The 55,782-nt window shown below is 64.1% G+C and carries 57 protein-coding genes, 1 tRNA gene and 1 pseudogene (1 of these 59 only partly in view); 36 read left to right on the top strand and 23 right to left on the bottom strand.

The features are described from left to right. The coding region (locus tag EAO80_RS07090) for an ATP-binding protein (RefSeq protein WP_162993916.1) at positions 1-1,029 on the bottom strand (1,029 nt) is incomplete at its 3' end. A gap of 127 nt (positions 1,030-1,156) precedes the next feature. On the opposite strand from EAO80_RS07090, the gene EAO80_RS07095 reads away from it, so the two are divergent. Continuing rightward, positions 1,157-1,945 (top strand): helix-turn-helix transcriptional regulator, encoded by a 789-nt coding sequence (locus tag EAO80_RS07095; protein ID WP_122089228.1) that lies wholly within the window; start codon positions 1,157-1,159, stop codon positions 1,943-1,945. Between the two features lie 63 nt (positions 1,946-2,008). After that, positions 2,009-3,151, top strand: coding sequence for a thiolase family protein (locus EAO80_RS07100; RefSeq protein ID WP_122089229.1), 1,143 nt, complete (start codon positions 2,009-2,011; stop codon positions 3,149-3,151). Positions 3,152-3,184: 33 nt separating this feature from the next. Here the strand turns inward: EAO80_RS07100 and EAO80_RS07105 are convergent, their stop codons facing one another. The 3 genes from EAO80_RS07105 to EAO80_RS07115 are packed head-to-tail and all read right to left on the bottom strand — an operon-like array spanning position 3,185 to position 8,060. Beyond that, positions 3,185-4,855: an acyl-CoA synthetase gene (locus EAO80_RS07105; protein ID WP_122089230.1), complete on the bottom strand. Its 1,671-nt coding sequence runs from the start codon at positions 4,853-4,855 to the stop codon at positions 3,185-3,187. Positions 4,856-4,915: 60 nt separating this feature from the next. After that, on the bottom strand, positions 4,916-6,583 hold the full coding sequence (locus EAO80_RS07110) for an aldehyde ferredoxin oxidoreductase family protein (protein WP_122089231.1): 1,668 nt from the start codon (positions 6,581-6,583) through the stop codon (positions 4,916-4,918). 43 nt (positions 6,584-6,626) lie between these two features. After that, the gene (locus tag EAO80_RS07115) at positions 6,627-8,060 is read right to left on the bottom strand and encodes a sodium:solute symporter (protein WP_122089232.1); all 1,434 of its coding nucleotides are present in this window, start codon (positions 8,058-8,060) and stop codon (positions 6,627-6,629) included. A 138-nt stretch (positions 8,061-8,198) separates the two neighbouring features. Between EAO80_RS07115 and EAO80_RS07120 the strand changes: the two genes are divergently transcribed. Together EAO80_RS07120 and EAO80_RS07125 are read left to right on the top strand one after the other, a co-directional pair. Further along, on the top strand, positions 8,199-9,215 hold the full coding sequence (locus EAO80_RS07120; RefSeq protein WP_122089233.1) for an agmatinase family protein: 1,017 nt from the start codon (positions 8,199-8,201) through the stop codon (positions 9,213-9,215). Between the two features lie 264 nt (positions 9,216-9,479). Then, the gene (locus EAO80_RS07125) at positions 9,480-10,463 is read left to right on the top strand and encodes a phytoene/squalene synthase family protein (RefSeq protein ID WP_394343433.1); all 984 of its coding nucleotides are present in this window, start codon (positions 9,480-9,482) and stop codon (positions 10,461-10,463) included. A 325-nt stretch (positions 10,464-10,788) separates the two neighbouring features. Here EAO80_RS07125 and EAO80_RS07130 read toward each other — a convergent pair whose 3' ends face one another. The 5 genes from EAO80_RS07130 to EAO80_RS07150 all read right to left on the bottom strand — a co-directional run bounded on the left by EAO80_RS07130 (position 10,789) and on the right by EAO80_RS07150 (position 17,198). Then, a complete protein-coding gene (locus tag EAO80_RS07130; RefSeq protein WP_122089234.1) occupies positions 10,789-11,190 on the bottom strand; it encodes a DUF2391 family protein in 402 nt (133 codons plus the stop codon). A 47-nt stretch (positions 11,191-11,237) separates the two neighbouring features. Further along, positions 11,238-13,157, bottom strand: coding sequence for a cation:proton antiporter domain-containing protein (locus tag EAO80_RS07135; RefSeq protein WP_122089235.1), 1,920 nt, complete (start codon positions 13,155-13,157; stop codon positions 11,238-11,240). Between the two features lie 116 nt (positions 13,158-13,273). Beyond that, positions 13,274-15,268 (bottom strand): AMP-dependent synthetase/ligase, encoded by a 1,995-nt coding sequence (locus tag EAO80_RS07140; RefSeq protein WP_122089236.1) that lies wholly within the window; start codon positions 15,266-15,268, stop codon positions 13,274-13,276. 76 nt (positions 15,269-15,344) lie between these two features. Next, complete coding sequence (locus EAO80_RS07145; RefSeq protein WP_122089237.1) at positions 15,345-16,253, bottom strand: AEC family transporter; 909 nt, start codon at positions 16,251-16,253, stop codon at positions 15,345-15,347. Between the two features lie 27 nt (positions 16,254-16,280). Continuing rightward, positions 16,281-17,198, bottom strand: a complete 918-nt coding sequence (locus tag EAO80_RS07150; protein ID WP_122089238.1) for an MBL fold metallo-hydrolase — start codon at positions 17,196-17,198, stop codon at positions 16,281-16,283. A 94-nt stretch (positions 17,199-17,292) separates the two neighbouring features. On the opposite strand from EAO80_RS07150, the gene serS reads away from it, so the two are divergent. Continuing rightward, a complete protein-coding gene (serS, locus tag EAO80_RS07155; RefSeq protein WP_122089239.1) occupies positions 17,293-18,672 on the top strand; it encodes a serine--tRNA ligase in 1,380 nt (459 codons plus the stop codon). A 61-nt stretch (positions 18,673-18,733) separates the two neighbouring features. Then, on the top strand, positions 18,734-19,882 hold the full coding sequence (locus EAO80_RS07160; protein ID WP_122089240.1) for an MFS transporter: 1,149 nt from the start codon (positions 18,734-18,736) through the stop codon (positions 19,880-19,882). Here the strand turns inward: EAO80_RS07160 and EAO80_RS07165 are convergent. After that, the gene (locus EAO80_RS07165) at positions 19,870-20,187 is read right to left on the bottom strand and encodes a nuclear transport factor 2 family protein (protein WP_122089241.1); all 318 of its coding nucleotides are present in this window, start codon (positions 20,185-20,187) and stop codon (positions 19,870-19,872) included. The genes EAO80_RS07160 and EAO80_RS07165 overlap by 13 nt on opposite strands. A gap of 76 nt (positions 20,188-20,263) precedes the next feature. On the opposite strand from EAO80_RS07165, the gene EAO80_RS07170 reads away from it, so the two are divergent. The 6 genes from EAO80_RS07170 to EAO80_RS07195 all read left to right on the top strand — a co-directional run bounded on the left by EAO80_RS07170 (position 20,264) and on the right by EAO80_RS07195 (position 23,305). Further along, the gene (locus EAO80_RS07170; protein WP_122089242.1) at positions 20,264-20,770 is read left to right on the top strand and encodes a DUF367 family protein; all 507 of its coding nucleotides are present in this window, start codon (positions 20,264-20,266) and stop codon (positions 20,768-20,770) included. Between the two features lie 153 nt (positions 20,771-20,923). After that, positions 20,924-21,136 (top strand): DUF3311 domain-containing protein, encoded by a 213-nt coding sequence (locus EAO80_RS07175; RefSeq protein WP_122089243.1) that lies wholly within the window; start codon positions 20,924-20,926, stop codon positions 21,134-21,136. Beyond that, a complete protein-coding gene (locus tag EAO80_RS07180; protein WP_122089244.1) occupies positions 21,133-22,593 on the top strand; it encodes a sodium:solute symporter family protein in 1,461 nt (486 codons plus the stop codon). Before EAO80_RS07175 ends, EAO80_RS07180 begins: the two co-directional genes overlap by 4 nt. A gap of 34 nt (positions 22,594-22,627) precedes the next feature. After that, on the top strand, positions 22,628-22,777 hold the full coding sequence (locus tag EAO80_RS07185; RefSeq protein WP_122089245.1) for a 50S ribosomal protein L40e: 150 nt from the start codon (positions 22,628-22,630) through the stop codon (positions 22,775-22,777). 181 nt (positions 22,778-22,958) lie between these two features. Further along, positions 22,959-23,043 (top strand) — tRNA-Leu (locus EAO80_RS07190). Positions 23,044-23,089: 46 nt separating this feature from the next. Beyond that, positions 23,090-23,305, top strand: coding sequence for a hypothetical protein (locus EAO80_RS07195; RefSeq protein WP_122089246.1), 216 nt, complete (start codon positions 23,090-23,092; stop codon positions 23,303-23,305). A 75-nt stretch (positions 23,306-23,380) separates the two neighbouring features. On the opposite strand, the gene EAO80_RS07200 is transcribed toward EAO80_RS07195, so the two are convergent. After that, the gene (locus tag EAO80_RS07200) at positions 23,381-23,638 is read right to left on the bottom strand and encodes a hypothetical protein (RefSeq protein ID WP_122089247.1); all 258 of its coding nucleotides are present in this window, start codon (positions 23,636-23,638) and stop codon (positions 23,381-23,383) included. A 22-nt stretch (positions 23,639-23,660) separates the two neighbouring features. Further along, on the bottom strand, positions 23,661-23,900 hold the full coding sequence (locus tag EAO80_RS07205) for a hypothetical protein (RefSeq protein WP_122089248.1): 240 nt from the start codon (positions 23,898-23,900) through the stop codon (positions 23,661-23,663). 235 nt (positions 23,901-24,135) lie between these two features. On the opposite strand from EAO80_RS07205, the gene EAO80_RS07210 reads away from it, so the two are divergent. Together EAO80_RS07210 and EAO80_RS19580 are read left to right on the top strand one after the other, a co-directional pair. Then, positions 24,136-24,321 (top strand): hypothetical protein, encoded by a 186-nt coding sequence (locus EAO80_RS07210; RefSeq protein ID WP_122089331.1) that lies wholly within the window; start codon positions 24,136-24,138, stop codon positions 24,319-24,321. Between the two features lie 31 nt (positions 24,322-24,352). Then, on the top strand, positions 24,353-24,523 hold the full coding sequence (locus tag EAO80_RS19580) for a hypothetical protein (protein ID WP_162993917.1): 171 nt from the start codon (positions 24,353-24,355) through the stop codon (positions 24,521-24,523). On the opposite strand, the gene msrB is transcribed toward EAO80_RS19580, so the two are convergent. Next, a complete protein-coding gene (msrB, locus tag EAO80_RS07215; protein ID WP_122089249.1) occupies positions 24,517-24,918 on the bottom strand; it encodes a peptide-methionine (R)-S-oxide reductase MsrB in 402 nt (133 codons plus the stop codon). The genes EAO80_RS19580 and msrB overlap by 7 nt on opposite strands. A 211-nt stretch (positions 24,919-25,129) precedes the next feature. Here msrB and EAO80_RS07220 point away from each other — a divergent pair, with 211 nt between their 5' ends. Together EAO80_RS07220 and glmS are read left to right on the top strand one after the other, a co-directional pair. Further along, positions 25,130-26,317: a sugar phosphate nucleotidyltransferase gene (locus EAO80_RS07220; protein WP_122089250.1), complete on the top strand. Its 1,188-nt coding sequence runs from the start codon at positions 25,130-25,132 to the stop codon at positions 26,315-26,317. Positions 26,318-26,319: 2 nt separating this feature from the next. After that, positions 26,320-28,122 carry a glutamine--fructose-6-phosphate transaminase (isomerizing) gene (glmS, locus tag EAO80_RS07225; RefSeq protein ID WP_122089251.1) on the top strand — a complete coding sequence of 601 codons (1,803 nt, stop codon included), beginning with the start codon at positions 26,320-26,322 and terminating at the stop codon, positions 28,120-28,122. 6 nt (positions 28,123-28,128) lie between these two features. On the opposite strand, the gene EAO80_RS07230 is transcribed toward glmS, so the two are convergent. Beyond that, the gene (locus EAO80_RS07230) at positions 28,129-28,527 is read right to left on the bottom strand and encodes a hypothetical protein (protein ID WP_122089252.1); all 399 of its coding nucleotides are present in this window, start codon (positions 28,525-28,527) and stop codon (positions 28,129-28,131) included. Between the two features lie 162 nt (positions 28,528-28,689). Between EAO80_RS07230 and EAO80_RS07235 the strand changes: the two genes are divergently transcribed. The 6 genes from EAO80_RS07235 (at position 28,690) to EAO80_RS07255 (ending at position 33,079) form a co-directional block, all read left to right on the top strand. After that, on the top strand, positions 28,690-29,256 hold the full coding sequence (locus tag EAO80_RS07235; RefSeq protein WP_122089253.1) for a metal-dependent hydrolase: 567 nt from the start codon (positions 28,690-28,692) through the stop codon (positions 29,254-29,256). Positions 29,257-29,377: 121 nt separating this feature from the next. Further along, on the top strand, positions 29,378-30,730 hold the full coding sequence (locus EAO80_RS07240; RefSeq protein WP_122089254.1) for an ethanolamine ammonia-lyase subunit EutB: 1,353 nt from the start codon (positions 29,378-29,380) through the stop codon (positions 30,728-30,730). 2 nt (positions 30,731-30,732) lie between these two features. Then, on the top strand, positions 30,733-31,077 hold the full coding sequence (locus tag EAO80_RS20780; RefSeq protein WP_368280518.1) for an ethanolamine ammonia-lyase light chain EutC: 345 nt from the start codon (positions 30,733-30,735) through the stop codon (positions 31,075-31,077). Further along, positions 30,963-31,493, top strand: a complete 531-nt coding sequence (locus tag EAO80_RS07245) for an ethanolamine ammonia-lyase light chain EutC (RefSeq protein WP_368280519.1) — start codon at positions 30,963-30,965, stop codon at positions 31,491-31,493. The genes EAO80_RS20780 and EAO80_RS07245 overlap by 115 nt, the downstream gene beginning before the upstream one ends. A gap of 6 nt (positions 31,494-31,499) precedes the next feature. Further along, positions 31,500-32,891, top strand: coding sequence for an ethanolamine ammonia-lyase reactivating factor EutA (locus EAO80_RS07250; RefSeq protein WP_122089255.1), 1,392 nt, complete (start codon positions 31,500-31,502; stop codon positions 32,889-32,891). Positions 32,892-32,944: 53 nt separating this feature from the next. Further along, on the top strand, positions 32,945-33,079 hold the full coding sequence (locus EAO80_RS07255) for a transporter (RefSeq protein ID WP_122089256.1): 135 nt from the start codon (positions 32,945-32,947) through the stop codon (positions 33,077-33,079). A gap of 8 nt (positions 33,080-33,087) precedes the next feature. Here EAO80_RS07255 and EAO80_RS07260 read toward each other — a convergent pair whose 3' ends face one another. Both EAO80_RS07260 and EAO80_RS07265 read right to left on the bottom strand, forming a co-directional pair. Next, positions 33,088-33,432, bottom strand: a complete 345-nt coding sequence (locus EAO80_RS07260; RefSeq protein ID WP_245998509.1) for a hypothetical protein — start codon at positions 33,430-33,432, stop codon at positions 33,088-33,090. Positions 33,433-33,511: 79 nt separating this feature from the next. Continuing rightward, the gene (locus EAO80_RS07265; protein WP_122089258.1) at positions 33,512-33,883 is read right to left on the bottom strand and encodes a DUF7344 domain-containing protein; all 372 of its coding nucleotides are present in this window, start codon (positions 33,881-33,883) and stop codon (positions 33,512-33,514) included. Positions 33,884-33,975: 92 nt separating this feature from the next. Here EAO80_RS07265 and EAO80_RS07270 point away from each other — a divergent pair, with 92 nt between their 5' ends. The 4 genes and pseudogenes from EAO80_RS07270 to gvpA all read left to right on the top strand — a co-directional run bounded on the left by EAO80_RS07270 (position 33,976) and on the right by gvpA (position 36,844). Next, positions 33,976-35,334: a CARDB domain-containing protein gene (locus EAO80_RS07270; RefSeq protein WP_245998510.1), complete on the top strand. Its 1,359-nt coding sequence runs from the start codon at positions 33,976-33,978 to the stop codon at positions 35,332-35,334. Between the two features lie 38 nt (positions 35,335-35,372). Further along, positions 35,373-36,083 carry a haloacid dehalogenase type II gene (locus EAO80_RS07275; RefSeq protein ID WP_122089259.1) on the top strand — a complete coding sequence of 237 codons (711 nt, stop codon included), beginning with the start codon at positions 35,373-35,375 and terminating at the stop codon, positions 36,081-36,083. Positions 36,084-36,126: 43 nt separating this feature from the next. Then, positions 36,127-36,462 (top strand): hypothetical protein, encoded by a 336-nt coding sequence (locus EAO80_RS07280; RefSeq protein WP_122089260.1) that lies wholly within the window; start codon positions 36,127-36,129, stop codon positions 36,460-36,462. A 122-nt stretch (positions 36,463-36,584) separates the two neighbouring features. Then, positions 36,585-36,844, top strand: a pseudogene (gene gvpA / locus EAO80_RS07285) (gas vesicle protein GvpA). Positions 36,845-36,909: 65 nt separating this feature from the next. On the opposite strand, the gene aglF reads toward gvpA, so the two are convergent. From aglF to EAO80_RS07305, 4 genes are all read right to left on the bottom strand, one after another. Then, positions 36,910-37,644, bottom strand: a complete 735-nt coding sequence (gene aglF / locus EAO80_RS07290) for a UTP--glucose-1-phosphate uridylyltransferase AglF (RefSeq protein ID WP_122089262.1) — start codon at positions 37,642-37,644, stop codon at positions 36,910-36,912. A gap of 112 nt (positions 37,645-37,756) precedes the next feature. Then, positions 37,757-39,064 carry a hydroxyacid-oxoacid transhydrogenase gene (locus tag EAO80_RS07295; RefSeq protein WP_122089263.1) on the bottom strand — a complete coding sequence of 436 codons (1,308 nt, stop codon included), beginning with the start codon at positions 39,062-39,064 and terminating at the stop codon, positions 37,757-37,759. Continuing rightward, positions 39,065-39,862 carry an N-acyl homoserine lactonase family protein gene (locus EAO80_RS07300; RefSeq protein WP_122089264.1) on the bottom strand — a complete coding sequence of 266 codons (798 nt, stop codon included), beginning with the start codon at positions 39,860-39,862 and terminating at the stop codon, positions 39,065-39,067. Between the two features lie 70 nt (positions 39,863-39,932). Beyond that, positions 39,933-40,976 carry a sensor histidine kinase gene (locus EAO80_RS07305; RefSeq protein WP_122089265.1) on the bottom strand — a complete coding sequence of 348 codons (1,044 nt, stop codon included), beginning with the start codon at positions 40,974-40,976 and terminating at the stop codon, positions 39,933-39,935. Between the two features lie 129 nt (positions 40,977-41,105). Between EAO80_RS07305 and EAO80_RS07310 the strand changes: the two genes are divergently transcribed. Continuing rightward, a complete protein-coding gene (locus EAO80_RS07310) occupies positions 41,106-41,510 on the top strand; it encodes a response regulator (RefSeq protein WP_122089266.1) in 405 nt (134 codons plus the stop codon). Positions 41,511-41,520: 10 nt separating this feature from the next. On the opposite strand, the gene EAO80_RS07315 is transcribed toward EAO80_RS07310, so the two are convergent. Next, positions 41,521-42,174 (bottom strand): helix-turn-helix domain-containing protein, encoded by a 654-nt coding sequence (locus EAO80_RS07315; protein ID WP_122089267.1) that lies wholly within the window; start codon positions 42,172-42,174, stop codon positions 41,521-41,523. 225 nt (positions 42,175-42,399) lie between these two features. Between EAO80_RS07315 and EAO80_RS07320 the strand changes: the two genes are divergently transcribed. The 6 genes from EAO80_RS07320 to EAO80_RS07345 all read left to right on the top strand — a co-directional run bounded on the left by EAO80_RS07320 (position 42,400) and on the right by EAO80_RS07345 (position 50,861). Next, positions 42,400-43,713, top strand: coding sequence for a glycosyltransferase family 2 protein (locus EAO80_RS07320; RefSeq protein ID WP_245998512.1), 1,314 nt, complete (start codon positions 42,400-42,402; stop codon positions 43,711-43,713). Between the two features lie 152 nt (positions 43,714-43,865). Continuing rightward, positions 43,866-44,783: a polysaccharide deacetylase family protein gene (locus EAO80_RS07325; RefSeq protein ID WP_122089268.1), complete on the top strand. Its 918-nt coding sequence runs from the start codon at positions 43,866-43,868 to the stop codon at positions 44,781-44,783. A 197-nt stretch (positions 44,784-44,980) separates the two neighbouring features. Further along, entirely contained in the window at positions 44,981-45,763 is a 783-nt protein-coding gene (locus EAO80_RS07330) for a polysaccharide deacetylase family protein (RefSeq protein WP_245998514.1), read from the top strand. Positions 45,764-45,905: 142 nt separating this feature from the next. After that, positions 45,906-47,006 carry a phosphotransferase gene (locus tag EAO80_RS07335; RefSeq protein WP_122089270.1) on the top strand — a complete coding sequence of 367 codons (1,101 nt, stop codon included), beginning with the start codon at positions 45,906-45,908 and terminating at the stop codon, positions 47,004-47,006. Between the two features lie 139 nt (positions 47,007-47,145). Beyond that, positions 47,146-48,573: an oligosaccharide flippase family protein gene (locus EAO80_RS07340; protein WP_122089271.1), complete on the top strand. Its 1,428-nt coding sequence runs from the start codon at positions 47,146-47,148 to the stop codon at positions 48,571-48,573. A 248-nt stretch (positions 48,574-48,821) separates the two neighbouring features. Beyond that, positions 48,822-50,861 carry a DUF2206 domain-containing protein gene (locus EAO80_RS07345; protein WP_245998515.1) on the top strand — a complete coding sequence of 680 codons (2,040 nt, stop codon included), beginning with the start codon at positions 48,822-48,824 and terminating at the stop codon, positions 50,859-50,861. Here the strand turns inward: EAO80_RS07345 and EAO80_RS07350 are convergent, their stop codons facing one another. Then, on the bottom strand, positions 50,862-52,139 hold the full coding sequence (locus EAO80_RS07350; protein WP_122089273.1) for a right-handed parallel beta-helix repeat-containing protein: 1,278 nt from the start codon (positions 52,137-52,139) through the stop codon (positions 50,862-50,864). Positions 52,140-52,367: 228 nt separating this feature from the next. On the opposite strand from EAO80_RS07350, the gene EAO80_RS07355 reads away from it, so the two are divergent. The 3 genes from EAO80_RS07355 to EAO80_RS07365 all read left to right on the top strand — a co-directional run bounded on the left by EAO80_RS07355 (position 52,368) and on the right by EAO80_RS07365 (position 55,484). Next, positions 52,368-53,351: a DUF1616 domain-containing protein gene (locus EAO80_RS07355; RefSeq protein ID WP_122089274.1), complete on the top strand. Its 984-nt coding sequence runs from the start codon at positions 52,368-52,370 to the stop codon at positions 53,349-53,351. Positions 53,352-53,401: 50 nt separating this feature from the next. After that, positions 53,402-54,208 carry a glycosyltransferase family 2 protein gene (locus tag EAO80_RS07360; RefSeq protein WP_122089275.1) on the top strand — a complete coding sequence of 269 codons (807 nt, stop codon included), beginning with the start codon at positions 53,402-53,404 and terminating at the stop codon, positions 54,206-54,208. Between the two features lie 115 nt (positions 54,209-54,323). Further along, entirely contained in the window at positions 54,324-55,484 is a 1,161-nt protein-coding gene (locus tag EAO80_RS07365) for a glycosyltransferase (protein WP_122089276.1), read from the top strand. On the opposite strand, the gene EAO80_RS07370 is transcribed toward EAO80_RS07365, so the two are convergent. Beyond that, positions 55,485-55,782, bottom strand: the 3' end of a protein-coding gene (locus EAO80_RS07370) for a lipid II:glycine glycyltransferase FemX (RefSeq protein WP_122089277.1). It continues 734 nt past the right edge of the window; only the last 298 of its 1,032 coding nucleotides appear in the window; its start codon lies beyond the right edge, outside the window; it ends in the stop codon at positions 55,485-55,487. It lies immediately after the preceding gene.

Consider the following 55,782-nt stretch of genomic DNA (forward strand, 5'->3'; position numbering starts at 1 on the left):
GTCGGGTTTGGGGAAGTTGACGATCTCGTCGAAGCGTCGCCACGCGGCGGCGTCGAGCTGATCGGGGTGGTTGGTCGCGCCGATCAACAGCACGTCGTCCTGGATCAGGCTCACCTCGTCGATCGATTTCAGGAGCGTGTTGACCGCGCGCTTGATCGCGGCGTGCTCGTCGCTGCGACGCGTCTTGGCGACGAAGTCGAACTCGTCGATGAAGAGGATACACGGCGAGAGGCGTTTCGCGACCTCGAAGACCTTATCGACGTTTTTGGCCGTTTCGCCCAGATACTGGCTGGTGATCATCGAGAGTTTGACCTCCACGAACGGCAGGTCCAGATCGTGAGCCAGCGCCCGCGAGGTGGTCGTCTTCCCGGTTCCCGGCGGGCCGACGAAGAGGAGTTTGCCGATCTCGCGCAGGCCGATCTCCGCGAGGTAGTCGCGGTGCTCGATGGCCTTGACGATCTTCTCGATCTCGGCTTCCTGCTGGCCGGTCAACACGAGGTCCTCGAGGGTCATCTCGATCTCCTCGGGCGCGCGGATGTCGACGAGGTCGAGCATCTCCGCTTCCTCCTCGTCGTCGGGATCGAAGTACGTCTCGAGGAGGTTGTCGATCCAGACCCGGTCGGCCCGGATGGGGCGAGCGTTCTCGCGGGCGCGCTCGTAGTCGACCGGAACGTCGATCTCGCGGTCCTCGTAGAAGCCGGAAAGCGTCGGGTTGTTCGCCAGTCGCTCCTCGTCGGCCCGTTTCGCGAACCAGTCGGCGGCCAGATCGGGATCCGACAGCGAGATCCCGCCGGAGAACTCCTCGCGCGTGGTAAAGAGGAGGTCCGAGACCGCCTCCCACGGCTCGGCCACCTCGGTCGCCTCGCGCGCGATCCCCTCGGTCACCGTGAGCGGTCGCTCGATCGATCCACCCTCCCAGAACACCTTACGGTAGTCGGCAGGGAGGTCGTTCTCGTCGAAGCGCTGGTCGGTGCTGTAAGCGTGTGCCGTCAGCAGGAACTCGACCACCGGAAGCGCCGAATTGCTCATTCCTAGTAGGGTTACCGGCCCAGATTCTTAACGCCATCGACCCGTCTCCGCTGGTTTCCGCGGCTGATCCCCGCGAACGACTCGTGCCGTACACAGATTTATGTCGTTTGGTTTATATTAGTACACTATGAGCTCCGCCGCGAGCGACCTCCTCGATACCCTCTCTCGACGCCGGACGGTGATCAGCCGTCTCGGCGACGAGGCGCTCGACAAGCCCGCCCTCACCGAGCGGGTCGACGTCTCGCGCCAGACGGTCAACCGGGCGCTCCGGGAGCTCGAAACGATCGGGGTCGTCGAGCGGGTGAACGGGAACTACCGGCTGACGCTGTTCGGGCGGCTCGCACTTGCGGAGTTCGAGTCGCTGCTCGCTCGCTACGACCGGCTCCGTTCGATGCGCGACCTGCTCGAGTATCTCCCGCCGGACACCGAGTTCGACAGCGAGGCGTTCGCGGACGCCGAGGTCACGTACGCCGACCCACCCGTACCCCACGAGCCGATCCGGGAGTTCGAGGAGCTGGTCGAGGGCGCCCGGACGGTCGTGGGGTACTCGCCGGTCTCGTTCCCGCAGTACGTCACGGTGTTCCACCGCCAGAGTACGGGGACCGACACGGAGATCGAACTCTACCTCGACGCCGCGCTGGTCCGTTCGCTCCACCGGGAGTACGAGACGGAATTTCGCGAGACGCTCGCGGAGCCCAATTTCGCGCTGTACCAGCTCGAAGAGCCGTTCTGCCCGAACATGGGGATCGCCGTCTTCGACGGGACGACGGTCTGGGTCGGCGTCTACGACGACTCGGGGAACCTGCGGGGGACGCTCATCACCGACGCCGACCGGGCGGTGCGGTGGGCGCGCAACAGCCTGACCGAGTGTCGGACGCTCGGACGAGCGGTGTCGCTCGACTCGGACGGGGAGTGAACTCCTCGTGTACTGCTGGCAGTTGTGACGCCGTTTAAGTCTCCGCCGCCCGAAGCGGGTACAATGTCATCGGACACCACTCCCGTGATCGTGCAGGCGTTCCGAACCCCACAGGGTAAACAGGACGGCGCGCTCGCGGACGTGCGCAGCGAGGACCTCTCGATCCCGCTGATCGACGAGATCCTCGCCGAGACCGGACTGAGCGGCGAGGAGATCGACGACCTGATGTGGGGCTGTGCCCAGCAGCGCACCGAGCAGGACAACAACGTCGCGCGCGTGATCGCGCTGCTCTCGGAACTGGGCGAGGGCGTCCCGGCGACGACGATCAACCGCTGGTGTGCCTCCTCGATGCAGGCGATCATCTCCGCCTCCGACGCCATCCGCGCCGGCCAGCGCGACGCGATCATCGCCGGCGGCGTCGAGTCGATGAGCCGCGTACCGATGGACGGCCAGTCCTACCAGCACCTCCACCCCGAACTGGCGGACCACTACAACGTCGGGGAACTGGAGATGGGAATGACCGCGGAGAAGGTCGCCGAGGAGTTCGACGTCTCCCGGGAGGAACAGGACGAGTACGCACTGCGGAGCCATCAGCGGGCGGCGGCGGCGACCGACGAGGGTCGCTTCGACGACCAGATCGTCCCCATCGAAACGGACGACGGCACCGTCAGCGTTGACGAGGGGATCCGCCACGACACCGACATGGAGACCCTCGCGGGGCTCCCGACGGTGTTCAAGGGTGACGGGACGGTCACGCCCGGCAACGCCTCCCAGATCTCCGACGGCGCGGCCGCCACGCTCGTCACGAGCCGCGGGTTCGCCGAGGACCACGGCCTGGAGGTGCTGGCGGAGGTCGGTTCGAACAACGTTGCCGGCGTCGACCCCACCGTGATGGGAATCGGACCCGTCCCGGCGACCGAGGGTCTGCTCGAACGGACTGGTCGCTCGATCGAGGAGTACGATCTGGTCGAGCTCAACGAGGCGTTCGCGAGCCAGACGCTCTACAGCCAGCACGAACTGGGGGTTCCCGACGAGAAGTTCAACGTCAACGGCGGGGCGATCGCGGTCGGCCACCCGCTTGGCGCAAGCGGCGCCCGCCTCCCGGTGACGCTGGTCCACGAACTGATCGAGCGCGATGCGGATCGCGGGCTGGCGACGCTCTGTGTCGGATTCGGACAGGGCGCGGCCATCGAGTTCTCGCGATAGGCCCGAATCCGACGGCTCGATGGACGGTTGAGACTACTCCCCGAACTCCGACTGTTCCTGCTCTCGAAGCTCGATCCGGCGGATCTTCCCGCTGGAGGTCTTGGGGAGTTCCTCGACGAACTCCACCCGTCGAGGATACTTGTAGGGAGCCGTCTCCTCCTTCGTGAACTCCTGGATTTCTCTCTCTAACTCCTCGCTTCCCTCGTAGCCCTCCGCGAGAACGACGTAGGCTTTCACGACGTTGCCCCGCTCCTCGTGGGGACTCTCGACCGCCGCCGCCTCCGCGACCGCCTCGTGAGAGACGAGCGCGTCCTCGACCTCGAAGGGACCGATCCGATACCCTGCCGAGATGATGATGTCGTCGGCCCGCCCCTCGAAGAAGAAGTATCCGTCCTCGTCGCGACTCGCCAGATCGCCGGTCCGGTAGTACTCGCCGTGGAAGGTCCGCTCGTCAAGGCGGGGCTTTTCATAGTATCCGTCGAAGACACCCGGACAGTCGACCGGAACGGCGACCTCGCCGATCTCGCCGTCGTCGACCTCTTCTTCCTCCTGCGTGTCGATGATCGTCGTCCCCATGCCCGGCGCGGGTTTGCCCATGCTGCCGGGCTTGACCTCGATCCCGGGGTGGTTCGTGACGAGCGCCACGGTCTCGGTCTGGCCGTAGCCGTCTCGCGGCGTCACGTCGAAGGCCTCCTGGATCTCCTCGATCGGTTCTCTGTTCAATGGCTCGCCCGCCGAGAGAGCGTCGGTGAGTTCGAGTTCGTACGCCGAGAGGTCGGCCTGCGTGAACATCCGATACTGGGTCGGGACCGCACACAGCCGGGTGACGCCCTCCTGTTCTATCAGCGAGAGAAATCTTTCAGAAGCGAACTCGCCGTCGTAGATGAGCTGGGTCGCGCCCGCGGTGAGCGCCACGCCGACGGGGCTCCAGAACCACTTGGCCCACCCCGTTCCCGTGGTCGCCCACAGCAGTTCGGATTCGAGGTCCGTCTCCTCGTCGATCCCCCACCAGTAGGGGCCGTTGACACGCGAAAAACAGTGCATCCAGCGGTGTTTGTGGAGGACGGGTTTGGGTTTCCCAGTGGTACCGGAGGTGTAGTTGATCGTCATCGGGTCCTCGGCACCCAGATCTGGCCCGTCGAACTCGTTCGAACCGTCGTCGACGAGGTCGGCGTACTCGTACCAGCCGTCGGGCCGTTCCTCGGTGTCAACCCCCTCCTCACGGCCCTCGGGCGGTCGGCGCGCGCCCCCAACGACGATCACCCGTTCTATCGGGGTGTCCTCGACGACGGGTTCGACCATCTCGATCAGCGACTCGTGACAGACGATCGTCCCCGCGCCACAGTCCTCGGCACGAAACGCGATGTCCTTGGGTTTGAGCATCGCCGAACAGGGAACGAGCACCGCGCCCGCCGCGAGCGCACCTAGTTGAACCGAGAAGACGTTCGGGTGGCGCGGCAGGAGGTGCATCACGCGGTCACCCGTCCCGACGCCGAGATCCGAAAGGGCGTTCCCGAACCGGTTCATGTCGGCGAGGAGCTCGCCGTAGGTGCGCTCGTTGCGCCCCCCGGAGGCGCTGATGAAGGCGATCGCCGTCCGCTCGCCGAACGCCTCTGCGTGCCCGCGGATCACGTCGGGCAGGTTGTAGTCGTCGGGAATCTCCCACTCGAACGCCGCGACCTCCTCCTCGTAATCGAGTGCCATACATCCCCATCCGAATCCCACACGATAAATGGTTGCACCGCCGAGCGATCTGCTCCGCGGTCAGTCGTCCGCGGAAGCGGCCGAAACGGTGCCGTCATCGTTCCAGCCCCGAACCGCATAGTACTCCGAGAGGGCGTCCTCGAACCCCTCCAACTGCTCGGCGTAGGGAAGGGTATCGTCCGCACGGTCGAACCCGCGGCGATTGTTGAACTCGCGTTCTATCTCGACGACGCGCGCGCCGACCTCGAGCAGGTCCTCGTGGTCGGCCGAAAACAGCGCCTCATACCTGTCGGGGTTCATGATCCCCCGAGAGAACCGACAGACGATCCCACAGTCCTCCAGCGCGCGAGCGTTCTCCTGCCGGACGACCGCCTCGGGTTTCCCCTCGAAGCCGCCCTGCGGGAAGGCGTCGTCCTTCCCCACCAGCGGGTACTCCCACGCGTAAAACGTCGAATACATGTGGTCCGCGCCGCGGTTCGCGACCGCGTAGGCCAGCCCCTGGCCGTGCAGCGTCCGGCCCTCGTGGCCCGCAAACGAGAGGTGCTTGACCGTCCAGTTTCCGACGCCGAGCTCCTTGTGGGCGCGGCTGATTCCCTCGGCGAGCGTGTCGCCGATCCCCTCCCGGCGGGCGATCTTTTCGACCGTCTCGTGGATCAGTTCGGCGTCGCCAAAGGCGTCCTCGCTCGCGAGATAGCCTGCCACGGTGTTGCCACACGAGATGGTGTCAAGGCCGAGTTCGTCACAGAGCTCGTTCGACTGCATCACGTCGACGATGTCGTCGATCGCGCAGTTCGAGCCGAAGGCCATCACCGTCTCGAACTCGGGGCCCTCGGTTTCGACGCCGCGCTCCTCGTCCTTGGTCGGGAGCTTGCAGGCGAAGGCACACGCCGAACAGGTGCCCTTCTTGAACTTCTTCTCCTCGACGCGATCCCCGTTGATCCCCTCCGCGTCCTCGAACTGTTGCTCGGAGAAATACCGGGTCGGGAGGCCGTTGACCTCGTTGGCGAGGTCCGTTACTGACGTCGTTCCCTGCCGCTTCATGATGTGATCGGTGGTCGCGGCCTCGCGGTGGACGTCGTTCTGGACGTCGGGGATCTCGATCTCGGGATGGGAATCGCCGTCGAAGGTGATCGCCTTGACGTTCTTCGAGCCCAGCACCGCCCCGAGTCCGCCCCGGCCGAACGCCCGCGATTCGGTGGTCATGATCGAGGCGAACTTCACCAGGTTCTCGCCGGCGGGCCCGATCGCGACCGCGTGTTCCTCGTTCAGGTCGCGCTCGTGTTCTACGTATTCGGTCACCTCGGAGACGAGCGCGCCCTCTAGATCGGGGACCGGATCGAACTCGACGCCCTCGTCGGTGACGTGGATCGCGACCGGTTCGTCGCTCTCTCCTATGAGTTCGATCGCGCCGTAGCCCGTCCCGGCGAGGTTGCGCGAGACGAACCCGCCGGCGTTCGAGGAGACGAGTCCCCCCGTGAGCGGCGAGAGCGCGGTCGCGTTCGTCCGGCCCGTGTAGCTCATCCGGCTGGCCTGCATCGGGCCGGTGGTGAAGTACAAGCGGTTTTCCGGTCCCAGCGGATCGGCATCGAAGGGAACCCGCTCGAAGGCGAGTTTCGTCCCGACGCCGCGCCCGCCGATGAAGCTCGAAAGAACGTCGTCGATGTCCTCCGTGTCGTGACTGCGCTCCCCGAGATCGATCGAGCACAGCGGTCCGTCTGCGTGAAGCATGATACGGGGTTCGGAACCCGCATCAATAAAGCTGCGCGCCCGATCACTCGACGGTCGGTTCCGAGGCGGTATCCGCGAGCCAGCGTTCGAGTTTCTCGCGCGGCGGCGGACCGGTCAGAAGCCCCACGCCGATGAAGAGGACGAGACTCGTCGCCAGCCCGTAGACGATCGGACGGTTCGAGGCGAACCCGTAGGCCGCCATGCTCGCGACGACGACGACCGACCCGCCGATGATCGCCGAGAGCGCCCCCTGCCAGGTCGCGCCCTTCCAGAAAAAGGCGCCCAGAATCGGCACGAAGACCGCGCCCGTCAGCAGGTTGTACGCGAGCGTCAGGGCGTTGACCACGTCCCCGATGAGGACGGCGGCCCCGATCGAGATCGCCCCCAGCACGACGATCCCGACCCGGGAGGTGGCGGTGTAGCGCTTCTCGCTGGCGTCGGGGTCGATGAAGCGTCGGTAGACGTCGTTCGTAAACAGCGTGCTCGAAGCGAGCAGTGCCGAATCGGCGGTCGACATCATCGCGGAGATGAAGCCAGCGAGGATCAACCCGGAGAGACCGACCGGGACGGTTTCGAGGACCATCGTCGGCAGCGCGAGGTCGGGGTTCTCGATCGCCGGGAACAGCACGAGCGCGATCATGCCCAAGAGGGCGGTTGCGATGCCGTAGACGACCGCATAGGCGCCGGTCGCGACGTTCCCGACCCGTGCCGTGCGGGGGCTGTCGGCGGTGAAGACCCGCTGCCAGATGTCCTGGCCGATCATGATCCCGAGGAAGTAGAGGAGGAAGTAGGTGAACACCGTTCCCCACCCGATCCCGCCGGGGCTGAAGTAGGAGGGGTCGAGCTCCGCCTGCAGGCCGGAGATCCCGCCGACCTCGATGAGGCCGAGCGGCAGGGCGAGCGCGAAGACCCCGACGGTCATCACCAGCCACTGGAGGAAGTCGGTGATCGTCACCGAGAGCATCCCCCCCATGGCCGTGTAGGCGACGACGATGACACCCGCGAGGACGGTCATCTCCGTGATCCCGTACCCCGAAAGCGCGCTCAGGACGGTCCCGATCGAGATCACCTGCGTGATGGCGATCGTCAGCGCGTAGACGCCCGCGACGGCCGCACCGACGGTCCCCGAATAGGCATCGAAGCGGCGTTCGAGCACCTCGCCCAGCGTGTAGGCTTTCAGGTTCGCGAGCTGGGTCGAGATCAGTAGGCCGACCGCGGCGACGCCCAGTCCGAGCCAGACGACGAGCCACGCGCCCGAGATCCCGTACTGGTAGCCCAGCCCGCCGCCGCCGATCGTCGAGGCCCCACCCAGAATGACCGCCGACATGACCGGCACGTACATCCACAGCGGGATGTTCCGTCCGGCGACGAGGTACTCCTCCAGGGACTCCGAGCGGCGATAGCCCCAGTAGCCGATCCCGAGCATTCCGAGGAGATAGAGAACGATGACTCCGCCGTCGATTGGCGACGCAACCATGGCTCGACTGCCCCTTCCGGGGGTATAGGTGCTACGATCCCACAGCGTTTCTGCAATCCGGCTGACGAACGGCCAGTTTCCAACCGATTTCGGCGCGATCACGGAACGCATAAGCGCCTGCTCCTCGCGCGTCGAGGTATGACCGAAAACAGCGAGAGCTCGCCCGCCGCCCGATTCCGCGAGCGAGTACCCGAATCGAGCGTCGAACTCGCGTACGCGGGACTCAACACCTTTCTCAAGGGCGACCCGCGCGACGTCGAGGACCTCTCCGAGAGCGACGTCGGCGTGCTGGGCGCGCCCTACGACTCGGCGGTGAGCAACCGCCCCGGGACGCGCTACGGCCCCGAGGCCATCCGGCAGGCCAGCGGGTGGTGGGCCTATCTGTCGGGCTACAAGGGCGGGCTGACGAACATGGGCACGGGAGCGCAAGTGGATTTCTCGAAGCTCTCGGTCGCCGACTGCGGCGATATACCCGTTTTCCCGATGGACCGCGAGACGACCGCCGAGAGCATCACCGCCCACGTCGCGACGGTCGCCCAGCGAGCGTTTCCCGTATTACTGGGCGGGGACCACTACTGTACCTATCCCGCCGTCCGGGGGTTCGCCGAGGGGATCGACGCCGATTCGGTGGGACTGGTTCAGATCGACGCCCACACCGATACCGTCGCCGAGAGTGCGGTCTTCGGCGAGCATTTTCACGGATCGAGTACCCACCACATCGCCGATTCGGAGTTCGCGGAGTACGAAACCGTCAGTCAGGTCGGGATCCGGGGCTACGAGAGCCCCGACTTCTTCGACTTTGCCGACGAAGTTGGACTAAACCTCTTTACGATGAACGAGGTGCGCGAGGAGGGGATCGAGAGTGTGGTCGAGCGGGCAGTCGCGGCCGCGGCCGATGGCACTGACGCGGTCTACGTCACCTTCGACATCGACGCGGTCGATCCGTCCGTGGCCCCCGGCACCGGCACCCCCGTTCCGGGCGGGCTCTCGGCCGAGGAGGCGCTGACGACGATGGACGTATTGGGGGCCAGTGAGGCGGTGGGCGCGGTCGACCTGATGGAGGTCGCGCCGACCTACGACCCCACCGAGGGGACCTCGCGGCTGGGCGCCTATCTGTTGGTCCGCTTTTTGGAGCAGGCCTTCGCTGTCGAGTAGGGCCGACCGTTGGTCCCACCGTCCGTGGGGTAGGGTCTCCGATTGCTCTAGCGCTCTCGCACCAACTCGAGCGTGCACGACTATCGGATACGGGAGCTATCCGTGTGCCGACCCGACGACCGACGATGCGACCGGCGGACGGGACGAATCGCCGTCAGCCACAGGCAGTACCCTACTAGGAAGGTAATAATCTGATACATCGGCCGTGCGTACCTCGACCGACCCGTGTTCAGGAACTACCTCCGGGACGGCGATGGCGGACTGATCGACGACGAACAGCGTCGGGCCGGGAGGGAGATCCAACGCCGGACCGGACCGACGTTCCACGTGGCGACGCGGCTGTTGCCGCCCCGATATCGCGAGGCGACCTACGTACTCTACGGCTTCTTCCGGATCGCCGACGACGTCGTCGATACGACCGCGGAAGTGGATCCGAGCGCTCAGCGGGCCGAACTGGATCGGATCCGTACCGCGGTGCTCGGCGACCGAGAAGTCGAGGAACCCGTCCTGCGTGCGGTCCGGGCCCTCCGCCGTGAACACGACATCCCTCCCGAGGAGATCGACGTCTTCCTCGACGCGATGGAGCGCGACGTCTCCGAGACGCGCTACGAGACCTACGAGACCTACGAGGAACTGGAGACGTACCTGCGCGGGTCGGCGGTGGCCGTGGCGTACATGATGCTCGCGGTACTGGACCCTGCCGATCGCGAGGCGGCGCGACCCCACGCGAAGGCGCTCGGCGAAGCCTTCCAACTGACCAACTTCCTTCGGGACGTCAAAGAGGACATCGACGAGTACGGCCGGGTCTACCTCCCCCGTCGGACGCTTCAGGCCCACGGGGTGAGCGAGGACGACCTCGCGTCCGGGCGGTTCTCGTCGGGGTTCGCCGCCGCGATGCGGACCGAACTCGAGCGGGCCGAACGGCTCTACAGAGAGGGGGTCGCCGGCATCCGATACCTCCCGGAGGACTCTCAGTTCGCCATCCTGCTGTCGGCCGTCCTCTACGCGGAACACCACCGCCTCATCAGGGCCAACGGCTGGGACGTACTCTCTACGCGGCCGGAACTCGGGAGGATGACGCGGCTGAAACTGGTGGTTGAGACCTGGTGGCGCTGGCGCCGCGATCCGGATCCCGAGGCGGTGTTTTACGCCGTCAGTGCGGTTTCGGAACCGTCGGAAGCGGCGATACCGGAATCGACGACGAACGACGAACGCCGTCCGGACGGAAACCGGCTCCCATCCCGGTAGAGCGCGGGAGGAACGAAAGCGGGCGCAGGCCGAGATCGACGCAGCGGGCGTTACACCTCCGGACTGGATGGCGAGAAAACCCGGTTCGTCTGCGAGGACCACCGGGAGGGGAATTCCGGCTGATAACCGTCGACTACTTCGAGAGCGTGGTCGAGGTCTACGACGAGTTAGCGGAGGAGGAGCCGAAACCGTAGGCGGTAGGTCAAGTGGTGCATCCGCGAGCGAACAACGTGAGCGAGCGGCTTTTTGGAGGAGGTTTTTGCGGCGAGTGGTGCCCGCAGCACGCCGGAGGCGTGCGAGGAAACCCGAACCGGAAAAAGGTCCGTCAGAAGACGCTGTCGGCGGTCGCCGCACCGACGACGCTGAACACCGCGCCGATGCAGACCGCGCGCACGCCGACGCCCCAGCCGGCGTCGAACGCATCGGGCGCATCGAAGAGCAGGGCCAAGAGGACGACGGAGCCGAACGCGACCGCCATGAGCGAGACGAACCGAAGTGGGACGCCCGCCACGTCGTCCTCGCTTTCGGGATCGCGATCCCGGTCGGCTGTATAGAGCGCGCCGTAGCCGATCAGAGCGACGATCACGACCGTGGCGACCGCCTGCCACCAGCTCATGCTGGCCGCGAGCGTCCACACCTCCTCGGTGACGACGAACGGGCCCGCGAGCAGGAAGCCGCCGACGACCTGCTGGGCGACGTCCGAGAGGCGGAACCGTGGGCGGCGCATACCGTGGGTCACCGGTCGAACCTCTCGGTCCTTTCGATCCGATCCGGTCAGTCGTGGGGGTGGAACCGGTCGACGGCTTCCCTGACGGCGTCGCGCTGGCCGAGGAACGTGACGTGATCGCCCTCCTTGACGGTGACGTCGGCGGCGGGGACGAGGGTTTCGCCGTTGCGGCTGATCAGCGCGAGCTGGCACCGGTCGGGGATACTGTCCTCGAGTTCGGCGATGGTCCGTCCGACGGTCTCCTCGGAGGTAACCACGATCTCCTGAACGTCGCCCGACCGACCCAGTTCGGTCATCCAGTTCGACAGCGCGGGCCGTTCGATGGCGTTATCGATCGCCCATGCCGTCGCGTCGGTCGAGGAGATCGTCCGCACGCCCAACTCCTCGAGCGGTTCGACGTTGCTCGGGTCGTTGACCCGGGCGATGACGTCCTCGACGTCGAAGCTCGTGCGTGCGAGTTGCGAGACCAGTAGGTTCGTGTCGTCGTCGCCCGTCGCCGCGACGACGATCTTCGCGTTTTCGATCCCGGCGCTTCGAAGCACGTCCGTATCGGTGCCATCACCCTCCTTGACGGTGAAACCGGCCGAACGAGAGGACTCGATGATGTCCGGGTCCTCCTCGATGACGATGACGTCCTCGCCGCGCTCGTCGAGGCGTTCGGCGAGCGATCGACCGACCTTGCCCGAACCGACGATGAGTACGCGCATGGGAAGGATGTCGAGGCGCTCGGCGATCCATCTTGCGGGTCCGCCCTGGAGGACGACCGTGGTGACGATCACCATGAAGACCGTTCCGGCGAGGATGTTCGACTGTTCGATCAGCGCCGGACGTCCCTGCTGGGTCGCGATGTGCTGGAGTTCGAGGGCGAACAGCGTCGCGATCGCGGCGGGGATGATCCCCCGCGGGCCGACCGCGCTGACGAACAGTTTCTCCCTGAACGAGAGACCGGTTCGGACCGTCGAGAGGAAGACCAGAAGCGGGCGCAACACGAGCGCCACGATGAGCACGACGGCGACGCCGGCGAGCCCCATCGACAGCAGGGTGTCGATCTCGATCAACGCCGCCAGCGCGATGAAGATGAAGGAGAGCACGATCAGTCGGATCGTGCCCTTGAACTCCTCGATCTCCTCGCGGTAGGGCAACTCGACGTTGCCCAGCACGACCCCGGCGGTCGCGACCGCGGCGACGCCGGCCTCGGTGGCGATCGTGTTCGCGACGCTGTAGGCGACCAACGCGCCGGCGAAGGTGATCAGGCGGGCGTTCTCGGGGGCGTTGCCCGACGAGAGGTCGACGTGGGTGAGGACGTACCACAGGAGTCCCGCGACGACGAGGCCGATCCCGATCCCCACTGCCAGCCGTTGGCTGAAACCGACCAAGAAGTTCCGGGGATCGATCTGCTGGGCGGTGACGGCCTTGAAGATGACGGCCGCCAGGATCGCCGCGGTCACGTCGTTGACGATCCCCTCGGTCTCGAGTGCGGCCCCGACGGGCCGGCGAACCGGGACGATCTCGAGGATGGGCGTGATGACGGTCGGCCCCGTCGCGATCAGCAGCGCCCCGACGACGAGCGCGATGCCGAGATCCGCTCCGAGGAGATAGTACACCGCGGCGGCCGTACCCAGAAACGAGATCAGCGCGCCGACGGTGATCAGGCGTACGGCGGCCACGGGGGACTGGCGCAGTTTGTCGACGTGGAGGTGAAAGGCCCCCTCGAAGACGATGATCGCGACGCTGAGCCCGACGATCGTCGACAGCGAGCCCCCGAAGGCGTCCTGCGTGACGACCCCGAGCACCTTCGGCCCGAGGACGATCCCCGAGATGATGAGAAACAGCACGCTCGGCACCCGATACCGATCGGCGAGCACCTGCGAGAGCACCCCGAGCGCGACGATCGAGGCGACGATCAGCAGCATGTTCGGCTCGAAACTGAACGGGGGGAGTGGGAGGGAAAACGACGACCCGGTCATTGGAACTCGATAGCTGCCGCTACCGCTCCGGTACGCTGGCCAACGAGGTTCGCGGAGACTGTCATGTGGTGCGGCCTACGGAACCCGTCCCGATAAAGCGCTCCCTTGAGTGCGATCTACTCGGCGTAGATCGCCTCGACGTCGTCGGCGAAGCGTTCGAGGATGTTCCGGCGTTTCTTCTTCATCGTCGGCGTCAGCATGCCGTTGTCCTCGGTGAACTCCTCGGGGACGAGGCGAAACTGCTTGATTCGCTCGTGGGACTCGAAGTTCCCGTTCACGCGCTCGACTTCCCGGTCGATCCGTTCGCGCACCCGGTCGTCCCGACAGATCTCGCGCTCGGAATCGGGGAGGGAAATCCCTTCTTTCGCGGCCCACTCGCGGAGCCTCTCGACACTCGGAACGACCAGCGCGGAGATGAACTTCCGGCCGTCACCCATCACGAAACACTGCTCGACGACCTCGCTGGCGGCGAAGGCGTCCTCTAGCGGTCCGGGCGCGACGTTCTTCCCCGTCGAGAGCACGATGATCTGTTTCGCGCGCTCGCGAAAGACGATGTAGTCGTCCGGACGGATCTCGACGACGTCGCCGGTGCGGAACCACCGTCCGGAGGGCGAGCCCTCCGACTCCCCGCTCGCGGTACTCGCGGGGACGTCTTCGGTGAAGGATTCGCCGGTCGCCTCCTCGTTTCGCCAGTAGCCACGGGTGACGTTCGGTCCCCTGACCAAGAGTTCGCCGACTTCACCGTTGACCTCGCGGCGCTGGGCCTCGCCGACGACCGACTCGTCGACCCGGACCTCCACGTCGGGAAGCGGCGGGCCGATGGTGCCGATCTCGGGGGCTTCGATCGGGTTGACGGAGATCACGGGCGAGGTCTCGGTCAGCCCGTAGCCTTCGAGGATGGGCATCCCCATCCCGTGATACAGCGCACAGAGCTCCGTCGAGAGGCTGCCCCCGCCGCTGATGAGGAACTCTATCTCGCCGCCGAGTGCCTCCTTGACCTGCCCGAAGACCAGCCGGTCGGCGAGCGCCTGTTTCCCCTTGAGAACGGGTCCCGGCGAGGCGCTCCGGTGGTACTCCTTTCCCACCTCGACGGCCCACTCGAAGATCCGCCGTTTGACGTCGGACTCGCTGGCCTGCGATCGGATCGCGTCGTAGATCTTCTCGTAGACCCGCGGGACGCTCGTGGCCGTCGTAGGTCGCACTGCTTGAAAGTCCTCCTGGAGGGTGTCGGGGCTTTCGGCATACGCCACCGCCGCCCCGCTCGCGAACATCAGGAAATGCCCGGCGGTCCGTTCGAGGACGTGTGCCAGCGGCAGGAACGAGACCGTCCGCGTGTCGGTGTCGATGGCGGGCAGGTCCTTCGCCTCCTTGTCGGGTCGCGGGCCGAAGCGCCTGCGACACTGGTTGACGTTCGCCCGGAGATTTGCGTGGGTGAGTTCGACGCCCTTCGGCTGGCCCGTCGTCCCCGAGGTGTAGATCAGCGTCGCGAGGTCCTCGGGTTCGGTCGCGTCGATCCAGCCCTCGTAGGCCTCGTGGTCGAACACCGCCGCGCCCCGGTCGTGGAGCTCCGCGATCGTCAGGACGTCCTCGCGCCCAGCATAGCCCTCGATGTCGTCCATCACGACGATAAACGAGAGGTCGAGTTCGTCCTCGACGGCCAGCACCCGTTCGAGGCGCTCCTCGCTTCCGACGACGACGCCCGCCGCGCCGGCGTCGGAGAGGAGATACTCGACCTGGTTGGGCGAGGAGCCCGCGTAGACGGTCGTGACGACCGCGCCGGCGGCGAGCAGGCCGAAGTCGGCCTGGGCCCATTCCATGCGGGTGTCCGCGAAGATCCCCACGCGGTCGCCGGCCTCGATACCCAGTTCTCGAAACCCGGCCGCGAGGTTCCTGACGACATCGGCCATCCCGCCGTAGGTCAGCGTCGCGAACTCGCCGTCGGGGGCCGCGGGGACGACAGCCGGCGCCAGCGACCGGTCGTAGACGCCGCCCTTGTAGCGCTGGGCGACGTGCGCTTCGTTCCGGTCGACGGTCTCCTCGAACAGTCGAGCGAGCGTCGACCCGCCGATGACCGCGTCGGTGTACTGCCATTCGGCCTCGCGCCAGTGCATGGCGCGTGGCTACCCGACACAGCACGAAAAGGATGCCGCCAACGCGACACATCGATCGTGGAGTTTATTCGCCACGTCACCCGACCAGCGCGATGAGGACGAACAGCGTCGCGACCGAGACGAGCGTCGTCCCAAAGACGTTCAGCGAGGCGAACGCCCGGTCGCCACCGAGTTCGCCAGCGAAGACGTACGTCGAGACTGCCGTCGGCGTCCCGAGCATCACGACGCTTGCGGTGAACGTCGCGGGATCGACCGACAGCGCCGAGAAGACGATCCACGCCAGAAGCGGCATACAGCCGATCTTCAGCGCGATCACCGACCCCGTCGCGACCGGATCGAGCGAGGCGGCGTCGACCTGCAGGGACGCCCCGACACACAGCAACGCGAGGGGCAACGCGAGCGAGCCGACGGCGTCGAGGCCGACCGCGACGCCAGCAGGAACCGCGACCCCCGAGGAGCCGACCGCAAGGCCGGCCAACAGCGAGAGCAGGACGGGGTTTCTCACGAGTTCGGCTACCTCTCGCTTGATGGCGGCGTCGGCGTCGTTCATCCCGACGAGGATCGCCACCGTCAGGGGCACCTGGACTAGCGAGACCACCCCGAGGACCACGCTCGCGACCGCGGTCACGTCGGCGCCGAAGGTCGACGCGACCAGCGGCAGGCCCAGATACCCGAGATTCGAGTGATAGGACTGGACGACCGCGACGCTCCGGCGGGCACTCGATGATCGGTTCCGGTGGACGACCCAGGCGAGCGTCGCCGTCGAGAACAGGACGACCAACAGCCCGCCCAGCAGTCGCGCCGAGAGCAACTCGCCGATCGCTCGGTCGTAGGTCGAGACGAAGATCAGCGCCGGGAGCGCGCCGTAGTAGGCCGCGGCGTTGAGCCGGGCGGTCCGGGCGTCGTCGAGGACGCCCGCCGAGCGGAGTCCGGCCCCGACGAGCAGGAGTGCCAACAGCGCCGCCAACCGGAGGAAAAGCGCCATTCGGACCGTCTAACGTACCAATACCTTTTACCGTTCCGGCTCCGCCGACGCGTCCAGATAGCCCAGCACGCCCCGCGTGTTCAGGCGCTCCTCGGCGCGGGCCTTGCGCTCGCCCCAGACCGCAACCATCTCCGTATTCTCGACGAAATAATCGATCACCGCCTCGTCGTCGTCCAGTTCCGCGCGTTTCTCCTCGACCGCCTCGACCCACTCGGTGAGGACCTCCTTGTAGGTGTCGAGCAGTTCGTCGCTGGCGGGGGCGGGCCCGAAGTGGCCGAACAACAACAGTTCCGGATCGAGCGAGCGGATCGTCTCGACGTCGGCGAGACAGGCTTCGAGATCGAAGTTCGCCGGCGGGGAGGTCTGGCGCACGGTTTCCAATTGGGGCACCCAAATACCCGCCGCATCGCCGGTCGCGACGACCTCGGCGTCGGGATCGTGATAGATCACCTGATGGGGCGCGTGGCCGGGGGCGTGATACACCTCCAGACTCCGGTTCCCGAGGTCGATCGTATCACCCTCCGAGAGCTCGGTGATCCGCTCCTCGGGGACGGGTTTCGGCTCGTCGTAGTACTTCCATTGGTCCTCGACGGCCGCTTTGGTTCCCGCGATCAGCCGGGTGGGATCGACGAGGTGGGGTGCGCCGATCTCGTGAACGTGGACCTCGGCGTTGGGACATTCGGCGGCGAGGTAGCCCGCCCCGCCGGCGTGGTCGAGGTGGACGTGAGTGGGTGCGATGACCGCGAGGTCCTCGGGAGCGATCCCGATCTCGCCCATCGCTTCGAGAACGAACTCGTAATTCGTTCCGATTCCGGTGTCGATCACCGCGGGCCGGTCGGCGTCGACGATGTAGACCGCGCCGTAGCGCTCGGTGTCGTACATGCCGGTGTCGAGGTAGTAGTACTCGGGGGAGCCATCCACGGGGTAGTAGTCACCGATTGCCATACTCGATTCGGGAGTCGAGGGGTAATAGGGATTGGTCATCCGGCGACGGAGGCCGATACGCTCTTTTCCCCCCGGCGCTGAAGCGGGGACAAGAATGCTCGACCGTTCGATTCTCCGCGAGGACCCCGAGACGGTGCGGTGGGCGCTCGACGCCAAGGGCGTCGACGTCGACTTCGACGAGGTCCTCGCGGTCGACGAGGAGTGGCGCGAACTGAAAGCCGAGGGCGACTCGCTTCGCCACGAGCGAAACGAGGTCAGCAGCGAGATCGGCGAGCTCAAACGGGAGGGGAAGGAGGAGGAGGCACAGGAAGCGATCGAGCGATCGAGCGAACTGAAAGCCGAACTGCAGGAGATCGAGGAACACGCCGACGAACTCGAAGCGCGCTTCGAGGAGGCGCTTTTGGAGCTCCCACAGATCCCCCACGAATCGGTGCCCGTCGGCGAGGACGAGGACGACAACGAGGAGCGCTACCGCGAGGGCTTTTCGGACCTGCGCGAACTCCCCGACGAGGTCGTCCCCCACTACGACATCGGCGAGGAGATGGACCTGCTCGACTTCGAGCGCGGCGCGAAGGTGACCGGCGGGGGCTATCAGTTCGTCAAGGGCGACGGCGCCCGGCTCGAACACGCGCTGATCCAGTTCATGCTCTCGGTCCACCGCGAGCAGGGCTACACCGACGTCGTCCCGCCGATTCCGGTAAACAGCGCCTCGATGCGCGGGACCGGCCAGCTCCCGAAGTTCGCCGAGGACGCCTACCGCGTGGGGGCCCGCCAGGACGACGCATACGACGACGACGACCTCTGGCTGCTTCCCACGGCCGAGGTCCCGGTGACGAACATGTACCGCGACGAGATCCTGCTCGACGAGGACCTCCCGCTGAAACACCAGGCGTTCACCCCGAACTTCCGCCGCGAGGCCGGCGAGCACGGCACCGAGACGCGGGGCTACGTTCGCGTTCACCAGTTCCACAAGGTCGAACTCGTCAACTTCGTCCGACCCGAGGAGAGCTACGACCGCCTGGAGAGGCTCCTGAACGAGGCCGAGGAGGTCCTGAAGCGTCTGGAACTGCCCTACCGCGTGCTCGACATGTGCACCGGCGACATGGGCTTCACGCAGGCCAAGAAGTACGACGTCGAGGTGTGGGCACCGGGCGACGACATGGAGGGCGGCCCCGAGGAGGGCGGGCGCTGGCTCGAGGTTTCGTCGGTCTCGAACTTCGAGGAGTTCCAGGCCCGCCGGGCAGGCATTCGGTTCCGGCCCGAGCACCACGAGTCCGCCCAGTACCTCCACACGCTCAACGGTTCCGGAGTAGCCGTCCCGCGCGTGATGGTCGCCATTCTGGAGTACTACCAGAACGACGACGGCTCTATCACTGTTCCCGAGGCGCTTCGCTCCTACATGGGCGGTCAGGAGCGCATCGAGGGCCACGACCCGGTCGGCGAGAGCGCGCTGGGAACGGGCGACGGGGAGTGAACTACCGGCCAAACCGGTCCCGACGCGGACGTATTTGGTCCTCCGGTCGGTGACCCGGCACATGGAGCGCCGTACCCGCTGGACGGTCGCGATCTTCGCCTTCGTCGCGCTCGACGCCGCGAGCCTCCAGATCCGCGGCGCGCTCCTCCCGCAGTTCGAGGCGGCCTTCGACGTCTCGCCGGGTCTGTTGGGCCTCGTTGCCCCCGCCGGCACGGCCGGCTTCTTCCTCACCGTCCTCGTCGTGGGACTGGCCGCCGGCCGGATCCGGGTCCACAGGACGCTGCTGCTCGGCGTCCTCAGTGCGGGCGCGTTCCTGCTCCCGATGAGCGGCGCGCCCGTCTACCCGCTCTTTCTGGGTGCGCTGGTGCTCCACGGGATCTCGCTGGGCGGCGTGCGCGCGCTCGACCGCGCGCTGTTGAGCCACCTCTACCCCGACCGGCGCGGCCGAATCTTCACGCTGCACTCGCTGGCGTGGGCGCTCGGGGCGGTCTCGGGGCCGGTGTTGGCGGCGCTCGTGATCAGCGTCGCCGACTGGCGGGCCGTCTTCGTTCTCCTGGGGCTCGGGTTCCTCCCGGTCGCGCTCTCGATCCGGGGGCTCTCGCTGCCCGACCGGATGGAGAACGAGCGCCCGATCTCGCTGGACGGCGCGGCCGATCTGATCCGCGAGCCCACGATCCTCGGGATGACGGGTGCGCTGTTGCTGGTCGGCGGGATCGAGGGCGCGGTGTTTACCTGGCTACCCTACTACGCCGGAACGTCGCTGCCCGCCTCGCTCGCGCCGCTGGCCCTCTCCGCATACTTGCTCGCGTACGTCCCCGGGCGGGTGACCTACACCGTTCTTGCCGAGCGGATCGGCTACGCGCCCCTCTCGCTGGCCCTGATCCTGCCGGCGATCCCCGCGATGTACGTCGCGTTCGTCCTGACCGAGGGCTACGCGATGCTCGCGGCGGTGTTCGTCCTCGGGCTGTTCATGTCTGGGCAGTTCCCCCTCCTCTCGGCGGTCGGCGTCGAGGCCGCAAGCGAGTACAGTGGTCCGGTAAACGCGATCTCCACCAGTGCGACCTACGTCGGGATGGCCGTCGTTCCCACCGTCATGGGCGTGATCACGGGCGCCTACGGGATCGGAACGGCGATGGGCGTTCCGGTGGTGCTCGTCGTCGGGGCGAGCGTGCTGATCGGGGCAACGTGGCGCGCCACTCAGCGAGTGTAGGTGTGGACCGTGACGACCCCCGCAGTCGAGAACTCGAAGACGTCGACGAAGCCGAAGAGCGCCTCGCCCTCGCTATCGAGGAGTCTTCCCCGAACCGCGACGCCCTCCTCGGCCTCGTAGACGGTGTCGAGCTCGTGGGTGGTGTCTTTCATGGGGCGGTCCTCGCGCATGAACGCTACGAACGCCTCGCGGCCCTCGATGGTGCGATCGGGGCGGTAGTGGGTGAAGTCGGGGTCGAGCAACTCAGTGAGGGCGTCGTAGGCGTGCGAGTCGATCGCGCGGTAGTACTCGTGGGCGGCGTCCATGGTCGACCCTCGTCGAGCCGCCAAAAGAACGTTCGGGACGGGAGGCTTTTGGCTCCCGACCGTCTCCCCTCCGTCAGTGCAGCTTCACGTCCGCTACGAGGGCGACGACGACCCCGAGAAGTGCACGGCCCGGAAGCTCGCGCGCTTCGATCTGGTCGAACTCCACCGCTCGGATCGCGCAACACCGTACGGAATCGTGCTCAACCCCCACGCCGAGCGGGCGCTCTCGCCCGCGGATCGCGAACGAAGCGACCGGCTGGTCGCGCTGGATTGCTCGTGGGAGAGCGCGGGCGAGGCGCTCTTTTCGATGGCCGGTGAACACCGCGCGCTGCCGTATCTGGTCGCTGCCAATCCGGTGAACTTCGGTCGGCCGTTTCGCCTCACCACCGTCGAGGCGCTCGCGGCCGGGTCGGTCATCCTCGGCGAGCGCGAACATGCCGAATCGATCCTCTCGAAGTTCCGCTGGGGACACACCTTTCTGGAACTCAACGAGGAGCCACTCCGGCGATACGCCGCCTGTGAGGACTCGAGCGAGATCGTGGCGGTTCAGGGCGAGTACCTCGATCGCGGAAGCGAGTCGTGACACTTGGAATCCGTTTTGATCCCGATTCAAGCGTTCATACAGGAGTCTGGACTCCGCGAATCGACGGTCGTTACGAAGACTATTTTTCTTCAAACAGCAAAATAGAACGTGGTAGTAATGTTTATACGACTTCAGTCGGTTGGTAGACCAACAATGGTCTCGGATGCCGAGCGGTATGCGTGGGGAACCGTATTCCTCTCGTTGATCGTCTTCGCGGTTCCGTGGTTTCTCTGGGGCGACGCGCGAGTGATCGCCGGGCTGCCGGTCTGGCTGTGGTGGCACGTCGGCTGGATGGGACTGGCTTCGATCGCGTTCTGGCTGTTCTCCCGCCGGGCGTGGGGCCTCTGGATCGAGGGAACGCCATGAGCCTCGCGCTCCAACTGGGAATCGTCGTCGGCTACCTGGTTCTCGCACTCCTGATCGGGATCGCGGCCTACCGCTTGACCGACCGGACCGCCGAGGACTACTACCTCGCGAGCCGAACCCTCGGAACCGTCGTCCTCCTCTTTACGACGTTCGCGACCCTGCTGTCGGCGTTCACCTTCTTCGCCGGCCCCAACACCGCCTACTGGGAAGGCCCCGAGTGGATCCTCGTCATGGGCGTGATGGACGGAATCATCTTCGCCGTCCTGTGGTATCTCGTGGGCTACAAACAGTGGCTCATCGGCCAGGAGCGGGGCTATCTCACCCTCGGGGAGATGCTCGGGGATCGATTCGGCTCCCCGCGTCTGCGCGCGCTCGTCGCCGGAATCAGTCTCTTCTGGCTCTTTCCATACGTAATGCTCCAGCAGATGGGCGCGGGGACGGCGCTCGAGGCGCTGACCGACGGCGCGATGCCCTACTGGGCCGGCGCGGGGTTGATCACCGTCTTCATGATCGTCTACGTCGTGCTCGCGGGGATGCGCGGGGTCGCCTGGACGGACACGCTTCAGGGCGCGTTCATGCTCGTGACGGTCTGGGCGGCCCTGCTCTGGATCCTGAGCTCGGTCGGCGGGCCCGCCGCGGCGACGGCCGGACTCACCACCGATCCCGACTTCCTCGCGCTCGGGGACGACTACTACACCCCGGCGTTCATCGTCACGCAGGCCGTCTCGATCGCCTTCGGGGTGGCGATGTTTCCCCAAGTGAACCAGCGTTTCTTTGTCGCCCGCTCGGAGACGGTGCTCAAGCGCACCTTCGCCCTCTGGCCGGTCCTCGTGCTCGCCCTCTTCGTCCCTGCCTTCATGCTCGGGGCGTGGGCTCGCGGGCTCGGAGTCGAAGCCGAACCGGGCGCGAACGTCCTCCCCCTGCTGCTCGCGGAGTACACCCCCGTGTGGTTCGCCGCGCTCGTCATCGCCGGGGCGGTCGCCGCGATGATGTCCTCTTCGGATTCGATGTTGTTGTCGGGCTCCTCCTATTTCACGCGCGACATCTATCGTCCCTTCGTGAACCCCGCGGCGAGCGAGCGCCGCGAGGACCTGCTGGGGCGTGCCGGCGTGGTCGTCTTCGCGACCGGGTCCTTCCTCGCGAGCCTGCTCCAGCCCGCGAGCCTCCTCGAAGTCGGGTCGACGGCCTTCGGCGGGTTCGCCCAGCTCGCGCTGCCCGTGTTGGTCGCACTCTACTGGACGGAGACGACCCGTACGGGGGTCGCCACCGGGATCGTCGGCTCGCAGGCACTCTATCTCGCGAGCGTCTTCCTCCCGTTCGTTCCGGGCGCCGTCGGCGGCTGGGGGACCTCGCTGTTCGGGATGGGACTCGGGCTGGTCCTCACGGTCGGGGTTTCGTGGCTCACGACGCCGGCCGCGGGCGAGCGCCGGGCGATCTACTTCGAGTTCGCGGACTGAGAAGCCTTAACTACGCCGACGAGAAAACGGGGATATGGCATCATTCGAGACGGCGGAACGCCGAACGCTCGCGAAGATGATCTGTATGAAGTGCAACGCGCGCAACCCGCAGGGCGCCGACCGCTGTCGAAAGTGCGGCTACGGCAACCTGCGCCCGAAGGCCAAGGAGCGCCGTTCGGTCTAAGCACGGACCTTTTTACTCCTCGGGTGCGCTTCGCGCACCTCTCGAAGCAAAAATCTCCTCCAAAAAGCCGCGAGCGCTCTGCGCTCGCGGTCCGCTACCGCGACGGTATAGCTTGAGTAACTACTGGGAGCGGATCCGGGACCGAAACGCACTTTTGAGCGACGGAGAGAGGACAGTACGCGCGAGGGTGGCTGAGCTTGGCCAAAAGTGGCGGGCTTAAGACCCGCTCCCGTAGGGGTTCGAGGGTTCAAATCCCTTCCCTCGCATTCTTGCAGGCATGTCGTCCATATTCCGGGAGCCCCTACCGCCGCCATGCTCCCGCTGCAGGCCGAAGGCTCGGATATCCTCGTCGGCGTGTTCGTCCTCCTGTTGCTCGCCGGCTCGACGGGCTACTGGACCTACATCGACGGGACGAATCGCGGCGTCGACCGCGCGCCGTGGTGGGGTGCGGGCGTCTTCTGGGGTCTCGTCCTCGGCATGCTGCCCGGACTGGTCGCGCTCGCAGTCTATCTGCGAAGGCGGCCCTGACCCGCAGGTCGCAGACGCGGGGGGTTGACGAGAAAAAGCGGCAGGTGATGCGTTTCTATCCCGGTTCGACTCGCCTCAACTGCGCGCGGTCGTATAGAGGACGGGGCCGATGACGATCAGCGCGAGCCCGAACATCTTGTACGGAAGCGGCGAGAGGTTGCTCGGGGCGAGCAAGAACACCACTCCGAAGAGGACGACGTTCAACGAGAGCAGTTTCTTCGAGAGCGCGAACGATCCGAGCACCGCGAGGACGAACACAGCGATCAGCACCTGCCCCAAGTTATAGGCCTGGATAATATCGTCCAAGAGCTGGAGCGGGACGAACTCGATCATGCTACCGGGTACTCGAAGGGATTCAATCTTTAACCTTCCGTTCCGCCTCCTCGGGATCACGTTCGGGACCCTTGAAATCGAGCGGCCGAAGCCAGCCGTACCAGATCACGCCGATCATCATCCCGAACCCGAGCGTCCAGACGATCCGGCCGAGCATCTGCTGGCCCAGCACGACCGAGAGGACGTAGTTCATCACGCCGGGAACGACGACCCCCGTGACCAACACGAGGACGAACGCCGACTTGCCCGAGAGCGTTGCCATGTGCCCGCTAGCGCCCCGAGGCCCCTCAATCGCTCGGTTCGGAGCTCGAAGCCGCCCCCGCCGCGAAATCGGTCGTCACACCCGACCAGCCGTAGGCCCCGTTGGCGACGACACGGCGGACTGAGGGGAGAGACGGTTCAGCATACCGATTCGGTCGATCACCAGTAGGGGGAACGTCCAGAGCGGTCCGAACGAACTCCGAGGGTATATGGCTCCGTCCGACCAACCGCCGTCGATGTCACTTCAGACCCTCCTCGGCTTCTATCGCGCCCATTGGCTGTCGCTAACGCTCGGGCTGGTGATCACGGCGCTGTACCTGACGAGCGCGCTTATCAACGAGGACTACGACTACGCGCTCGCGGGCGTGGTCCTGGTGGTTTTCGGGGTGGGTTGGCTCTGGCGGCGCCACGAGTCGGCGTAGCTGTTTTGTACACCGTTGCAGAAGACGAACCATGCGATCGACAGCGGCGATCAGGGAGCGGATCACGGAGCTGGAATCGTTCTACGACGAACAGGACCCCCCGTCCTCGCCGATGGAGGACGAACAGGAGGCCGTCCTGTTGCGGGCGATCGAGGAACTGGAGTGGGTGCTCGAAGAGCGCGAGGACCCGCCCCGTCACTGAGCGTCCGCGTCGAACTCGAGGGCCGCGGAGTTGATGCAGTAGCGCTCGCCGGTGGGCTCGGGGCCGTCCTCGAAGACGTGACCCAGATGCCCCTCACACTCCGCACAGACGACCTCGACCCGGTTCATCCCGTGGCTGGTGTCCTCGCGGAACTCGACGGCTCCCTCCTCGGCGTCCGAAAAGCTCGGCCAGCCACAGCCGTGCTGGAACTTTTCCTCCGAGGAGAACAGCACGGAGCCACAGCCGCCACATCGGTAGGTACCGTCCTCGAACAGGTCGACGTACTCGCCCGAGAAGGGCCGTTCGGTTCCCGCCTCACGCAGGACGCGGTACTGGTCGTCGCTCAGTTTCTCTCGCCATTCCTCGTCGCCGGTCGGCGTCTCGGACTGTTCCATGGTCGAACTACGGGTCGACGGAGGAAAAACCTGTCCGGGTCAGCCCCTCGTCTGACTCCTGTCGGACGGCCATCGGTGACGATCCGAAACAGAGATACGCCCGCGAAGTCGCCCTGAAACCCGATTTTCGTTGGATAAACCGTCACGGATCGTATCGAACGTGGACTGCGAGATGAAAGACATAAGTGTCAGACCGGCGATTCAGTACTGCATGGACTCGATGTCTGCGGTCGTCCTCGCTGCGGGGGAAGGGGTACGACTGCGCCCGCTGACGCGCCATCGGCCCAAGCCGATGCTACCCGCGGCGAACAAGCCGATTCTCGCGTACGTCTTGGACGGCCTGATCGAGGCCGGCGTCAGCGACATCACGGTCGTCGTCGGCTACGGACGGACCCGCGTGCAGGATCACTTCGGACCCACCTACAGGAACGTTCCGCTGACCTACGTCAGACAGCGAAAACAGCTCGGTTCGGGCCACGCGCTGCTGTCGGTCGAGCAGCGCTTCGAGGACGAGGAGCCGTTCCTGGTCGTCTACGGCGACCAGATCCTCGATTCGGGGATCGTCAGGGCGGTCATGGAGGAGACGACCGGAGACGCCGCGGCGACGATCGGGGTGCTCGATCACAACCGCGTCGAGCACTACGGTGGCGTGATCATGGACGACGGGCGGGCCGTCGAACTCGTCGAGCGCCCGAGCGACGAACGCAAATACCGCCTCAACGCCGGGGTGTACGGCTTCCGTTCGGACATCTTCGAGGCGATCCGGAACGCCGATCCCCGCGAGGGCGAGCACTCGCTGATCGACGCGCTGTCGTGGCTCATCGAGTCAGAGGCCACGGTCCGCGGGACGATCACCGACGGGCTGTGGGTCGACGCGACCTACCCCTGGGACCTGCTCGACGTGATCCGGGACCTGACGGAGGCGGGCCTGCTGGGTGCGAGCCGCGAGGAGCGCATCGACGACAGCGCGAGCGTCCACGAGACGGCGGTCGTCCGCGACCCGGTCGTCATCGGGCCAGACACCGAGGTCGGTCCCGGCGCTGTGCTTGGACCGTACACCAGCCTCGGCGAGAACGTCACCGTCGAGTCGGGGGCGGTCGTCGAGGAGTCGCTGATCGACTCGGACACCCGGGTCGGGCCGAACGCGACGCTCGTCGACTGCATCACCGGACAGGGCGTCTCCATCGGTCCGGCGAGTACGGTCCCCGGCGGGCCCGGCGACGTCCGGATCGGCGACCGGGTCTTCGAGCGCGAGCGACTCGGCGCGGTGATCGCCGACCGGGTGCGGGTCGGCGGCGGGGCGGTGTTCGAGCCCGGAACGATGGTCGGATTCGACGCCACCGTCCGGACGGGCGCGCGGATCGACGGACCGATCGCCGAGGGAACGGAGGTGCGATAACCGTGTGTGGAATCATCGGCTATGCCGGCGGCGGCCGCAACCAGGAGGTCCTCGACGTCCTTCTAACGGGTCTGTCGGGGCTCGAATACCGGGGCTACGACTCGGCAGGGATCGCGCTCGCCGACGAGGCGGTGTCGGTCTACAAACGCGAGGGCGAGCTCGAGAACCTCGAAGCCCTGCTGAAGGAGACGGACGTCCCGAGCACGCCCGTGGGGATCGGCCACACCCGCTGGAGCACGCACGGCCCGCCCTCGGACCGCAACGCCCACCCCCACACCGACGACGGGGCGACCGTCGCGGTCGTCCACAACGGCATCATCGAGAACTACGAACGGCTCCGCGAGGAGCTCTCGGAGCTTGGCTGTACCTTCGAGAGCGACACCGACACCGAGGTCGTCCCGCACCTGATCCGCCACTACGTCGACGAAGGCCTCGACGAGGAGGGCGCCTTCCGCAAGGCGGTCTCGAAACTGGAGGGCAGTTACGCGATCGCGGCCGTCTTCCGGGGATCGGAGACGATCTACGCCACCCGACAGGACTCCCCGCTCGTCCTCGGGCTGGGCGAGGGCGGCAACTACCTCGCGAGCGACGTGCCCGCCTTCATCCAGTACACCGACCGGGTGATCTACCTCGAGGACGGCCAGTTCGCCGTGCTCACCGACGACGAGATCACCGTCACCGACGGCGACGGGCAGGTGCTCGAACCGCCGGTCAAGCGGATCGAGTGGGACGCGGAGGACGCCGGCAAGAGTGGCTACGACCACTACATGCTCAAGGAGATCAACGAGCAGCCCCGCTCGCTGCGCCAGTGTCTCCGGGGGCGGGTCGACGAGCTCGAAGGTGACGTCACCACCGAGGAGCTCGACGAACTGCCCGAACCGGCCCGGGTGCAGTTCGTCGCCTGCGGGACCTCCTATCACGCCGCGCTGTATGGCGAACTCACCCTTCGAGAGCGGGGCGTCAAGGCCCAGACGTTCATGGCCAGCGAGTACGACCGCGCGTCGGTCCCCATCGACGACGAGACGCTCGTCATCGGCGTCACCCAGAGCGGCGAGACTGCCGATACCCTGCGGGCGCTCAGACAGGCCGAACGGGCGGGAGCGACGACGCTCGCGGTGACCAACGTCGTCGGCTCCTCGGCCTCCCGGGAGTGCGATTACACGATGTACATCCGGGCGGGCCCCGAGATCGGGGTCGCGGCGACGAAGACGTTCGCGAGCCAGCAGACAGCCCTGACGCTGCTCGCGGACGCCATCCGGGACGCCGAGCACCGTGAACTGCTGGGCGCGTTGCGTGACCTCCCCGATCACGTCCAGTCGATCCTCGACGGGTCGAACGCCCGCGAGATCGCCGCCGAGTACGAAAACGCCGGGGCGTACTTCTTCATCGGCCGGGGTTACAACTACCCGGTCGCGCTCGAAGGTGCGCTGAAGATGAAGGAGATCACCTACAAACACGCCGAGGGGTTCGCGGCGGGCGAGCTCAAACACGGTCCGCTGGCCTTGGTGACGGAGGAAACCCCGATCTTCGCCGTGGTGACCGGCGACGACGAACGGGCGACGAAAACCATCGGCAACGTCAAGGAAGTCGAGGCCCGCGGCGCGCCCGTCGTCGCCGTCACCGACGGCCAGTCGGACGTCGAGCGCTACGCGGATCACGTCCTCTCGGTGCCCGAAACCCACGACAGGGTGGGCCCGATCCTCGCGAACGTCCAGCTCCAGCTGGTGTCCTATTGGCTCGCGAACCGCCTCGACCGCTCGATCGACAAACCGCGCAACCTCGCGAAGAGCGTCACCGTCGAGTAGCCCGATTCAGTCGCGTCGTGTATCGTTCTTCGAAGGCCACCCGAACAGCGCGAGCACCACGTAGCATACGCCAATAACGCGCGTCGCCGGAACGACCCAGGGCTTCCACTCGGGGCGTCCGTCCTCGTAGATCAGCGGCGTCCAGTACTCCAGATACCCGTCGGGCGAGAGCGCGGCCATCAACCCGTACCAGCCGAGCGCAGCCCGAATCGGACCCGAGAACGCCCGTGGTTTGGCGAGCACCGCGAGAAAGAGCAGTCCTTCGAGGCGGGCGACGGGAATCACCCAGCGTTTGAGCGAACAGTCCTCGGGGTTTTCGAGGGCGTATCCCTCCCAGAACTCGATGAACCGACGGGGAACGAGCAGTTCGACGAGGCCGAAGACCGCGAGCAGTCGTTTTATCATGTGAACTACTACCACATGAGATGACAAGAAGCCACGCCCGTTTCTCGCCGTCTGGAAGGGTCCCGTAGAAACTATCGACACTACATCCCCGGAATTTTCGTTCCGTTCGTAGTAATTATCACACCAGCAACACTAAACGCACGGGGTGGGTAGACCGCGCCGATGTGGCCGTGGGAACACGCGGCGTTCGCGTACGTCTGTTATTCGGCGCTGACGCGCCGGCGGCTCGATGCCCCACCCGGTGGCGTCGCGACGCTCTTGGTAGTGTTCGCGAGTCAGTTGCCCGACCTGATCGACAAGCCACTGGCGTGGTCCTTCGGGGTGGTCCACTCGGGACGGATGCTCGCACACGCTCCGATCGTGGTGGTGCCGCTGTGTCTCGGCGTCTACTGGTACGCCGCGCGTCGAGAAAGGGCGGAGTGCGGCGTCGCCTTCGGGTTGGGGTATCTCTCACATATCGCAACCGACGCACTCCAGTCGCTTCTCGTCGGCGAGTACGCCTACGTGCGATTCTTGCTCTGGCCGCTGCTTTCGGTCCCGGTCGACTCGCAATCAGGCGTCTTTGCCGAGTTGGGCGGGTTCAGTCTCACCCCCTCGCCGGCGCTCGTCGTCTCGGCGTTCGTGGGACTGGCGGTCGCCGGCCTGTGGATCAGGGACGGAACGCCCGGAACCGACGTGCTCTACCGGGGCCTTCGAGCGCTCGCTAGGGTGGTGGGCGGACAGTCGTAAGGACAGACACACGTAGTTCCGGTGGAGATCAGCCCGAACAACCCAACTCCGGTTGTCGTACGACAACCTTGTTTTGTTAACAGTCAACAAGGTTAAGCTATCCAGCGGGGCTAGAGGGGATATGGCGACTGTTTCAGGGTTCGAGGAGGAGTACGATTCCCTCCGGGCGCTGCTGGCGAAGGCCAACGAGCGAAAGACGGGCGACGAACTGGCGGGGATCGCGGCCGACTCCGACGCCGAGCGGGTCGCGGCCAAAAAGACGCTCAGCCGCGTGACGCTTCGCGAACTCCGGGAGAACCCGGTCGTCCCCTACGAGGAGGACGAGGTGACGCGGGTGATCCAGGACGCCGTCCGCGAGCCGATTTATGAACGAATCGCCGAGTGGTCCGTCGCCGATTTCCGGGAGTTCCTCGTCGACTCCTCGACGACCGACCGCGAGATCCGGGCGATTCGCGAGGGACTGACCAGCGAGATGATCGCTGCGGTGACGAAGCTCATGTCGAACATGGACCTGGCGCTCGTCTCCTCGCGGATGACGATCACCGCACGCTGTAACACCACCATCGGTGAGCCCGGCACCCTCTCGTTCAGGTTGCAGCCCAACGACCCCGCCGATAATATCGAGAACGTCCTCGATTCGACCCGCGAGGGGCTCTCGTACGGGGCGGGCGATGCGGTGATCGGGATCAACCCCGTCGTCGACAGCGCGGAGAACACGGCGGCGATCCTCGAAGCGACCCACGGGTTCATCGAGGAGTGGGAGATACCGACGCAGAACTGCTGTCTCTCGCACGTCACTACGCAGATGGAGGCGGTCCGGGAGGGCGCGCCCGCAGACATGCTGTTCCAGAGCCTCGCGGGCACCGAGGCCGGAAACGACGAATTCGGAGTCAGCGTCGACCTGCTCGACGAGGCCGACGAACTGGCCCACCGGCGCTGTAGCTCCGCGGGACCGAACGTCTGGTACTTCGAAACGGGCCAGGGCGCGGAGCTATCGGGCGACGCCCACGAGGGGGTCGATCAGGTCACGCTCGAATCGCGCTGTTACGGGCTCGCGAAGCGCTACGATCCGTTCTTGCTCAACACGGTGGTGGGCTTCATCGGTCCCGAGTACCTCTACGACGGCCACCAGGTCATTCGGGCAGGGTTGGAGGACGTCTTCATGGGCAAGTTGCATGGAATCCCGATGGGGATCGACGCCTGCTACACCAACCACATGGAGGCCGACCAGAACGACGTCGAGACGCTGGCGATCACGCTCGCGGCGGCCGGCTCGAACTACTTCATCACCGTTCCGATGGGCGACGACGTGATGCTCAACTACCAGTCCAACAGCTACCACGATGCGGCGACGCTCCGCGAGCTGTTCGACCGCGAGCCCATCGAGCCCTTCGGCGAGTGGCTCGACGAGATGGGGATCACGGAGAACGGGCGACTGACCGAGCGAGCCGGCGATCCGACGGTGTTCGCGTGAACATGAGCGACGATCATGAGGAAGACCGGATCGACGGGCCGCAGGATGCTGGCCTGCTTGAACGGATCACGGATCGGAACCCATCGCGTCTGGGGGTCGGGCGGGCCGGATCGCGCCCGCGAACCGACACGCTGCTCGAGTTCCGCGCCGATCACGGGATCGCCCGTGACGCGGTGCTCACCACGTCGATCCGTCGTTCGCCGAGGAGCACGGCATGGTGGCGATCAGCACGCTGGTCAGGGACAAAGAGGAGTTCCTCGCGAACCCGGATCGGGGCCGGGAGATCTCCGAAGAAACCGCCGACCGGCTCCGCGAGGAGTGCGAGGTCGGCCCGCAGGTCCAGTTGATCGTCGCCGACGGACTGAGTTCGACGGCCGTCGAGCGAAACGTTCCCGAGCTGTTGCCCGTCCTGCTCGACGGGCTGGCCGATCGCGACCTGCGGGTCGGCACCCCCGTGTTCGTCGAGTATGGCCGCGTTGACGCCATGGACGCGATCGGCGAGGAGCTCGACGCGGACTGTTGTGTGATCCTCATCGGCGAGCGCCCCGGGCTCGCGAGCGCCGAGAGCCTGAGCGCATACTCGGTCTACGGACCCGAACGCGGGGGGCCGACGGCGAAGAAGTCCGTGATCTCGAACATCCATGAAGGAGGGCTGCCGCCGATCGAGGCCGGGGCCCAGCTCGTCGGCCTGATCGCGGAGATGTGTGAGCGCGAACGCAGCGGGATCGACCTGCGCGAAGACGACCGGGAGTTCGTCGCCTGAGTCGCGATGAGTGAACACCGGCTGACGAGCGTCGGGATCGACGTCGGCACCACGACGACGCAGGTCGTCGTGAGCGAACTGGAGGTTCGAACCCCCGCTGGTGAGGGGAAACTGGAGATCGTCTCATGCGAGATCAGGTATCGCGGGGCGATCCACGAGACGCCGCTTTCGGACTCGGAGACGGTCGATATCGACGCGGTCGCGGGGATCGTCGAGGGGGAATTCGCCGCTGCGGGGGTCGAGCGAAGCGGGATCGACACCGGGGCGGTGATCGTCACCGGCGAAACCGCCCGAACGGAGAACGCAGAACCGCTGGTCCACCGGATCGCGAGCGAGGGCGGCGAGTTCGTCGCGGCGGCGGCCGGACCCGCCCTCGAGGCGATCCTCGCGGGCCGGGGGTCGGGGGCGGCGACGCGGGCGAGAGAGCACGGGGAGGTCGTCGCGAACGCCGATGTCGGTGGCGGGACGACCAACATCGCGCTGTTCGATCCCGAGGGCGTACTCGATACGCGCTGTCTCGACGTCGGCGGGCGGCTCGTCCGGTTCGATTCGGTGGGGGCGATCGCGAGCGTTTCGGAGCCTATACGGGAACTGGCCGACGGTCTGGGGATCGCGCTCGAACTCGGTCAGGAGCCCTCAGCGAAGGACCTCGACCGGCTGACGGACGCGATGGCAGACTACGTGCTCGATGCGGTGACCGGCCCGCCGTTTAGCGATCGAACCGAATCGCTCTCGATCGGAGCACTTCCGACGGACCCCGTGAGAATCGACGCGGTCGCCTTCACCGGCGGCGTGGGCCGGCTCGTCCGCTCCGAGCCCGTCTCACCGACCGAATACGGCGACATCGGGCCGACGCTCGCGGCGTCGATCCGCGAGCGGGCGGCCGAAGCTCCGGTGGTCGACCTCGAAGAGACGATCCGGGCGACCGTCATCGGGGCGGGGACGCGAACGACTGAACTCAGCGGCCGAACCGTCGATATCGACGCGTCGGTGCTCCCGCTTCGGAACCTCCCGGTCGTGAGCGTCGCCGAGCTGGGGGAAAATCCCGAGAATCGGCTTCGAGCCGTCCGCACGGAGGCAACGGAACGCTACGGGTCCGACCCGGTCGTGCTCGCGATAGAGGACGTCGGCTCGCTCACGTACGACCGGCTCACCGAGGTCGCGGCGGCGATCGCCCGCGCGTGGATCGACGAGGCCGGCGAGACCGACCCGGTCTGCGTACTCACCCGACAGAACTGCGCGAAGGCGCTCGGACAGGCGTTGGGACGCCGGTGTGAGGGACGGGCGCTCGTCGTCATCGACGAGGTCGGCGCTACTGAGGGAGAGTACCTCGATATCGGCCGGCCGGTAGACGGGAGCGAGACCGTCCCCGTCGTGGTGAAGACGCTCGCGTTCTGAGAGAGCCCCTTGCAGGGGGCAGTTATTAGTATCGTGGCGAGCCATGGCAGGACATGGTTCGAGTCTCCTCGATCGTGATGCTCGTCGGCGTCGCACTGTTGTTCGTCCCGATCCCGCCGATCGCGACGATCGCCGGCGTGCTCGTAATCCTCGCGGGCGCGCTGTTGCGGGTGTTGGCCGGCAAGTAACGCCGGCGCTACACCGTCGAGGTGCTGTAATCAAGGTCGACCGGCCCGTCCCGGATCGTCACGTCCAGGCCCTCGATCCCCTCGAGGTCGACCTCGTGACCACAGGGGGTAAACCGGACGGCGACGCGATAATCCCGGAGGACCGAACGCCGACAGCCTTCGCTTTCGTACTCGGTCGCATCGACCGGGGGCGGGCCGACGATCGCCTCGCAGACCGCCGCATTCTCGCAGTGCGGACAGCGCTCGATGCCCGACAGTCGTGTCTCGATCCGTGGGCGCTCGCGCTCGGCAACGGCTCCCGAGAGTTCGTGGCTCAGACGGTTCAGGTTCACTATCAACCCGTATACGCTCATCGTACATAGTATAGTGAAGTGACACTATATAATTATACCTAAAACGACAGGTATATTATGTGACTGATGGTTCGATCGCTCAGTAAAAGACGCCCTGATCGCTGCGCTTGATTTTCGGGGGTTTCAGGTGGGTGAGAGCGCCGCCGGTGATAGCGCGGCGGACGCGGTCGGCGAAACCGGCGCGTTCCTCGTCGAGACAGGCGAGTTTCGAGTCCGAGTCGTACTCGATGGCCCGACAGTCCGCCAGGACCGGGAGGTCGCGATTCGAGAGTGCGTCTTCGGTCGCTTCGAGTGCACAGCCGACTCGTGGGCCGACGTAGTCGGCCAGTTCCCGAACGTCCGCAGGATATCGACACGTCCGAAGGTATCTGAGCGCGTACCACCGCCGTCTGTTCGCTTGCTGTCCGACGGAACGGAGGTTCACGTCGGTGCTGAGAGCAGGTATCGACATATGCAGATAATGTACGTCCAACTACACATAGTACTACCTCTCATGTGCAAGTGTGTTAAATAGCATCGGATCCCATATTTCGAAACGGGGACGTGGATACCGATCGTAACGGGGCCCGAACAGGGGAAGAGAGAGACGGGCGGCATGAGTCCCGAGGTGGTTCCTCGGGAATCGACAGCGACCGGAGGCGGTTCATTCGACTCGGCGGCGCGACCGCGGTCGCGCTGGCCGGCTGTACCGACGCCGGCTCCGAGCCCAACGCGACCGTCGGCGGTCCGGCGATCACGATACGCGAGGCGACAGTCAGCGACGAGTCGATCACCACCGACGACGAGCTCGAAATCGTCGGCACGCTCGAAAACGACGGTGACGAGCGGGGGACCTACCACGTGGAACTCCGGGTCGACGACGTGATCGTCGAGACGGAGGCGGTGAGCGTCGACCCGGGTGCGCGCGATCAGGTGACGTTTTCCGGGTCGTTCAGTTCGCCCGGCGAGTACGAGGTCCGGTTGAACGACGTGCACGCGGGCACCGTCGAGGTCGAACTGCCGCCTCCGGAGTTCGAGCTGGTCGGGACCACGGTCGAGGAGACGCGAGTCGCCGTCGGCGAGGCGGTGGCGGTCGAGGCGACCGTCGCGAACGTCGGCGGCCGAGAGGGATCGATCACGATCGAGCTCCAGGTGGACGGGCGGCCCAACGACACCGAGGAGCTGACGATCGCGGCGGGGGCGGAGGAATCCGTCCGGTTCACCCCCACCTTCGAGTCGCCGGGCAGCTACGACCTCGCGATCAACGGGATCGCGGTCGACACCGTGGTCGTCGATCGACCGGCGGCCTTCGAGATCGTCGGGACCGAACTGGAATTGGAGACGGTCGCCGTCGGCGAGACGGTCGCGGTCCGCGCGCACATCGAGAACGTCGGCGGGCGGACCGGGACGGTGACGGCGACGCTCCGGGCGGACGGAGAGACGGTCGACACCCGCGAGGGACCGATCGAGCCCGGCGAGGTCGTTCCGGCACGGTTCTCGGTCGGTTTCGACGACCGGGGCGCCCGAACGCTTCGCGTCGTCGCCACGGGCCGGGATCCGGCCGCCGGTCCCGGCGGCAACGACGACGCGCGCGTGGGGCGGCTCTACGTGCTCGGTTGCTCGACGGTCGTCAGCGAGACGGTCACGGTCGGGAACCGCTCCTCGCAGACCTACGAGTTCGACCTGAACGCGCGCGCCGAGGTGACGGTCGCGACGGCGACGCGGTCGGGCGTCGATCCGACGCTCAGCGTCGTCGGTCCTCCGGGGGCGATGGTTGAGGGCGTGAGCGGCGGCGAGATCCGGCGGTCGGTCACGATCCCGCAGAGTGGCCGGTACGAGATCCGCCTCGGAAACGATTCGTACCTCCCGTGGCAGGACGGGCGGTGGGCGATCGAGATCGAGGTCTGTACGTGGGCGGACTAACCGAAGCAGCCTTGGTCGGAGACTGCACCTACTGAGAGATGGGACCGATCCCCACGGAGACGCTCGAAGAAGAGACGACGGTGCTCGCGTTCGACCTCTGGGATACGCTGCTCGACCGCGAATCGACGCTCGTTCCGGCACTGGGCGAACTCCTCGACGCACACGACAGCGACTACGAACCGAGGGTCCTCCTGCGGCGGTATCTGGCGATGCATTTCCGCGATTCGATGATCGACTCGCTGATCCCCGGTCCGCACACCCCGTTCAAGGAGATCAGCCGGCGTGCCCTCGCCTATCGCCTCGAAGGGCTCGGACTGGACGTCTCCGATGGCGAGGTGCGTGCGGTCATCCGGCAGTGGAAGGAACTCCAGCCGTATCCCGACGTCGACGGGGCGCTCGCCCGTCTCGGTGAACGGTACACGCTGGTCGGGCTCTCGAACGGCGATCCGGACATGCTCGAAGCGGTGCGACCGAACTTCGAAACCGATCTCGACGGCGTCATCTCAGTGGCCGAGGCCGGCGCCTACAAACCACACCGTGCGTCGTACGACCTCTGCTGTCAGCGCTTCGACGCGGCGCCACACGAGGTCCTGTTCGTGACGGCACACACCTTCGACCTCGTGGGGGCGAAAGCGATCGGGATGCGCGGGGCGTTCCTCAACCGCCACGAGAACCCGTTCGGCGGCTGGATCCACCGGCCGGACCTCGTCGTCGATGACACGGACGGACTGGCCGACGCGCTGTGTTGAGCTCGTCCGCGACGTTTTACCCGTCGGTGTTCTACGGACGGGGATGGCCGATCCGATAGCGATACTCACCGATGTGCAACCGCAAGACCGCGTTCAGCTGACGCTGTTGAACGGCGAGCGGATCGACGGTGTCGCCCACCCGGTCGACGTCGAGCCTGAACGCCGACTGCGAATCGAACTCCGGACCGGGGACGAGGATCACGCGATCCGGTACGACGTCCGCTCCACGACCGACGACGGGGACTGGGCGACGCCGACCGCCAGACGCTACGACGTGAAACACGACGAGGGCGAATGGATCGTGATGGGAGACGTGAAAGAAGCGACCGTGCTCGAACACGCGAGCGATCGGGAGGAGCGGTCGAACGAGCACCTCTAAGACAGTCTCCGCGGTTCAGCGATACAATCTGTCTCGCCGGCTCACTGAAGCACTCGAAGCTTGCGGGGTCATGGTATGTAGTGACTACCACTGGGCGCGTACGAGCAAATACGTGAACAGGCATGAGCCAATCGAGACCACAAGCGTCTAGCCTCGCGGAAGTCCTCGACCGAATTCTCGATAAGGGTGTCGTCATCGACATCTGGATCCGCGTCTCGCTTGTCGGGATCGAGATCCTCACCATCGAGGCCCGCGTCGTGATCGCGTCCGTCGATACCTTCCTGCACTACGCGAGGGAGATCTCGAAGATCGAACAGGCCGAGGAAGAAGGGACTTAGACGCCCTCGACGACATCGAAATCAGATCGCAAACGTCCCAGTAAGCTACCGACCGCTTCGGTCACGGTGTTCTCCGCTCCTTTCGTCGAAAACAGTCCTCCGGCGCGTTTCAGTCGTTCTGAGCGACCGTTTTGGCCTCCTGGAGGCGCTTTTCGGCCTCGTCGCGGTCCTCCGGGTAGCCCACGTCGATCCGCCAGCCGTCCAGCCCGATCGCGTCGATCGTTCTCCCGGAGCGGATGAGGAGGTCGATCGCCTCGCTGATCTCGTATTCGCCCCGGTTCGAGGGCTGAACGAGCTGGCAGGCGTGGAAGATCGCCGGCGAAAAGGTGTAAAAGCCGGTCATCACCAGATTGGTCGGCGGGTCCTCGGGCTTCTCGATCACTTCCGTGATCTCCCCGAAGTCGTTCGTATCACAGACCCCGTATCGCGAGGCCTCTTCGTACGGGACTTCCTCGACGAGGAACGCCGCGTCGGTGCGCTCTTCTTGCTGTCGGCGGACGACGTCGGCGAGGTTCGCGTTGAAGATGTTGTCACCGAGCATCAGCATGAAGTCGTCGTCGATGTGCTCTTCGACGCTCAACAGGGCGTGGGCCAGCCCCAGCTGCTCGCGCTGGTGTGTGTAGGTGATCGGGATGTCACGATAGGAGTCACCGAAGTGCTCGATGATGTGTTCTTTCATGTACCCGACCACGACCACGAACTCCTCGGCGCCGAGTTCGGCCAACCGGTCGAAACAGTGGGCGACCAACGGTTTGCCGTCGACCTCGACCATCGCTTTGGGTTTGTCCTCGGTCAGCGGTCGCAGTCTCGTCCCCTTTCCTGCAGCCAGCACTACGGCTTTCATGATATTGACAGTCGCTATCCAATCTTTAAATAATTTGTGTCTCAATAGATTGTACGAACTGCCGGAAGGTTATTTTAGACGGAGCGTCCCCCGCGAACAGCGGCCGGTACTCCTATTCCCAGTTGTAGAGGGCGTCCCGGAAGATCGCCTCGACGTCCTCCTTTTCGACGGGGCGGGGATTGCAGCGAAGCAGGCGCTGTTGGGTTTCGACGGTCTGGGTCGCGAGCCAGTCGAGATCGCTCTCGTCGATTCCGGCCAGCTCTGCGAGGCCACTCGGGAGGACGTTCAGGTCGCGCTGGAGCCGAACGTACTCTCCCTTCAGACGGTCGGCGGCCTCACGAGTGTTCAGCCCCGTGGTGTCGACGCCGAACATGCGCGCGAGTTCGACGAAACGCTCGGGGTCGCTCGCGGCGTTATAATCAAGGGTACTCGCCGGGGTGAGCACCGCGATCGTCTCGCCGTGATAGGTGTGATATCGGTTACCGACCGGGTAGGCCATCGCGTGACAGAGGCTCGCGCCGGCGGTAAGTCCGGAGATCGCGCCCATCAGCGCGCCCTGAAGCATGTTCTCGCGAGCCTCGAGGTCGTCGCCGTTGTGGACCGCCCGGCGAACATTGGACGAGAGGAGTTCGATCGCCTTCTCGCTGAACATCTCCGTGACGGGAGTACGTCCGGCATAGACGGGCCGGCTCGTGGGGTCTTCGGCCCGAAGCAGGCTGTCGTACGAGTGGGTCGTGTAGCCCTCGATGGCGTGGCCAAGCGCGTCCATCGCGGTTTTGGCGGTCTGCTCGGGCGGGAGCGTCGTCGTCAGCGTCGGATCCAGCACGGCGGCGTCGGCCCGGATGTGATCGCTCGAGATCCCCTCCTTGACCTCCTTTTCCTCGACGGAGAAGATGGCGACGGGCGAGATCTCCGCGCCCGTGCCCGCCGTGGTCGGCATGAGCACCAGTGGCGGGCCTGACTCGGTGATCGACTCGCCGCTACCCGTGGGCTCGGCGATGTAATCGAGCACCTCGCCGCCGTTCGCGATTACCGTCCGGGCGGCTTTCGCGGTGTCCATGCAACTACCCCCGCCGAGGCCGACGTAGAAGTCATAGCCCGCCTCGCCGCGCTCGTCGCGGATGAAGGAGAGACACTCGTCGACGTCCTCGGTCGAGGGCTCGCGCGCGGAGCCGTCGTAGACGTCGACCTCGTAGGCGTCGAGTTGCTCGCGCACTCGGTCGGCGTGACCCAACGAAACGAGGGTCTCGTCGGTGACGAGTAGGCCGTGAGCGCCGGGTTCGACGCCGAGATCGGCGAACTGGAAGTCGAGTTCCTCGACGGCGTCGCGTCCGAACCGGATTCGAGGCATCTCGAGTTCCCAGACCGTCTCGGGGGTCTGGGTGTGGTCGGGCGCCGAGACGGAACGTTCGTAGCCCACTCAGTCCCACCCCGAGAGCGACTCGTACTGCTCGGAATCGTGCCCGTAGACGACCTCGGCGTCGTGGCGTCGTTCGAGCTCCTTGATCTCCTGGAGGGTCTCGAACCAGTGGCGGTGGCTCCAGAGCAGACCCGCCCCGAGGGGGACTCCGTCCTCGTAGTTTTCTGCTCTATATATCTCGTCGCCGGCGAATATCAGCGACCGGTCCTCGAGGTGGATCATCGTTCCAGTCAGACCGGGCGTGTGACCCGGGAAACGGATGAATTCGACGTCCTCGAAGTGCGTCTCGTGGTCCCGATGGAGCACCTCCCAGTTGAGGTCGTGGTCGAAGTCCTCGAGGATGTAGGCGGCGCTTCCCTGCTCGGTCTTCGCGCTGTAGTAGGCGAACTTGATCTCCTCTTCGTGGACGAACACCGGCACGTCCGTCCCGTCGAAGTGGTGAAGACCGCCGGCGTGATCCAGATGGAGATGCGTCTGGAAGACGTAGTCGATGTCGTCGAGTCCATAGCCGGCGCTCTCTAGATCGCTTTCGAGGTCGTGTTCGTCGGCGTCGTGGGGGTAAAAGGCCTGTTTCAGCCCCTCGGGCCAGTGGCCGTCGAGGGCGTCCTCGTGGTTGCCGGTGTCCCAGAGGATCGTCCCCTCAGGGTGGTCGATCACGAGGTTGTACACGGGAATCTCCGTGTACTCGGTCTCGGGGTTCGGCTCGTCATGGGTGCCGAGCGTGTGGCCCTCGAGCATGTAGTTCTGATCGCACAGCAACCCGCCCCGATGGATCACGTCGATGGTTGCATCAACCATATCGAACGGTCGTTCAGGTCCTCCATCAATCTATGCATACGACGTGTCGGTGACACCTCCCACGGCCGTATCAGGTGGCGATGTGGAGACGAAACCCGTCGCCATCGTCGGGCTCTGCGATCGAGAGTTCCCAGCCATGTGCGTCCGCGATGGCCGATAGAACCGTCGCGGCGCTATCGTCGTTATCGGGATCAACGAACGCCCGTCGAAGCGTCCGATACTCGTCGGCGGCTACGTCGGGGCCGTCGACCGTGATCAGAACGCCCGACTCGTTCGCGTCGACACGGATGGATGATTCCGCTCCCAGATGTGTGATCGTGTGCTCGAAGAGGACCTCGAAAAACAGCGCCAGCAGCGACGGATCGGCGCGGACATGCCGGTCGGCTTCGACCGTCAGCGACGCCGGTTCGGAGCCGACTGCCTCCCACGCGTCCGTCGTGGCGTCCCGGATCGACACCTCGACGAGCGACCTAAGCCCGCGCCCGGCGCGAGCGACGGCGACGAGTTCGTCGACCAACGTACTCGCGCGCCCGATCGCGCTGTCGACCCGGTCGAGATGCTCGTCGTTTCCGGTCTCACGCCCGAGGATCGCGTACTCGCGGGCCACCATGAGCGGGTTTCGGAGGTCGTGCGAGAGGGTTGCTCTGACCGATTCGAGACAGCGGTTTTTCGTCCGCAGGCGCTCGCCGGCGTCGCGGTCCGGGTCGGATGGACTCGTTGTGCAGGGCGCCGTTTCGTGGGCGCTCGCCTCACTCCGATACTCCACTGCCCGATCCAACAGCGACACGACGTGGCCCGGTGCGGTCCGAAGAACCGCCTTCTCGATCCAGCCGTCGACCAGGGGATCGAGCGACGTCGGAACGCTGGCGACGCTATCGAGCGCGTCGACGACCCCGAGTACCGGGAGTTCCGGTCGTTCGGTTCGTAGTCGACGAACGACTGTCCCCTCGTTCGATTCGAGCGTCGCCGCGTCGTAGAGCACCGTCTCGAACGGCTCGTCGGCCACTCGTGGGTCGTCGAGTCGCTCCGCTGTCGAGAGGTGTGCGCCGGTTCGCTTGAGCGCGTCGACGACCTCGTCGGCGAGTGGCTCCGTCGTGAGATACCGGATACGCATCGATCATCGAGGAGATGGGAACGAACACATGTAGTTATCACCACACCAATACGTCGAGCGGGACGGTTAGGGTCAACCTTTTTCTGTTTGAATCATTTGCTTTTTATCACGTTACGTCGTAACTGGACTATGACTGATACGGATTCGGCGCGGATCCACGTTCTCTGCGTCGACGACGAGCTCGACAGCGCCGATCTAACGGCGCTGTGTCTCGAGCGAATCGACGACCGATTCGTCGTCGAGACGGCACTGAGCGCCGAAGCGGGCTACGAGTACCTCGAGGAAACCGGGGTCGATTGCGTCGTGAGCGACTACAAGATGCCCGACGTGGACGGGATCACCTTCTTCGAGCTGGTCCAGGACGAGTACCCTGAACTACCGTTTATCCTCTTTACGGGCCGGGGATCGGCGAGCGTCGCCGACGACGCGCGCTCGCGCGGCGTGACCGAGTACCTCGAAAAGGACACGGAAGACCGATATCGAGTGCTGGCCGACCAGATCAGGAGCGCGGTCGAGAAACACCGCTCCTCGTAGGAAGGGGTCGTTACCGGAGCGGTTGCTCTTGGGCGATTACCGCCTGCTTGATGAGCGCCTCGACGCCGCGTCTGATCCGCTGGGAAAGCGCGCTGTCGCTGATCCCTAGCTCGTCGGCGAGCGCGGCCTGGCTGATCCGGCGCGGGATCTGGAAGTACCCCGAACGGTAGGCTGTCGTGAGCGTGTCGCGTTGGACCGGCGAGAGCGACGCCGTTGGCTCGTCGATCGGGGAGTGGTGGATCCGGCGGAGCGTCACGGGAGTCCCCGATTCGGTGAGCGCGACGTTGAACCGTGAGAGCTCTTCATGCGTCGAAAACCGAAGGCGAAAATCCCAACTTTCGGCGAGGCCCTGTGCGGCGAGGATCGTCGCGTCGGCCTCCAGGAGCGCGTCGACGAGTTCGTTCTCGGCCGACGACCACTGGATCTCGAACAGCGTTTCCGATTCGACCGTCATGACGACGCTTACCCGATCGATCCGCGGATGGTCCCCGAGCGCCGAGCGGATCTCCTCGGAATCGCTCGTTTCGATCCACAACAGCGGCATAACGGACTCCCGAAGCGGGACGACGCCTTCGAGTTCGATCCCCACCTCGGGAAACGACTGGAGAACGCTTCCGACCGGAAGCGACGCGGCCGGCAAGGTGATATCGGCGATTACGGTCATAGATACGGGAGAGTACCGCGACGACTACCGACATCGCGGAGGGCGGATATCAGAATATCGTATCGAACCGACAAAAAGACATCGGCTTCGTTCGATATCGAAGGTGCGAGTTCGGAAAGAGGCGACGAAAGACCTTCGATATCGAAGGCGATACGACTAAACACCGGGGTCGAGGCTGAAGGCAACGGATCAGTGGGAATACTGCATACAATAGGATGACACATCATGCAGTCATCACCGAGGAGGGGAGGAGCAGTAGAGGAGCCGGAGTGGGGCGAAGACGGGTCACCGATCGGTTTGATCGCGACACACACCAACAAATCGGAGCTCATACAGGCGATCCTGTCGGCAAAGCGGCACGGAAGCGACGTGGCAGTTACCCACGTCGAGTCCGACGAACCGGAGGGGGTCGAAATCGCGCGGATGATGGGTGCACGGATCCTACGTAGCGCCGCGTTCGACGGGAAGCCCGAAGCGGGCAACGGGACGGCGCCGAAGGCGACCGCGACCAAGGACGTCCCGCCGGTAACCGAGTTCGTCGATCCGGCGACGATCACCGACCAACAGGGGACTGTCGAACCCGCCCGGTTGGAAAAACCGGAACCCGTCTTCGAGATGGGCGAGGACGCCGAACAGTCGACGGTCGTCGTGGGAATTCCGGCGTACAACGAGGCAGGCTCCATTGCGAACGTCGTCGGAACGGCCGCCGAGTACGGCGATAGCGTCCTCGTCGTCGACGATGGAAGTCGAGACGAGACCACGAGAGAGGCCGGCAAAGCCGGAGCGACGGTCATCGAACACGAGTACAACAAGGGGTACGGCACCGCGCTCAAGACGCTCTTTCGAGCGGCCGACCGGAAGGGTGCCGATCACCTCGTGATCCTCGACGCCGACGCCCAGCACGACTCACGGGATATCCCCCGGCTCGTCGCGAAACAGCGCGAAACCGGCGCCGACATCGTCATCGGAAGTCGGTTTATCGACGGGGCGACCACCGAGTTCCCGCTGTACCGTCGAGTCGGGCTGTCGATCGTCAACGCGCTCACCAACCTCAGCATGGGGACCGTCCGGCCGAGTGCACGCATCACCGATACGCAAAGCGGCTTTCGAGCCTACAACCGACGAGCCATCGCAGGATTGGCCGATGACGACACCATCGGGACGCAGATGGCCGCCAGCACGGACATCCTCTATCACGCCCACAAGAACGGATACGAGGTCGAAGAAGTCGGAATATCGGTGCGCTACGACGTCGAGAACGCGAACAGCGCCGATCCGATTTCACACGGGTATGACCTAGTGAACAACATCACAACGACCGTACAGAACACCCATCCACTTATCAGTCTGGGTATGCCGGGATTCGTCGGTGTGCTGTCAGGGGTCAGTGGTACTTACTGGCTCATCTCCGAGTACCTCACCACGGGATCGCTCTCGTTTCTCGTTACGACCCTATCCGCCCTGTTCTTGCTTGGCGGTTTCTTCTTCTGTATCGCTGCGGTCATCCTCCATACGATACGGATCTCTAAGGCGAGATAGGTCCGATCCAAAGGCCCCCTCCGTTCCGTCCGCCAGTCGTAACCTGGTTGCAGTGATCATGGCCCGATACGCTATTCTACCGGTTAAGTGACTGCTGAAGCGGATCGCTAGTAAACGATACTAATATCACGGTCGTTCACAGTTCGTTTCATATGGGTGGTAAGAAACGGAGTGGCTCATCCGATGGACCCGGAAACGTCCTGTCGTTCGATCTCGAACACTGGCATTCGGCGACCCTGCTAACGGACGAACTAACCGACGCCAAGGATCGTATCGAGACGTCAGTCGAGATCGTTCTCGATATACTCGCAGAACACGAAACGACAGCGACGTTCTTCGTCGTCGGCGAGATAGCTAGGGAGTATCCTGCGTTGATCACTCGAATCGCCGATGACGGCCACGAAATAGCGTCTCACGGACACACTCATACTCCGCTGTTCGAACTTACGCAGGCGTCGTTCACCGAGGAGCTCGATGCGAGTGCCGAAGCGATCGAGTCGGTGACCGGCCACCGTCCTCTCGGGTTTCGGGCACCGAACTTCTCGGTGACACCGCGAACCCAATGGGCGTTCGATGCGCTTCTCGAAACGGGGTATCGGTATGACTCCAGCGTGTTCCCGGTCAAGACCCCGATGTATGGGGTCGGAAACGCACCGGTTCACCCGTACTGGGTCGATCGTAACTCCCCCTTCGAGGACAGTCGATCGGTCACTGCCGATGACCTGCTCGAATTTCCACCCGCCGTGTTTCATCCTCGGTTCCGTGTTCCGGTCGCTGGAGGGTTTTACGGTCGGATCCTTCCGACGTGGGTGATATCAAGAGGGATCAGGAACCTCAACCGTCGAGGGATTCCCGCGACGCTCTACTTCCATCCGTGGGAATTCAACCCCGACGTACAAACCGCCGAACCGACCTTCCACAAGCGCTTCATCAGCTTCCACAATCTCGATCAGACTCGCGAGACGCTCGAAACGTTGCTCTCCTCACACGAGTTCGGGACGTGTCACCAGTTACTCGAGAGATATACAGGGAATGCAGGGCCGGTACCGTCCCCTCGGAAGGAGAGGTGACGGGTAACAAACGGTCACGGCTCGTACGCAGAAAGGAGGCACCGACTGCTGCGTCACTGACAACAGTTCACCATCCACCGGACGGCAGCGGCCAGCGATACAGCAGCTAGTCGAGACGGATGGTGAAAACGGGGGGACGACCACTCGAATGTAAGTCAACCGACACAGTTACATCGATGATGGCCCTGAGAACCGGTATGTTCGGGGGAGAGAAGGGTCGACGGTTGGTGGATCGAGCGTTTCGATCCACACTCAAGGGTCGTTACCGCCCCACTGGGGTTCGTTGTCCGATCGTCCTCTATCATGGTATCGGCGAATCGGGCGGTCCGTGGACAGTCACGCCGGCACGGTTTCGCCGACAGATCGAGTGGCTCTCCGAAACGTTCGACCTCCTGACTGTGAGCGAGGCCATCGAGCAGTGGAAACAGGGCTCGCTTCCGCCCGATCCGGCCGTCGTGACCTTCGACGATGGGTTCCAATCGACGATCGAGACGGCATTGCCGATCCTCGAGAGTCACGGCGTCGAGGCGACTCACTACGTCGTCCCGGGACTACTGGGCGAGCGGTTCGAAGGATCGCGGGTCATGGACCGCGATAGTGTCATCGATCTCAGCGAGTCCGGTCACGAGATCGGAGCACACACCATGACTCATCCGGATCTGACGACGGTCGGCCGGGAAATCGCCCGGCGCGAGATCGTCGAATCACGGGAGTCCATCGAAGCGATTACGGGCGACAACCCGCGCAGTTTCGCCTATCCCTACGGTGCATTCGACGACGACATAGCCCAGTTGGTCCGGGAGGCGGGCTACGAGAGTGCGACCACGGTGATCGGCTCGGACGTCGTCGATTTCGCTGCACCGATGTCCCTTCCGCGGATCACCATTATGCGTGAACACGACCGTCAGACGAGTAGGGACATGATCGACGGGGATCGGCGATGGCAGCACCTCATTCGGGACGTGGTCCCGATCCGATAACCGGTGGTGTGAATCGATTCGAACCGACGAAGTCGTCCCGCTAATTACTGCGGTTTGATCTCGGTTCGGATCGTTTCCGGTCAGAACACTCGTCAGCGACGGTTCGGGACCCTTATGTAGGACAGGCTATATCTATAGTCCAATGGGGAGTGCTATTGAGACCGCGAATCCACAGTCCTTCGATCGACCGGGGGTTTTCGATCGGATCGCGGAGTTCTACGAGTATCAGGGGATCCCGTCCGCTACAGAGGTCTACATGGTCCTCGATACGGACGGCTACAACACGTACGCGTTTCGCCCGGAATCTCGGGCGATCGAGTGGCTCGTCGATCGGCTCGGCGGTGGCGGCTGGAAGAGTCGCCTCGGGACCACGATACTCGAGACCACTGCCGCTGTTCCAGGGCTCCTGCCGTTCGTTCCTCTGATCCGGTCGGAATACGCCACCGTCGCCGCCGAGAACCCGTTCGACGTGGCGGTCGTCGGTGACCGAATCACGTTATTGCAGTTGGACAACCGACACGTATCTACGATCGCCATCGACGATCCGGACAAGCTCCGAAACGAGATCGAACACCGACAACGGCTCCCTGATTCGATCAACACGCCACCGATTATCGAACACGATAGCGAGTATCCCTATATCATCGAGCGGTATCTCAATGGGCGGGAACTCATCGATCCAGTCGAGGAGTGGAAGGCGCTGTTTGATGCGCTCAACCAGCTTACCGCCCTCTACGAGAACGACCGACACCGCGTCGCGACGACTGACGTCGTTCGAGAACTCGAAGGAGCGCTGGCGACCGAGGACGAGACGAACGGAACTACGCGTGCAGGGCTACAGCTCCTCGACGACCTCGACTTGCCGTCGTCACTCTATCGGGGCCCGATCCACGGCGACCTCCACGCCAGAAACCTCTTCATCAATGACGCGGTGTACATCCTTGATTGGGAGGACGTACGGATGGATTACCTCCTCGACGATCTCTTCAGACCGTTCGTCATCCACCAGTACGACATCCCTCTCCACCAGTTGTTCGTTCAGATGATACACGGGCGGGGAGAGGGCGGCCGCATCATGGCCGACTACGCCCGGGAGATCGGGCCGATCGCCTACGGCGACTCGGAGACGTATTCGGGGCTTCCGCTGTTTTACCTCCTCTCCCTGCTCGCTGACGGCGGCGAGAACGGATCGCTTCGCCCGCCGTGTCGTGAACTCCTTTCGGGGATCGTTTCGTCGTACTGATGATCACCGCCTCGAAGGCATCCGTATCGGTCGCAAGCGATCAGTGAGTAGTTGCATACTCTCGTATCGATAAAATCACTCCGTACACACCTGTAATAGAACTGAGAATATATATCGCAGGACGTAGTAGATCAGACGAATGGATCTGTCCCGTTCAGCATTGAAACTCTTTCTCGCGAAAGGCGGCAACGCGGTCGTTTTCTTCGCCGGGATCACAGTCTTCGCCCGTGAATTAGGGGCAAGCCAGATAGGGATCTTCTTCCTGTTTCAAACGGTACTCGGACTGCTGACGATCGTTGCCGACGGTGGGATCCGCGGCGCGCTCGAGAAACGACTGAGCGAGGGGCAACGGGCAGACAGAATGCTAGCGACCGCGATTACGATCAAACTCGTTACCGTCTCCGGAGCCGTGGGAGTGATCCTTCTGGCCCGGCCATACCTCAACCAGTATCTCGGCGGCGAATACACGGTCTTCCTCGTCGTTGCACTCGTCGTTCAGGAGTTCGCGGACCTGTTCATTCAGGCTGTGCGCGGCGAACTCCGTGTTGGGGAAACCGCTATCATCGAGTTCGCCCGCGAGACGGTATGGGTTACGAGTGGACTGGTGTTGGTGTCGGCTGGATACGGGGTTGTCGGATTGATCTATGGGCTCATCCTGGGTTCAGCGACGGCCGCCTGTTGGGCGTTCTTCAAACTGGAAACGAACGTCGGTCGACCAGCCGAACTATCGGCGTGGTCGCTGTACGACTACGCGAAGTACTACTTCCTCTCGTCAGTGAGTGGCAAGGTCTATCAATGGATGGACGTAGCGATCATCGGGCTGTTTCTGACCTACGCGGACGTCGGAGCCTACGAGGTAGCCTGGGAGGTGACGTTGTTGGTGTTGTTAGTCAGTAAGACGCTCTCAGTCACACTGTTCCCGCAGATGAGCCAGTGGAGCGCCGAAGCCGCGACCTCTCGGATCGAGGCCGTTGTCCCCAACGCGCTCGGAGTCGCGCTGTTCCTCTCGATCCCCGCGTTCGTCGGGGTGTTCGTGCTGAACTACGAGATCCTCGCTGTAGTCTTCGGTTCGGAGTACACCATCGCGGCGGGCGTCCTCGTGGTGTTGATGGTCGAGAAGGTATTTCAATCGGCCAATGACGTTCTGGGGAGCACGCTTCGGGGCATCGATCGCGTGGATCTGGTCGCACGGGCGGTCGTCGTAACGATCGCGATAAATCTCGTCCTCAACGTCGTCCTCGTTCTTTCCATCGGACTACTGGGAGCGGCGATCGCGACGACGAGTGCAGCCATAGTTCAGACGCTTCTCAATGCACGATATCTCTCACGGAACATCACGCTTCGAATACCCTATCATCTGATCGTGTGGTGTTTTGTCGGTGCGATTGGAATGGGACTGATCGTCTCAGGGGTACAGATGATCCTCCCGTTCGAGGGATTCGTCTTACTGGCGATCTGTATCGGCGTCGGTGTCGTGAGTTACCTGCTGTTTTCGGTCATTATACCGTCCCTCCGCAGGGAGGTTATCGTACCGGGTGCACGAATGCTCGTCTCGATATTCGGCTAGCTCGATGGCCGTATGGTGTTAGTTCCGTTATAGTTATACGCATCTGATCGGTTTCTATAAATATGTCATCGGGGGGGAGATCGGTTCGACGAACGCAGTCTGAGACGAACACACGGACGGTCGTCGATAGCTCCCAGTCATCTCATAGGGTACGTCTTCACCGGCGCTCGATCGCTCTGGTAGTCGGCTGTCTTCTCATCGCGTTCTGGGCCAGCGTCGGGGGCAGTCCATCCGGTGTTGAAACCTCCTTGTTACGGGCGATCTTGGGTGTCGCACTGTTACTCGCGCCCGGGTTCATGCTCCTCCTATTGATCGACAACCGTATCGACCGTATCGGGGAGCTGTCGTTGTACGTCGCGGGATTCAGCTTGACGATTCTCGCCGGCGTGAGCGTCGTAGGAAGCCTCGCGTATCCTGTACTCGGCATCCCCGATCCACTCTCCTTTCGTCCGATCGCTCTCACGGTCAGCGGGATAGTCATAGCATTGACCGTCGTCTCGTACTGGCGCGATCGAAGTCTCGTTCTCCGTGTTCCGTCGTTCACGACACAGGATACCGCAATCGGCGCGTTCCTGCTCTGTTTACCGGCACTTGCGGCGCTGGCAGCCCATCGTATGAACGCCGTGGGGAGCAGCCGGCTGATGTATGCGTTTCTCCTCCTGGTCGCAGTCGTCGTACTCGTCTCGATCAGGGAAGTTCCGCCGAAGCTCTATCCGTTCGCAGTGTTCACCGTCGCGGCGGGAATCGTCCTCCATCGCAACCTGATCACCGGCGCGGTCGTTGGATCGGATATCCAGGTGAACTACTTCTTTGTCGAGTTGGTGCTCGAAAACGGGGCGTGGGAGCCGGGGATGGCCGATGTGTACTCATCCATTCCGGTCGTCGGGGCGGTGCCGGCCGTCTACTCGATAGTGACCGGCATCAGTACCGCGCTGGTCTTCAAGGTGCTCTACTCGCTGCTGTTTGCGCTCGCTCCGGTCGCCATCTACTACACCTTCGCGGACGTCTTCGGGAGAGACGTGGCCTTCGCCGGAGCGTACTTCTTCGTCTTTTACTTCCGGACGTTCAACGGCACACCGGGTAAAACACGCATTGCTCAGCTGTTCATGATACTGGTGGTCCTCACGATGATCACCGACCGGGACCGGCTCCCCGGCAAGGAGTGGGTGGGGGCCGTCTTCGGGATCGGACTGATCCTGTCGCACTACACTACCACCTACATCTTCGTCATCTCGCTCGCGGTTGCTTACGTCCTGGGACGGATCTACAAGGCATATTCGGGCGATGACGTCGGACTACGTATCACCGGGATCTACGCGGTCGCGTTCGGCGGTGCGGCGGTCGCCTGGTACGCCGCCACGACCCCGGGGATGCTCCAGAACGTGGCCGGCGTCCTCGTGGGTATCCCGGTCGAAATCTACGCGGTCCTCTCGGGCGAGAGTATCCACCGTTCGGGGGCGAGTGCCGTCGAATCACAGTCCGGAATCGCCTACACGGCCACGCTCCTGCTCCACATGGGTCTGATGGCGCTTGCGGGGGTCGGCGTCCTCTCGCAAGTGTTCGTGCGGCTGTTTTCGACAGACAAACCGCGGTCAAACGAGGCGATCAAATTGGCTGTGCTCGCGATCCCCATGCTGCTGTTCCTGGCTGCGTCGTACTTCATCAGCGGTAATCTCGGAGCCGATCGGGTATACCAGATCGTTCTCACGGTGCTCGCAGCCTTCATGCCGGTGGGTTACCTCGCGCTCACGGGCCTCATCAACGTTGTCCGCGACGTCGACATTCCCGTCTGGCGGCCGATTCTCGCGGCTCTGGCCGTCCTCATGTTGCTCAATACTGGTGTCGCCTACAACGCGATCGGGGAGCCGGTTACCTCCGATATCTCGCTCGATTCGGACACCCATTCGCTTGCCTACACGGATGCGGAGATCAATGGCGGGGAATGGATCGACGGGACCAGCACCGCTGGACCGGTGATCTACACCGACAGCTACACCGGCGAGATGTTCCGATCGATCTTCCCGGAGAACTACTCGAACGCGAGCGTGAGGCAGGTGAAGGTCGACTGGCAGCCCGGCATCGAGTTCTCGGAAGGCTACGTCTACGTCCGTGATCGGTCCATCGTTGACGCCGATGAGTACGAGGGGACCGTTCCCCAGTACTACCTCACGGAATCGGAACGGACGGCCATCGAACAGTCAACGAACAAAGTGTACACCAGCGGCGAATCCGACGTGTTCCGGTATGACGGATCGGATAGCCAGCAGTTCGGACGGGAGGACACGTAGCTACGCGATCCGGTACATCCCCTGGCGCGCTTTCATCCAGAGACTGTTGTCATCGACGTTCTCGACGGTTTGATAGGTGAAGTACCGATCCGCAGTCGGCGTCCCTTCGACGCCCGCTGCCTCCACGACCCCAGTCACGCCCTCCCCCTCGAAGTAGCGGGTGGCGTTGGGACCAACCAAGGATCGATCGAAAACGTCGATGGTCGATCCTTCAACCGCCGTACTGGCGGCCTCGTCCGACGAGTAGCCCTCGATCTGGTTGTACGCAATAACGCTGTTGACCAGCTCCGAGCCGACGTCAAGCACGATCCCGTCTGCTCCGGAAGGGACTTGTACGAGGTTCTGCGAGACGATCGAGCGTCCGCTGGCGGTTATCTCGATGCCCGCCCGGCTGGAATCACCCTCGATCCGATTGTTCACGAGGCGGACTGCGGGAGCATCGATCCGAACACCGACGGTCGAACCTGATGCCGGATGGGTGTAGGTGTGATTTAGTGAGACGATTGCACTCTCCTCTTGAACGGCGATCTCGGTGTCGAACCCCGCGACGATGTTGTTTATCACCTTCGCATCGTTCATGTTCTCGATCCGGATTCCGACGCTCTCGCCGTCCGCTCCGGTCGTCGAAATGACGCGGTTGAAATTGATCCGCGGCTCGGTACTGCGCTCGTCGGGAGCGCAGTTGATCCCGTAGCGTGTCGCGAACAGGTCCGTATGCGATACACGACTCGAGTACCCACCCATACTGATCGCATCACCACCGTCTCCGGTGTTGACGAGTGCAATCCCGGATACCTGAACGTCGTTTTCCATCGTCTCAAGCAGCGGTCCCTCCGTTTCGGCGCGCAGACCATCGCCACCGATGGTATCGAGCGACTGCCGGTAGACCCCGCTCCCGAACAGGATGGTGTTCTGTGGGATGGTAATCGGGGTTTCCCCGGTGACGTCGATCTCACCGACGACCCGCACGATCGATTCGTTTTCGAGCGCTTGCTGGAGGTCGGATGCCGATGCGCCGCCGTTTTCCTCGTCCCCATTATCCTCGCCGATAACGCCCCCACCGTTCGAGCCGTCCCTCCCGACCAGCGTCGAAATACCGTATCCGGCAACGCCACCGGCTGCCATCGCCATCGCCTCCCGTCGCGGGACGCCCTCGTCGATCAAATCAGGAACCCGTCCCGAAGCGTGTTGGTCCAGTAGTTCGGTCAGCCGTTCGTCGATCCGACGATCGACGAGGCGTTCTAACCGCTCAGGCGTCATCCCCTCCTCTCGCTCCATACAGCGGCCTTCGTCCCGCCCGGATAAATATATTGTCTAAATGATACCAGTACTGTCGGTGGAGACGAAAGTGTATCCGGTTCATCGGGCGAATCGTGTTATATGATCACGATCATCATATGAGAGTCGGATCAGTATCTCTCCATCGGACAATAGCCGATGGATTAACCGATCGGAACGTCGTAGTGACTGTCATATTTATATCAATTGCTGCGGTAGTTCGGGACGATGCAAGACATCGTCGAGGAGCACGTCGGTTCGTCCTCGCTTTGGCAGGTTCCGGCCGATCTGATTGCCGTCGGACTGTGTGTGGTGGTCGTTTCTCTGACGGCGCTCCCGGTGGTCGAAGGGACTCCCTTTCGAACGGTAGTCCGGGTAGGATTCGTCGGGTTCGTGCCGGGCTACGCCCTCGTCGCTGCACTGTTTCCGCATGCAGCGACCGCTTCCGGCGCGGAGACAGCCCGGTTTCAGATCGGCCGCTTGGAACGGGCGGCGGTATCAATCGCCGCGAGTTGTGGGCTCTTATTGCTAGTCGGGAGGGGACTGTCCCTCCTCTCCGTCGCCGGGTCTTCAGTGGTGATCGGGATCCTCGGCGCGCTGACGATCGCCTTCGCCGCCATTGGAACGTTCCGTCGACTCGCTCTTCCGCCCGCCGAACGGTTCGGCCGTTCAGTCGAGTCGTGGCTCGACGATCTCGACTCCCGCCGACCGGTACGCTCAGGTGGACTACTCTCGTCGATCGTGATCGGTTTAGTGGTGCTATTCGTACTCAGCAGTGTCGCCTACGCGATGGTACCGGTACAGCCCAACGGCCATACCGAACTCTATCTCCTTCAAGACGGGGGGGACGGGCCCGTCTCAGAGGAGTATCCCGACGAGCTCACGGTCGGTGAGGAGCAATCGTTGATCGTCGGGGTCGGGAACGAGGAAGGAACGCAGACCTCCTACACCGTCGTCGTGCAGTTACAGGAAATCGAGACCGACGGCTCGCAAACCTCCGTCCAGTCGGTGAGCGAACTCGATCGGTTCGATGTCACGCTCAGGGACGGCGAGACCGTCGAGAACGAGCACGTCGTCACTCCCGACCGAGCCGGGGAGAACCTCCGGTTGACCTATCTACTCTACACCGGGGAGCCCCCAGACTCGCCCGACGGAAGCGAAGCCTACCGCAGCGCCTACATCTGGGTCGACGTCACCGAATCCGAGGGATAGCCGTCGGTCGGGACGCAATAGTGAAGTGCACTCGCAGTGACAATACGATCATGCCGAGGACGGATCCGGACCCGACGGTTTCGGTGGTCATTCCGTACAGTCCGGAACACACGCCCGAGCGGATGTTAACGGAGGCGAAGCGCTCGATCGACGAACAGGCTGTCCCAACGGAACCCATCGTCGTCGAGGATCCCGAAGGAAGCGGTCCGGCGGCGACCCGCAATCGCGGCATCGAGCGCGCCTCCACGCGCTACGTCGCCTTTCTCGACGCCGACGATCTCTGGAAGCCGGACAAACTCGAACGCCAACTGGAACAAATGAAGCGGACGGGTGCGGGCCTCTGTCTCGATGGCGACCCCTCGATGTCACGTGACGACTTCTTCTACGAACTGTTCGTCGGCGACCTCAACGAGGTGATGTCCTCGATCGTCCTCGACACCGAGCAGGTCGACGTGCGCTTCGAGGAGACGCTCGGTCGATGGGAGGACCACCTGTTCGCGCTCGAGGCTGCACGGGCGGGCGTCTGTCTCTGTCGCGAGACGTTCACCGTCCGATACCACGAGGCCAGCATGTCCGCGGATCGGATCGACGCGACCCACTACCTGACCGAGGGCAAGAAGTACGTCTCCTTGGCCAGCGATCGAGTTCCCGAAGTCAGGCCCTTTACGTACGTCTTCTACCGGCAGATGTACTTTGCAATGGGATACTACCTCCACCAGGACGAGGAGTACCGGCATGCGATGACGTACTTCGTTCGGTCGCTCCAGATCGGTATCTCGCCGCTGCCAGTCGTCGGTTTACTCGGGAGTACTGTCTTTCATCTCTTTTTCGATGTGTTGCTCGGATCGAACCAGTGAGTGTGTCGGTGTTCGGACCAACGACGGCATATAAATCATATAATTTTTTCAATTAATGCATATGTAGATGAATTATTCAGTAGACTATAATTGTCAGTACACCGTAATACAAGTGATGAAAATCGCATATATACTCTCGCAAAACAGCGGTGGGCTTCCCCATTATGCCGCTCAACTCTCGAATGCGGTCGCCAAACACGCCGACGTAACGGTACTCAAAGCCGAAGAGACGACCGCTGATGACGTCTTCACCGAGGACGTTCGGGTTCTCAATACGTTCAAGTCAATGAACATCTCGTTGCCGGAATTGCGCAAGTTCAACTTCGATATCCGACGCAATCTGAAGGCACTTGCGTCCTATAAGAACCTGCGGCTGATCGAAACGATCGATCCCGACATCGTTCACGATCCAACGGGCCTGTTTCCCCAAGTGAAATTCTACGCGAACCGCTACCGACTCGACGAGAAATACCCCTTCATAGTGACACATCACGAGATATCGGTCGAGCGAGTCCCCCTCTCGCGCCCGCCGGACGCCCTCGAAGGGATCGTCGATGCGTTGATCTCCGATCTCGACATTCGGCATTCGATCGTCCACACCGAGAACCAGCGGACGGTCCTTCGAAACCGCATCCCGGACTCGGAGGCGGTATCGGTTATTCCGCATGGAGTCAACGATATGTTCGGTGATTACGACTACGAGGAGTTGCCCGAGGAGGACCACACCGTGCTCTTTTTCGGACACATCATCCCTGCGAAGGGGATCGATACGCTGGTGAAAGCGATTCCGCTCGTCCGCAAGCAGGTGCCCGACGTCACCCTCGTCATCGCCGGCAACGGGCGGCTGGGTAAACGCTCGCGTGAGATCATCGACCGGCATCCCGAGAACTTCGAGGTTCACGACCACTTCATCCCGAACGATCGGGTCGGGGAGTTCTTCTCGCGGGCCGCACTCGTCGCCGTCCCCTACAGACGACAGAAGGGCGGAACGAAGGGACACAGCGGTACGCTCGCGACCGCGTTCTCCTTCGGCAAGCCCGTCGTCGCATCGACCGCAGGGGAGTTCTCGAAACTGGTGGGCGAATCAGGCTGTGGCGAGGTCGTTCCGCCGGAGAACCCGGAGGCGCTTGCCGGAGTGATCGCGGACCTGCTCGAAAATCCCGAGAAACGGGCCCGAATGAGCGAGCAGAGTACGAAACAGGCCGAACGCCTCTCGTGGAATACGATCGCCGAACGGTATCTCGATCTCTACGAGGACGTCCTCGACGAGCACTGATCAAAGACTGATGTTGCGCCGGATCGGTGGGCCGATCAGCTCCGTGACCTTCAACGGGAGGCGCTCCCAGACGTCCTTGAGGCGGTCGTACTTCTCGTCGTCAGGATCCGGAAGCGTCGTCGATTCGTCCGGAAAGTAGTGGTAGTCATCGAACCGGATCTTTGTACCGCCCCAGCTCTTCTTGAAGTTATAGACGCCGGTCTCCTCGCGAGTTCGCCCGAGCGTGTACGTATCGTAGCCCGCCTCGCAGGCGTGCTCGATACCGTTCCACAGCAGGAAACTCCCGCCTTGCAGGTCA

It is taken from the genome of Halalkalicoccus subterraneus (genome assembly GCF_003697815.1).
In the GTDB taxonomy this organism is placed as follows: Archaea; Halobacteriota; Halobacteria; order Halobacteriales; family Halalkalicoccaceae; genus Halalkalicoccus; species Halalkalicoccus subterraneus.

Coding starts and splice junctions, on each gene's coding strand:
- EAO80_RS07095 (WP_122089228.1), top strand. CDS start 1,157: ATGAGCTCCGCCGCGAGCGACCTCCTCGATACCCTCTCTCGACGCCGG.
- EAO80_RS07100 (WP_122089229.1), top strand. CDS start 2,009: ATGTCATCGGACACCACTCCCGTGATCGTGCAGGCGTTCCGAACCCCA.
- EAO80_RS07105 (WP_122089230.1), bottom strand. CDS start 4,855: ATGGCACTCGATTACGAGGAGGAGGTCGCGGCGTTCGAGTGGGAGATT.
- EAO80_RS07110 (WP_122089231.1), bottom strand. CDS start 6,583: ATGCTTCACGCAGACGGACCGCTGTGCTCGATCGATCTCGGGGAGCGC.
- EAO80_RS07115 (WP_122089232.1), bottom strand. CDS start 8,060: ATGGTTGCGTCGCCAATCGACGGCGGAGTCATCGTTCTCTATCTCCTC.
- EAO80_RS07120 (WP_122089233.1), top strand. CDS start 8,199: ATGACCGAAAACAGCGAGAGCTCGCCCGCCGCCCGATTCCGCGAGCGA.
- EAO80_RS07130 (WP_122089234.1), bottom strand. CDS start 11,190: ATGCGCCGCCCACGGTTCCGCCTCTCGGACGTCGCCCAGCAGGTCGTC.
- EAO80_RS07135 (WP_122089235.1), bottom strand. CDS start 13,157: ATGACCGGGTCGTCGTTTTCCCTCCCACTCCCCCCGTTCAGTTTCGAG.
- EAO80_RS07140 (WP_122089236.1), bottom strand. CDS start 15,268: ATGCACTGGCGCGAGGCCGAATGGCAGTACACCGACGCGGTCATCGGC.
- EAO80_RS07145 (WP_122089237.1), bottom strand. CDS start 16,253: ATGGCGCTTTTCCTCCGGTTGGCGGCGCTGTTGGCACTCCTGCTCGTC.
- EAO80_RS07150 (WP_122089238.1), bottom strand. CDS start 17,198: ATGGCAATCGGTGACTACTACCCCGTGGATGGCTCCCCCGAGTACTAC.
- serS (WP_122089239.1), top strand. CDS start 17,293: ATGCTCGACCGTTCGATTCTCCGCGAGGACCCCGAGACGGTGCGGTGG.
- EAO80_RS07160 (WP_122089240.1), top strand. CDS start 18,734: ATGGAGCGCCGTACCCGCTGGACGGTCGCGATCTTCGCCTTCGTCGCG.
- EAO80_RS07165 (WP_122089241.1), bottom strand. CDS start 20,187: ATGGACGCCGCCCACGAGTACTACCGCGCGATCGACTCGCACGCCTAC.
- EAO80_RS07175 (WP_122089243.1), top strand. CDS start 20,924: ATGGTCTCGGATGCCGAGCGGTATGCGTGGGGAACCGTATTCCTCTCG.
- EAO80_RS07180 (WP_122089244.1), top strand. CDS start 21,133: ATGAGCCTCGCGCTCCAACTGGGAATCGTCGTCGGCTACCTGGTTCTC.
- EAO80_RS07185 (WP_122089245.1), top strand. CDS start 22,628: ATGGCATCATTCGAGACGGCGGAACGCCGAACGCTCGCGAAGATGATC.
- EAO80_RS07195 (WP_122089246.1), top strand. CDS start 23,090: ATGCTCCCGCTGCAGGCCGAAGGCTCGGATATCCTCGTCGGCGTGTTC.
- EAO80_RS07200 (WP_122089247.1), bottom strand. CDS start 23,638: ATGATCGAGTTCGTCCCGCTCCAGCTCTTGGACGATATTATCCAGGCC.
- EAO80_RS07205 (WP_122089248.1), bottom strand. CDS start 23,900: ATGGCAACGCTCTCGGGCAAGTCGGCGTTCGTCCTCGTGTTGGTCACG.
- EAO80_RS07210 (WP_122089331.1), top strand. CDS start 24,136: ATGTCACTTCAGACCCTCCTCGGCTTCTATCGCGCCCATTGGCTGTCG.
- EAO80_RS19580 (WP_162993917.1), top strand. CDS start 24,353: ATGCGATCGACAGCGGCGATCAGGGAGCGGATCACGGAGCTGGAATCG.
- msrB (WP_122089249.1), bottom strand. CDS start 24,918: ATGGAACAGTCCGAGACGCCGACCGGCGACGAGGAATGGCGAGAGAAA.
- EAO80_RS07220 (WP_122089250.1), top strand. CDS start 25,130: ATGGACTCGATGTCTGCGGTCGTCCTCGCTGCGGGGGAAGGGGTACGA.
- EAO80_RS07230 (WP_122089252.1), bottom strand. CDS start 28,527: ATGATAAAACGACTGCTCGCGGTCTTCGGCCTCGTCGAACTGCTCGTT.
- EAO80_RS07235 (WP_122089253.1), top strand. CDS start 28,690: ATGTGGCCGTGGGAACACGCGGCGTTCGCGTACGTCTGTTATTCGGCG.
- EAO80_RS07240 (WP_122089254.1), top strand. CDS start 29,378: ATGGCGACTGTTTCAGGGTTCGAGGAGGAGTACGATTCCCTCCGGGCG.
- EAO80_RS20780 (WP_368280518.1), top strand. CDS start 30,733: ATGAGCGACGATCATGAGGAAGACCGGATCGACGGGCCGCAGGATGCT.
- EAO80_RS07250 (WP_122089255.1), top strand. CDS start 31,500: ATGAGTGAACACCGGCTGACGAGCGTCGGGATCGACGTCGGCACCACG.
- EAO80_RS07255 (WP_122089256.1), top strand. CDS start 32,945: ATGGTTCGAGTCTCCTCGATCGTGATGCTCGTCGGCGTCGCACTGTTG.
- EAO80_RS07260 (WP_245998509.1), bottom strand. CDS start 33,432: ATGAGCGTATACGGGTTGATAGTGAACCTGAACCGTCTGAGCCACGAA.
- EAO80_RS07265 (WP_122089258.1), bottom strand. CDS start 33,883: ATGTCGATACCTGCTCTCAGCACCGACGTGAACCTCCGTTCCGTCGGA.
- EAO80_RS07275 (WP_122089259.1), top strand. CDS start 35,373: ATGGGACCGATCCCCACGGAGACGCTCGAAGAAGAGACGACGGTGCTC.
- EAO80_RS07280 (WP_122089260.1), top strand. CDS start 36,127: ATGGCCGATCCGATAGCGATACTCACCGATGTGCAACCGCAAGACCGC.
- aglF (WP_122089262.1), bottom strand. CDS start 37,644: ATGAAAGCCGTAGTGCTGGCTGCAGGAAAGGGGACGAGACTGCGACCG.
- EAO80_RS07300 (WP_122089264.1), bottom strand. CDS start 39,862: ATGGTTGATGCAACCATCGACGTGATCCATCGGGGCGGGTTGCTGTGC.
- EAO80_RS07305 (WP_122089265.1), bottom strand. CDS start 40,976: ATGCGTATCCGGTATCTCACGACGGAGCCACTCGCCGACGAGGTCGTC.
- EAO80_RS07310 (WP_122089266.1), top strand. CDS start 41,106: ATGACTGATACGGATTCGGCGCGGATCCACGTTCTCTGCGTCGACGAC.
- EAO80_RS07315 (WP_122089267.1), bottom strand. CDS start 42,174: ATGACCGTAATCGCCGATATCACCTTGCCGGCCGCGTCGCTTCCGGTC.
- EAO80_RS07320 (WP_245998512.1), top strand. CDS start 42,400: ATGCAGTCATCACCGAGGAGGGGAGGAGCAGTAGAGGAGCCGGAGTGG.
- EAO80_RS07325 (WP_122089268.1), top strand. CDS start 43,866: ATGGGTGGTAAGAAACGGAGTGGCTCATCCGATGGACCCGGAAACGTC.
- EAO80_RS07330 (WP_245998514.1), top strand. CDS start 44,981: ATGTTCGGGGGAGAGAAGGGTCGACGGTTGGTGGATCGAGCGTTTCGA.
- EAO80_RS07335 (WP_122089270.1), top strand. CDS start 45,906: ATGGGGAGTGCTATTGAGACCGCGAATCCACAGTCCTTCGATCGACCG.
- EAO80_RS07340 (WP_122089271.1), top strand. CDS start 47,146: ATGGATCTGTCCCGTTCAGCATTGAAACTCTTTCTCGCGAAAGGCGGC.
- EAO80_RS07350 (WP_122089273.1), bottom strand. CDS start 52,139: ATGGAGCGAGAGGAGGGGATGACGCCTGAGCGGTTAGAACGCCTCGTC.
- EAO80_RS07355 (WP_122089274.1), top strand. CDS start 52,368: ATGCAAGACATCGTCGAGGAGCACGTCGGTTCGTCCTCGCTTTGGCAG.
- EAO80_RS07360 (WP_122089275.1), top strand. CDS start 53,402: ATGCCGAGGACGGATCCGGACCCGACGGTTTCGGTGGTCATTCCGTAC.
- EAO80_RS07365 (WP_122089276.1), top strand. CDS start 54,324: ATGAAAATCGCATATATACTCTCGCAAAACAGCGGTGGGCTTCCCCAT.